The sequence below is a fragment of the Embleya sp. NPDC055664 genome, from assembly GCF_053618075.1.
Genome location: NZ_JBSHGZ010000012.1, coordinates 49,808 through 106,355, shown reverse-complemented (window position 1 = coordinate 106,355; position 56,548 = coordinate 49,808). Strand labels below are relative to the sequence as shown.

General features: G+C 72.5%; 49 protein-coding genes. 26 read left to right on the top strand and 23 right to left on the bottom strand.

The annotated features are described in order from the left end of the window. Nucleotides 1–129 precede the first annotated feature (129 nt). On the top strand, nt 130–2,457 hold the full coding sequence (locus ACWGR4_RS21500; protein WP_452132613.1) for a protein kinase domain-containing protein: 2,328 nt from the start codon (nt 130–132) through the stop codon (nt 2,455–2,457). A gap of 123 nt (nt 2,458–2,580) precedes the next feature. On the opposite strand, the gene ACWGR4_RS21495 is transcribed toward ACWGR4_RS21500, so the two are convergent. Further along, nucleotides 2,581–3,870, bottom strand: a complete 1,290-nt coding sequence (locus ACWGR4_RS21495) for a citrate synthase (RefSeq protein ID WP_380008331.1) — start codon at nt 3,868–3,870, stop codon at nt 2,581–2,583. 305 nt (nt 3,871–4,175) lie between these two features. Between ACWGR4_RS21495 and ACWGR4_RS21490 the strand changes: the two genes are divergently transcribed. Continuing rightward, nucleotides 4,176–6,143, top strand: coding sequence for a protein kinase domain-containing protein (locus ACWGR4_RS21490; protein WP_452132612.1), 1,968 nt, complete (start codon nt 4,176–4,178; stop codon nt 6,141–6,143). A gap of 16 nt (nt 6,144–6,159) precedes the next feature. On the opposite strand, the gene ACWGR4_RS21485 is transcribed toward ACWGR4_RS21490, so the two are convergent. Then, nucleotides 6,160–8,106 (bottom strand): N-6 DNA methylase, encoded by a 1,947-nt coding sequence (locus tag ACWGR4_RS21485; RefSeq protein WP_452132611.1) that lies wholly within the window; start codon nt 8,104–8,106, stop codon nt 6,160–6,162. Between the two features lie 228 nt (nt 8,107–8,334). Here ACWGR4_RS21485 and ACWGR4_RS21480 point away from each other — a divergent pair, with 228 nt between their 5' ends. Then, the gene (locus ACWGR4_RS21480) at nt 8,335–9,243 is read left to right on the top strand and encodes a hypothetical protein (RefSeq protein ID WP_452132610.1); all 909 of its coding nucleotides are present in this window, start codon (nt 8,335–8,337) and stop codon (nt 9,241–9,243) included. 214 nt (nt 9,244–9,457) lie between these two features. After that, complete coding sequence (locus ACWGR4_RS21475; RefSeq protein ID WP_452132609.1) at nt 9,458–11,167, top strand: class I adenylate-forming enzyme family protein; 1,710 nt, start codon at nt 9,458–9,460, stop codon at nt 11,165–11,167. A gap of 77 nt (nt 11,168–11,244) precedes the next feature. Here ACWGR4_RS21475 and dapD read toward each other — a convergent pair whose 3' ends face one another. Together dapD and ACWGR4_RS21465 are read right to left on the bottom strand one after the other, a co-directional pair. After that, nucleotides 11,245–12,240: a 2,3,4,5-tetrahydropyridine-2,6-dicarboxylate N-succinyltransferase gene (dapD, locus tag ACWGR4_RS21470; protein ID WP_452132608.1), complete on the bottom strand. Its 996-nt coding sequence runs from the start codon at nt 12,238–12,240 to the stop codon at nt 11,245–11,247. A 177-nt stretch (nt 12,241–12,417) separates the two neighbouring features. Next, nucleotides 12,418–15,381, bottom strand: coding sequence for an ATP-binding protein (locus ACWGR4_RS21465; protein ID WP_380008313.1), 2,964 nt, complete (start codon nt 15,379–15,381; stop codon nt 12,418–12,420). 290 nt (nt 15,382–15,671) lie between these two features. On the opposite strand from ACWGR4_RS21465, the gene ACWGR4_RS21460 reads away from it, so the two are divergent. Next, entirely contained in the window at nt 15,672–16,082 is a 411-nt protein-coding gene (locus ACWGR4_RS21460) for a Zn-ribbon domain-containing OB-fold protein (protein ID WP_380008310.1), read from the top strand. On the opposite strand, the gene ACWGR4_RS21455 is transcribed toward ACWGR4_RS21460, so the two are convergent. Beyond that, nucleotides 16,063–17,226: an NAD(P)/FAD-dependent oxidoreductase gene (locus ACWGR4_RS21455; RefSeq protein ID WP_452132605.1), complete on the bottom strand. Its 1,164-nt coding sequence runs from the start codon at nt 17,224–17,226 to the stop codon at nt 16,063–16,065. The two genes, ACWGR4_RS21460 and ACWGR4_RS21455, sit on opposite strands and share 20 nt — an antisense overlap. A gap of 232 nt (nt 17,227–17,458) precedes the next feature. After that, on the bottom strand, nt 17,459–17,590 hold the full coding sequence (locus ACWGR4_RS21450; protein WP_380008304.1) for a hypothetical protein: 132 nt from the start codon (nt 17,588–17,590) through the stop codon (nt 17,459–17,461). 148 nt (nt 17,591–17,738) lie between these two features. Here ACWGR4_RS21450 and ACWGR4_RS21445 point away from each other — a divergent pair, with 148 nt between their 5' ends. After that, nucleotides 17,739–18,026, top strand: a complete 288-nt coding sequence (locus ACWGR4_RS21445) for a hypothetical protein (RefSeq protein ID WP_380008302.1) — start codon at nt 17,739–17,741, stop codon at nt 18,024–18,026. An 18-nt stretch (nt 18,027–18,044) separates the two neighbouring features. Here ACWGR4_RS21445 and ACWGR4_RS21440 read toward each other — a convergent pair whose 3' ends face one another. Then, complete coding sequence (locus ACWGR4_RS21440; protein ID WP_126642107.1) at nt 18,045–18,446, bottom strand: hypothetical protein; 402 nt, start codon at nt 18,444–18,446, stop codon at nt 18,045–18,047. Nucleotides 18,447–18,717: 271 nt separating this feature from the next. On the opposite strand from ACWGR4_RS21440, the gene ACWGR4_RS21435 reads away from it, so the two are divergent. Then, nucleotides 18,718–19,041 carry a chorismate mutase gene (locus ACWGR4_RS21435; protein ID WP_126642106.1) on the top strand — a complete coding sequence of 108 codons (324 nt, stop codon included), beginning with the start codon at nt 18,718–18,720 and terminating at the stop codon, nt 19,039–19,041. Nucleotides 19,042–19,246: 205 nt separating this feature from the next. Continuing rightward, a complete protein-coding gene (locus tag ACWGR4_RS21430; RefSeq protein ID WP_452132604.1) occupies nt 19,247–19,702 on the top strand; it encodes a chaplin in 456 nt (151 codons plus the stop codon). 82 nt (nt 19,703–19,784) lie between these two features. Here ACWGR4_RS21430 and ACWGR4_RS21425 read toward each other — a convergent pair whose 3' ends face one another. After that, entirely contained in the window at nt 19,785–20,384 is a 600-nt protein-coding gene (locus tag ACWGR4_RS21425; RefSeq protein WP_452131548.1) for a hypothetical protein, read from the bottom strand. Nucleotides 20,385–20,637: 253 nt separating this feature from the next. On the opposite strand from ACWGR4_RS21425, the gene idi reads away from it, so the two are divergent. Continuing rightward, entirely contained in the window at nt 20,638–21,189 is a 552-nt protein-coding gene (idi, locus tag ACWGR4_RS21420) for an isopentenyl-diphosphate Delta-isomerase (protein ID WP_380008622.1), read from the top strand. A gap of 67 nt (nt 21,190–21,256) precedes the next feature. Here idi and ACWGR4_RS21415 read toward each other — a convergent pair whose 3' ends face one another. From ACWGR4_RS21415 to ACWGR4_RS21405, 3 genes are all read right to left on the bottom strand, one after another. Further along, nucleotides 21,257–22,252: a hypothetical protein gene (locus ACWGR4_RS21415; RefSeq protein ID WP_452131549.1), complete on the bottom strand. Its 996-nt coding sequence runs from the start codon at nt 22,250–22,252 to the stop codon at nt 21,257–21,259. Between the two features lie 103 nt (nt 22,253–22,355). Continuing rightward, nucleotides 22,356–24,731 carry a transketolase-like TK C-terminal-containing protein gene (locus ACWGR4_RS21410; RefSeq protein WP_380008289.1) on the bottom strand — a complete coding sequence of 792 codons (2,376 nt, stop codon included), beginning with the start codon at nt 24,729–24,731 and terminating at the stop codon, nt 22,356–22,358. Nucleotides 24,732–24,885: 154 nt separating this feature from the next. Then, on the bottom strand, nt 24,886–25,314 hold the full coding sequence (locus ACWGR4_RS21405) for an SRPBCC family protein (RefSeq protein WP_452131550.1): 429 nt from the start codon (nt 25,312–25,314) through the stop codon (nt 24,886–24,888). A gap of 260 nt (nt 25,315–25,574) precedes the next feature. Here ACWGR4_RS21405 and ACWGR4_RS21400 point away from each other — a divergent pair, with 260 nt between their 5' ends. From ACWGR4_RS21400 to lysA, 4 genes are all read left to right on the top strand, one after another. Then, nucleotides 25,575–26,534 (top strand): M48 family metalloprotease, encoded by a 960-nt coding sequence (locus ACWGR4_RS21400; RefSeq protein ID WP_380008283.1) that lies wholly within the window; start codon nt 25,575–25,577, stop codon nt 26,532–26,534. 54 nt (nt 26,535–26,588) lie between these two features. After that, a complete protein-coding gene (locus ACWGR4_RS21395; protein ID WP_452131551.1) occupies nt 26,589–27,401 on the top strand; it encodes an aldose epimerase family protein in 813 nt (270 codons plus the stop codon). A 155-nt stretch (nt 27,402–27,556) separates the two neighbouring features. Beyond that, entirely contained in the window at nt 27,557–27,985 is a 429-nt protein-coding gene (locus ACWGR4_RS21390; protein WP_452131552.1) for an SAV_915 family protein, read from the top strand. A gap of 37 nt (nt 27,986–28,022) precedes the next feature. Next, a complete protein-coding gene (lysA, locus tag ACWGR4_RS21385) occupies nt 28,023–29,342 on the top strand; it encodes a diaminopimelate decarboxylase (protein ID WP_452131553.1) in 1,320 nt (439 codons plus the stop codon). Nucleotides 29,343–29,418: 76 nt separating this feature from the next. Here lysA and ACWGR4_RS21380 read toward each other — a convergent pair whose 3' ends face one another. From ACWGR4_RS21380 to ACWGR4_RS21370, 3 genes are all read right to left on the bottom strand, one after another. Next, complete coding sequence (locus ACWGR4_RS21380; RefSeq protein ID WP_452131554.1) at nt 29,419–30,324, bottom strand: NAD(P)-dependent oxidoreductase; 906 nt, start codon at nt 30,322–30,324, stop codon at nt 29,419–29,421. Nucleotides 30,325–30,491: 167 nt separating this feature from the next. Next, nucleotides 30,492–31,193, bottom strand: coding sequence for a Type 1 glutamine amidotransferase-like domain-containing protein (locus tag ACWGR4_RS21375; protein WP_380008269.1), 702 nt, complete (start codon nt 31,191–31,193; stop codon nt 30,492–30,494). Between the two features lie 75 nt (nt 31,194–31,268). Then, entirely contained in the window at nt 31,269–31,985 is a 717-nt protein-coding gene (locus ACWGR4_RS21370) for a DNA alkylation repair protein (protein WP_452131555.1), read from the bottom strand. 193 nt (nt 31,986–32,178) lie between these two features. Here ACWGR4_RS21370 and ACWGR4_RS21365 point away from each other — a divergent pair, with 193 nt between their 5' ends. Further along, the gene (locus ACWGR4_RS21365) at nt 32,179–33,159 is read left to right on the top strand and encodes a zinc-binding dehydrogenase (RefSeq protein WP_452131556.1); all 981 of its coding nucleotides are present in this window, start codon (nt 32,179–32,181) and stop codon (nt 33,157–33,159) included. Nucleotides 33,160–33,234: 75 nt separating this feature from the next. On the opposite strand, the gene ACWGR4_RS21360 is transcribed toward ACWGR4_RS21365, so the two are convergent. After that, the gene (locus ACWGR4_RS21360) at nt 33,235–34,461 is read right to left on the bottom strand and encodes an FAD-dependent monooxygenase (protein ID WP_452131557.1); all 1,227 of its coding nucleotides are present in this window, start codon (nt 34,459–34,461) and stop codon (nt 33,235–33,237) included. A gap of 166 nt (nt 34,462–34,627) precedes the next feature. Between ACWGR4_RS21360 and ACWGR4_RS21355 the strand changes: the two genes are divergently transcribed. Continuing rightward, on the top strand, nt 34,628–35,623 hold the full coding sequence (locus tag ACWGR4_RS21355) for a DUF5996 family protein (RefSeq protein ID WP_452131558.1): 996 nt from the start codon (nt 34,628–34,630) through the stop codon (nt 35,621–35,623). Between the two features lie 13 nt (nt 35,624–35,636). Here the strand turns inward: ACWGR4_RS21355 and ACWGR4_RS21350 are convergent, their stop codons facing one another. Both ACWGR4_RS21350 and ACWGR4_RS21345 read right to left on the bottom strand, forming a co-directional pair. Further along, nucleotides 35,637–37,094 carry an amino acid permease gene (locus ACWGR4_RS21350; protein ID WP_452131559.1) on the bottom strand — a complete coding sequence of 486 codons (1,458 nt, stop codon included), beginning with the start codon at nt 37,092–37,094 and terminating at the stop codon, nt 35,637–35,639. 129 nt (nt 37,095–37,223) lie between these two features. Further along, nucleotides 37,224–38,006 carry an enoyl-CoA hydratase/isomerase family protein gene (locus ACWGR4_RS21345; protein WP_452131560.1) on the bottom strand — a complete coding sequence of 261 codons (783 nt, stop codon included), beginning with the start codon at nt 38,004–38,006 and terminating at the stop codon, nt 37,224–37,226. A 242-nt stretch (nt 38,007–38,248) separates the two neighbouring features. Here ACWGR4_RS21345 and ACWGR4_RS21340 point away from each other — a divergent pair, with 242 nt between their 5' ends. Continuing rightward, nucleotides 38,249–38,758 (top strand): inorganic diphosphatase, encoded by a 510-nt coding sequence (locus tag ACWGR4_RS21340; protein ID WP_380008247.1) that lies wholly within the window; start codon nt 38,249–38,251, stop codon nt 38,756–38,758. A 73-nt stretch (nt 38,759–38,831) separates the two neighbouring features. Here the strand turns inward: ACWGR4_RS21340 and ACWGR4_RS21335 are convergent, their stop codons facing one another. Beyond that, nucleotides 38,832–40,433, bottom strand: coding sequence for an amidohydrolase (locus ACWGR4_RS21335; RefSeq protein WP_452131561.1), 1,602 nt, complete (start codon nt 40,431–40,433; stop codon nt 38,832–38,834). Continuing rightward, the gene (locus tag ACWGR4_RS21330) at nt 40,430–41,974 is read right to left on the bottom strand and encodes an APC family permease (RefSeq protein WP_452131562.1); all 1,545 of its coding nucleotides are present in this window, start codon (nt 41,972–41,974) and stop codon (nt 40,430–40,432) included. The genes ACWGR4_RS21335 and ACWGR4_RS21330 overlap by 4 nt, the downstream gene beginning before the upstream one ends. Nucleotides 41,975–42,127: 153 nt before the next feature. Here ACWGR4_RS21330 and ACWGR4_RS21325 point away from each other — a divergent pair, with 153 nt between their 5' ends. The 4 genes from ACWGR4_RS21325 to ACWGR4_RS21310 all read left to right on the top strand — a co-directional run bounded on the left by ACWGR4_RS21325 (nt 42,128) and on the right by ACWGR4_RS21310 (nt 46,562). Next, nucleotides 42,128–42,745 carry a TetR/AcrR family transcriptional regulator C-terminal domain-containing protein gene (locus ACWGR4_RS21325; RefSeq protein ID WP_452131563.1) on the top strand — a complete coding sequence of 206 codons (618 nt, stop codon included), beginning with the start codon at nt 42,128–42,130 and terminating at the stop codon, nt 42,743–42,745. A gap of 149 nt (nt 42,746–42,894) precedes the next feature. After that, nucleotides 42,895–43,788 (top strand): urease subunit gamma, encoded by an 894-nt coding sequence (ureA, locus tag ACWGR4_RS21320; protein WP_452131564.1) that lies wholly within the window; start codon nt 42,895–42,897, stop codon nt 43,786–43,788. Nucleotides 43,789–43,805: 17 nt separating this feature from the next. Then, on the top strand, nt 43,806–45,479 hold the full coding sequence (locus ACWGR4_RS21315) for an urease subunit alpha (protein ID WP_380008233.1): 1,674 nt from the start codon (nt 43,806–43,808) through the stop codon (nt 45,477–45,479). 48 nt (nt 45,480–45,527) lie between these two features. Next, the gene (locus ACWGR4_RS21310; protein ID WP_380008230.1) at nt 45,528–46,562 is read left to right on the top strand and encodes an agmatine deiminase family protein; all 1,035 of its coding nucleotides are present in this window, start codon (nt 45,528–45,530) and stop codon (nt 46,560–46,562) included. 45 nt (nt 46,563–46,607) lie between these two features. Here ACWGR4_RS21310 and ACWGR4_RS21305 read toward each other — a convergent pair whose 3' ends face one another. Then, on the bottom strand, nt 46,608–47,135 hold the full coding sequence (locus ACWGR4_RS21305; protein ID WP_452131565.1) for a hypothetical protein: 528 nt from the start codon (nt 47,133–47,135) through the stop codon (nt 46,608–46,610). Between the two features lie 233 nt (nt 47,136–47,368). Next, a complete protein-coding gene (locus ACWGR4_RS21300) occupies nt 47,369–47,680 on the bottom strand; it encodes a 4a-hydroxytetrahydrobiopterin dehydratase (protein WP_380008224.1) in 312 nt (103 codons plus the stop codon). 179 nt (nt 47,681–47,859) lie between these two features. On the opposite strand from ACWGR4_RS21300, the gene ACWGR4_RS21295 reads away from it, so the two are divergent. Both ACWGR4_RS21295 and ACWGR4_RS21290 read left to right on the top strand, forming a co-directional pair. Beyond that, nucleotides 47,860–48,498 carry a TetR/AcrR family transcriptional regulator gene (locus tag ACWGR4_RS21295; protein ID WP_452131566.1) on the top strand — a complete coding sequence of 213 codons (639 nt, stop codon included), beginning with the start codon at nt 47,860–47,862 and terminating at the stop codon, nt 48,496–48,498. 318 nt (nt 48,499–48,816) lie between these two features. Continuing rightward, nucleotides 48,817–49,302: a PASTA domain-containing protein gene (locus tag ACWGR4_RS21290; protein ID WP_452131567.1), complete on the top strand. Its 486-nt coding sequence runs from the start codon at nt 48,817–48,819 to the stop codon at nt 49,300–49,302. 22 nt (nt 49,303–49,324) lie between these two features. Here ACWGR4_RS21290 and ACWGR4_RS21285 read toward each other — a convergent pair whose 3' ends face one another. After that, nucleotides 49,325–50,674 carry a TerD family protein gene (locus ACWGR4_RS21285; RefSeq protein WP_452131568.1) on the bottom strand — a complete coding sequence of 450 codons (1,350 nt, stop codon included), beginning with the start codon at nt 50,672–50,674 and terminating at the stop codon, nt 49,325–49,327. A gap of 364 nt (nt 50,675–51,038) precedes the next feature. Further along, nucleotides 51,039–51,677 (bottom strand): TetR/AcrR family transcriptional regulator, encoded by a 639-nt coding sequence (locus ACWGR4_RS21280; protein WP_452131569.1) that lies wholly within the window; start codon nt 51,675–51,677, stop codon nt 51,039–51,041. 155 nt (nt 51,678–51,832) lie between these two features. Between ACWGR4_RS21280 and ACWGR4_RS21275 the strand changes: the two genes are divergently transcribed. The 4 genes from ACWGR4_RS21275 to ACWGR4_RS21260 all read left to right on the top strand — a co-directional run bounded on the left by ACWGR4_RS21275 (nt 51,833) and on the right by ACWGR4_RS21260 (nt 56,399). Beyond that, complete coding sequence (locus ACWGR4_RS21275; RefSeq protein ID WP_380008209.1) at nt 51,833–52,492, top strand: FMN-dependent NADH-azoreductase; 660 nt, start codon at nt 51,833–51,835, stop codon at nt 52,490–52,492. Further along, nucleotides 52,492–52,812 (top strand): DMT family transporter, encoded by a 321-nt coding sequence (locus tag ACWGR4_RS21270; protein ID WP_380008206.1) that lies wholly within the window; start codon nt 52,492–52,494, stop codon nt 52,810–52,812. The genes ACWGR4_RS21275 and ACWGR4_RS21270 overlap by 1 nt, the downstream gene beginning before the upstream one ends. 176 nt (nt 52,813–52,988) lie before the next feature. Continuing rightward, nucleotides 52,989–53,825 (top strand): ABC transporter ATP-binding protein, encoded by an 837-nt coding sequence (locus tag ACWGR4_RS21265; RefSeq protein WP_452131570.1) that lies wholly within the window; start codon nt 52,989–52,991, stop codon nt 53,823–53,825. Nucleotides 53,826–53,834: 9 nt separating this feature from the next. Then, nucleotides 53,835–56,399, top strand: coding sequence for an ABC transporter permease (locus ACWGR4_RS21260; RefSeq protein WP_452131571.1), 2,565 nt, complete (start codon nt 53,835–53,837; stop codon nt 56,397–56,399). Nucleotides 56,400–56,548: the final 149 nt, after the last annotated feature.

Here is a 56,548-nt window from a genome sequence, read left to right as displayed (position 1 = left end):
GGTGCTCCGCCCCGGGGCACCTCTATCGCGACGACGGGACGACCGGCGCCGTGGCACTCCTCCCGCCTGTTCCTGTCGAAACAGCCGCTCGGCGGGGATGATGGGCGGTGGAGCGACTTCGGGGGGATTGTGACGGAACACGGATGGCCGGGTGAGCCACCGGCCAAGGGGGATCCGGAACGGATCGGCCCCTATGCGGTGCTCGGCCGACTCGGTGCCGGCGGCATGGGCCGTATCTATCTGGGGCGTTCGCCCTTCGGGCGACTGGTCGCGATCAAGACCATCCGCTCGGAGCTGGGCGGCGACCCGGGCTTTCGCGCGCGCTTCGCCCAGGAGGTGGCCGCGGCCCGCCGGGTCAGCGGCGTGTTCACCGCCGCCGTGGTCAACGCCGATCCCGACGCCGCGGTGCCGTGGCTGGCCACCGCGTACGTACCCGCGCCCTCGCTGGAGTCGCTGGTCCGCGCCTGCGGCCCGCTGCCGCCGCGCGCGGTGCGCTGGATGGCCGCCGGCATCGCCGAGGCGCTGGAGTCCGTACACGCCGCCGGCCTGGTGCACCGCGACCTGAAGCCGTCCAACGTGCTGGTCGCCAGCGACGGCCCCAAGGTGATCGACTTCGGCATCTCGCGCGCCGCCGACTTCGGCTCGCTCACCATGACCGGCGTCGCCGTGGGCACCCCGGCGTACATGTCGCCCGAACAGGCGCAGGGCGTGCGCGACATCACCCCCGCCAGCGACATGTTCTCGCTCGGCGCCACGCTGGTGTACGCGGCCACCGGGCACTCGCCCTACCCCGACCGCAAGCCCGCCGAGGCGCTGCTGCGCCTGGTCACCGGCTCGCCGGACCTGGAGGGGTTGCCGACCGAGCTGACCGGCCTGGTCAGCCTGTGCATGCAGCGCGCCGCCGAACACCGGCCGAGCCCGACCCAGTTGCTCAACCAGCTCGCCCCGCTCCTGGACGACAGCGACGCGGACAGCCAACTGCCCGACAACGCGTCGGCGATGGTGCAGCGGTTCGAGAGCCAGTACCGGCCGACGATGGGCCCGCGCACGCCGCCGGTCCGCGAACTCGTCGAGCCCGACGGCGAGCAGCGGCCCGAACTGCCGGAGAACGTGCGCCCGGACCCGAACAACATGGGCAAACTGCCCAACCAGGTCCGCCAGGAACCGCGTCCGGCGCCGCGCCCGGAGACCCACCGGCCGCCACCGCCGCAGCGCCCGCCGACGAACCCGACCCGCAAGCCGCCGCCCCGGCCGCCGGCCCCGCCGACGAACTCGCCGACGGGTGGCCCGCCGGGCGGCTCGCGACCGGTCTCGGGACGACCGGTGTCCACGTCCTCCCCCTCGCCGGCGCTGCCCACCGAGCGGGTGGCCCGGCCGCCCGCCCCCATACCCAACTCTCCGGTCACGTGGCCGGAGAGCGGTCCCGACGTGCCCCGCCAGCACCCCACGCCGCCGCGCACCCCCACCGGCGGCATGGAGGCCGCGCCGGTGTGGCGGTTCGCCGCTACCGGCGAGATCCTGACCCCGCCGGTGCGCGCGGGTTCCGGGCGGACCGCCCGCGTACACGTGCACAGCAACGACAACGGGCTGCACACCCTGCATCTGGCCACGCGCGAGTGGCGGTTCGACTCCTCGGGCTGGTCGCACCCGCCGGCCGTGGACGGCGAGCTGATGTACCTCAGCAGCCAGGACAACCACGTCTACGCCCTGGAGCTGACCTCGCGACAGTGGCGCTGGAGCTTCCCCACCGGCGGCGAGGTCGTGGCCGCCCCCGTGGTCGCCGACGGCACCGTCTACTTCGGGTCCAGCGACAACGCGCTCTACGCCGTGGACGCGGCCACCGGGCGCTGTCGCTGGCGGTTCCCCACCGGCGGCTGGGCCACCTCGCCCACCGTCGTGGACGGCACGGTCTACTTCGGCTCCAGCGACCGCTGCGTCTACGCGCTGGACGCGGCCACCGGCTGGTGCCGCTGGCGCTTCCCCACCGGCGGTTGGGTGTCCTCGCCGACGGTGGCCAACGGGATCGTGCACGTCGGCAGCACCGACCAGTACCTGTACCTGCTCAACGCCGGCGACGGCGCGATGCGCGGCTGGTTCGGCGCGGGCGGCCCGGTCGCCCAACCGGCCACCTCGGGCAACCTGTCCTTCTTCGGCAGCGGCGACGGCGGCCTGTACGCGGTCGACGTCAACACCACGCGCTGCGTGTGGCGTTACGGCGCCGAGGGCTGGGTGACCTCGCCCGTGGTCGCCGAGGACATGGTGTATGCGGGCAGCAGCAACGGCTCGGTGCTCGCGGTCGGCATGGGCGGCGAGCCCCGCTGGCGGTTCACCACCGGCGGTCGGGTGACCTCCCCGATCGTGGCCGACGGCCTGCTCTTCGTGGGCAGCGCCGACCGCCACCTGTACGTCCTGGACGCGGTCACCGGCAAGGGCCCGTCGGTCGGGACCAACGGCTGAGCGCGGGGCGGGCGCACGCGCCCGCCCCGACACCCCCGACACGCAACGATCCCGGAGCCGTTGCTCGCGAACCGCGGTTCGCGACCTTCGACTCCGGGATCGTCGTCGGGTGTTCGATCCGGGTCAGCGGGCACCGATGGGGGTGTAGTCGCGCAGCGCGACGCCCGTGTACACCTGGCGCGGACGGCCGATCTTGGCCTTCGGGTCGGCGATCATCTCCTGCCAGTGCGCGATCCAGCCCGGCAGCCGGCCGATCGCGAACAGCACCGTGAACATCTCGGTGGGGAAGCCCATCGCCCGGTAGATCAGCCCGGTGTAGAAGTCCACGTTCGGGTAGAGCTTGCGCTCGACGAAGTAGTCGTCGGCCAGCGCGCGCTCTTCCAACTGCATCGCGAGGTCGAGCAGTTCGTCCTTCTTGCCCATCCGGGACAGGACGTCGTCGGCGGCCTTCTTGATGATCGTGGCGCGCGGGTCGCGGCTCTTGTACACCCGGTGGCCGAAGCCCATCAGGCGGACGCCGTCCTCCTTGTTCTTCACCTTGTTCACGAAGGCGTCGATGTCGCCGCCGTCGTTCTTGATCTGCTCCAGCATCTCGAGGACCTGCTGGTTGGCGCCGCCGTGCAGCGGGCCCCACAGTGCGTTGATCCCGGCCGAGATGGACGCGAACATGTTCGCCTGGCTGGAGCCGACGAGGCGCACCGTCGAGGTCGAGCAGTTCTGCTCGTGGTCGCCGTGCAGGATGAGCAGCTTGTCCAGCGCGTCCACCACGACCGGGTCCGCCTTGTAGGACTCGGCCGGGACGGCGAAGGTCATCCGCAGGAAGTTCTCGACGTAGCCGAGCGAGTTGTCCGGGTAGAGCATCGGCTGGCCGACCGACTTCTTGAACGCGTAGGCCGCGATCGTCGGCAGCTTGGCCAGCAGCCGTATCGCCGAGAGCCGGACCTGCTCCTCGTCGAACGGGTTGTGGCTGTCCTGGTAGAACGTCGACAGCGCGGACACCACGGACGACAACATCGCCATCGGGTGCGCGTCGCGCGGGAAGCCGTCGTAGAACCGCTTGACGTCCTCGTGCAGCAGCGTGTGCTGGGTTATCTCGTCGCGGAAGTTGTCCAGCGCGCTCACCGACGGCAACTCGCCGTAGATCAGCAGATACGCCGTCTCCAGGAAGGTCCCCTGCTCCGCGATCTGCTCGATCGGGTAGCCGCGGTAGCGGAGGATGCCCTCCTCGCCGTCGATGAAGGTGATCGCCGATTTACACGCGGCGGTGTTGACGAACCCTCCGTCGTAGGTCACCAGCCCCGTCTTGGCGCGCAGCGTCGAGATGTCCATGGCGGTGTCGCCGATGGTGCCCTCGATCAGCGGGAAGGTGTGCTCGTTTCCTTGGTGGCGCAGTACTACCGAGTCCTCGCTCATGGGGGTCCCCTACTTCTCGGCTCAGGCTCCGGCAGCCACCCGGATCGTGTCCGTGCGGTTCCGGTCTTTGTGACATGTGTGCATCAGTACGAATAGCAGGCGCACGAGGCGGCCTCGCAGCCACCTCCCACCTGGGCGACAAACCGTGAGCCGCGTCACCTGACCCAGGGTGCCGGGTCGCAACGCCCTTGGTCACCGCCGGCTCGGGTCGCGACGGTGCCCTGTGTTTCGGCTTCCCGCTTCGGGCGTCACCCATGCGGCGTCATGATGAGGGGCACACGATCGGGCAGCCGGGGGGACGTTGCGTGACCGACGACGGACGACGGGGGCCGGCGCCCCTGGACGCCTACGATCCGCGCCGGATCGGGCCCTACCGGGTGTTGTCCCGGCTCGGCCGCGGCGGCATGGCCCGGGTCTTTTTGGGGCTGTCCCCGGCGGGTCGGCTGGTGGCGATCAAGACGATCCTGGCCGAGTTGGACCACGACGAGGACTTCCGGCGGCGGTTCGCCCGCGAGGTGCAGGCGGCGCGGCTGGTGAGCGGGGTGTTCACGGCCGCGGTGGTGGCCGCCGACCCGGCGGCCGCGCGGCCCTGGCTGGCCACCGCGTACGTGCCGGCGCCGTCGCTGCGCGAGGTGGTCGACGAGTGCGGCCCACTGCCGCCGGACGCGGTGCGCTGGCTGGCCGCCGGAGTGGCCGAGGCGCTGGGCGCGATCCACGGGGCGGGCCTGGTGCACCGTGACCTGGCCCCGGGCAACATCCTGGTCACCCTGGACGGGCCGAAGGTGATCGACTTCGGGCTCGCCCTCGCCCAGGACCAGGACACCGTCAACCTGGTCGGCACGATCGCCTACATGGCCCCCGAGCAGGTCGAGGGCGAATCCGGCACGGTCCGCTCCGACGTGTACGCGATGGGCGCCACGCTGCTGTTCGCGGGCACCGGGCACGCGCCGTACCAGGGCAGCGCGATGCGGGTGATGAGCGCCGTGCGCAACCGCGACCCGGACCTGAGCGGGCTGCCCCCGGAGCTGCTGCCGCTGATCGAGTCGTGCCTGCGCCGCCGGGCCGATCGGCGGCCGACGCCGGAGCGGGTGGTGGCCGACTTCGCCGAGCTGCTGACCGGCCGCCGGCGCCCGTACGAGGCCGCCGCGTGGTTGCCCCGGCCGGTGCTGGACCTGCTGCACGAGCACGAGCGGCGGATCCGGCCCGCCGTGGACGCGCCCCGGCCGCGCGCCCCGCGCCCCGCGCCGGAGCCCGAGGCGGTGCGCGCGCCCACGCCCGAGCGGCCGCGCCCGGGCGGGGCCCACCGCACCGGACCGGATCGGCCGTCGCCCGCCGAGCCGACCCGGCCGATGCCCGCGCCCGCGCCCACCCGGCCCTACACGCGCGAGCCGTATCGGTCGGCGCGGGCGCCGATGCTGGACCGGATCCTGTACGACCTGCCCGGATCGGGACCGGCCGGCGTGCTCGCCTCGTCCCTGGCCGACGCCGACCTGCGCCGGTGGCACCCGGTGCTGGCGCCGATGATCGACCCCGAACCGGGCGGAGGGCGCACGGCGGGCCGGCCCGCGGTCCGGTTCGGCCTGCTCGGCGGTCGGCCCACGCTGATCCGGCGCACCCCCGGCCGGGCGCTGGTGCTGATGGCCCCGGCCCGCCCCGGCCCCGCCGCGGTCTCGCTCGCCGGGCCCCGGCACGCGCTCGCCCTCGCCGCCTCGGGGGACCCGGCCGCCCTCCAGCCCACCGGTCGGCCCTCGCCGCGGATCGACCCGAAGGTGCTCGACGCCGAACTGGCCCGCTGCGCGCCCCGCCTGCGGGCCCGCGCCGGCAAACACGCCGACGTGCTGACGGACGTGGTCGCGGCGGTGCTCGCCCGGCCCGACGAGACCTTCGCGCTGTCCGAGGCGGACGGCGTGCCGGACCCCGAGGCGGTGTTGTGGGGCCTGTGCGATCTGGTCGGCCCGCTGCTGCCGTACACGCTGTCCTTCTCCACGCTGGCCGCGCCGGAGCCGGTCGACGAGCCGCGCGTGGTGGTGCACGCGCGGTGGCCGGAGCAGGAGGCGCGGGCGGCCGGGCGGCGGCGGCATCGCATCGTCCCGGGCGAGGAGCTGTACTCGATGGGCGACGTGCACCGCACCGCCGCCGAGGCCCTGGTGCGCTGCTACACCGGCCCCGACTGGAGCGCCGCGGCGGCCGGGCTGACCCCGTCGGGCCCGCTCCGCGCCGCCGCGCCCGCCGACCGCTCCCGGCGCGTGCTGCGGGCCTTGGAGGGGCGCTGAGAGCCCGCCGTCGCGGCTACCCCGGCGGTCGCAGCAGGCCCGCGGTCAGGCCCTCCAGCAGGCCCCGGCCCAGGTCCTCGCCGAGCGCGGCGGCGCCGCGCAGGTCGGTGACGAACGTGCGCAGCGCGCGGAAGGTCTCGCCGTACGCGCGCTGCCGGTCCGGCGGCAGCAGCGGGATCTCGATCCGCCGCACGTCGACGCGCACGATGCTGGAGCCGTAGCCGGCCCGCCGCGCGTGTGCGGGGTCGGTCAGGAATCCGGCCAGGAACCACGGGTCCAGCGCGGCCGGGTCGGGGCGCAGCAGGTGCAGGTTGGGCCCGAGGACCGCGCCCTGCTCGGCTGTCCCGGCGACCCGGACCGCGCTCGCCCAGCCGTGCTCGTCGCCGCCGAGCAGGGTCGGCACGATCACGTCGCCGGCGTGGATTCGGGGGTGCTGCGCCTCGTCCGCCTCGGCCGCGGACAGGCGCGCGCTGGGCGGCACGGCGGCGGCCAGGTCGGTGGTGGTGAGCATCGGCACGGTCGGGCCGGGGGGCGTCTCGTGGCCGACCCGCCCGGCCCGCGACGCGCTGCGGTACAGGGTGACCGCGCCGGTTCGGGCCAGGTCGGCGAGCGCGACCGAGCGCCACGTCCCGGCGCCCTCCTCGGCGGCCGGCACGGCGGGCACCAGGTGCGGCAGCCGGGCCAGCAGGGCGAGCAGCCGGGCGCGGGTGTCCTGTACCCGCTCGGCCACGTTCACGTCGGTCTGCGCGGGCAGGTTGTGCGCCGGGGTCAGGTCGACGTTGTCGTCGAGGAGTTCGATCAGCGGTACGGCGCGGTGTCGGCCCGGGATCTCGGTCAGGCCCGCCGGATCGGCGCGGAAGTCGCGCCAGGCACGCAGCGCGGTGTCCGCCGCGACGGGGTCCGCCAGATCGTCGAGCTCGGCGAACAGCACATGTGAGGGCATGTGCTCGCCCGAGGGCCGCTCCAGGATCCACAGGTGCAGCGCCACCCCGAACGGCGGCGCGGCGCCGGCGGGCAGGCCGAACACCGCGCGCAGCGCGCCCCGGCGCAGCAGTTCGGCCCGGATCCGACGCCCCGAGCCGCGGGCCGCCACCGCCGGCGGCATCAGCAGCACCACTCGCCCGCCCGCCTCGGTGTGCCCGAGCGCGTGTTGCACCCAGGCCAGCTCGGATTCGGTGCGCGGCGGCAGGCCGTACTCCCAGCGCTGGTCGTAGGCCAGTTCGTCGTGCCCCCAGTTGCGGTCGTTGAACGGCGGGTTGCCCACGACGGCGTCGAAGCGGGCGCCGGGCCACGCGTCGGTGCGCAGTCCGTCGCCCTCGGCGATGGCGACGTCGGTGTCCGGTGCGGCGTCCGGATGCAGCGCCAGGCGGACCCGGATCAACCGGGCCAGGGCCGGTGCCTCGGTCTGCCCGCGCAGTGTGCGCGCCGAGCGGACGAAGCCGAGCAGCAGGTCGCCGTGGGTGGTCGCGGGATCGAGTACGGTGACCGGCTTCTCCCGCCCGGCGCCCGCGAGTTCGGCGATCAGCGCGACGGTGGCCGCGGGGGTGGCGCCGCCGGGGCCGGCGGGCGACTCGGCGAAGCGGGCGTACAGGTCGGCGAACACGGCGGGCGCGCCCCGGGTCGCGGCGAGGTCGCCGGCGGCGCGGAGTCGATCGGCGTGCGGGCCGACCGGCGCGGGTGCACCCGCGAGCAGGTATTCGCCGATGTCGGCGAGCCGCTCGGCCACGTCGCCGTCGGCCGCGATCAGGCGCCACAGCCGCTCCTCGGGCGCGACCTCGGCGATCTTGCCCTGGGCACGCAACCAGCCCTCCACGTCGGCCAGCGCGAACGTGGGGCTCGCGTCGCTGCCGCCCACGGGTCGCGGGAAGTCGTCGAAGCGCCGACGCCAGTTGCTCACGGCGGCGCGCCCGACACCCGCGATGCGGGCGATCTCGGCAGCGGTGACCTGGGGGCTGGTGGGCACCGTCTCCTCCTCATGACCTGGGGTGTGAACCGCGAGAAGTCAATCATAGAGAAGCAACGTGATGGCAGCACAGAGAAGGTGTTGACAGAGTTCACAGCTACTGTTTCCATTGACTCAGGCAGCACGGTGTGACCCCGGAAACACCCGCACCGTCCGCCTGTTTCCGCAGTGCCTCCGGGCAGTGACGCCAAGCAGTGACTCCAAGCAGTGCTTCCGAAGGGAAACCTCATGTCCCCGATCGCTCCCCGGCCGACCGTTCTCCGGCAGTCCGCTTCGACCGCGACTCCGCGGGGCCGGCGCCGGGGCCTGATCACCACCGTGGCGGTCGCCGCGACGATCGCCCTGACCGGCTCGCTCGCCGCGTGCGGCCCGAAGAAGCACGAGGGCAAGGCGTCCAGTGCGACGGTCGAGTCGCCGAAGACCACCGGCGCGGCGGACGCGAGCGCGGCGCCCGGTGCCGGGCCGGCCAAGACGCAGAAGAGCGACAAGGGCGACAAGAGCGAGCCGAAGGGCGGCACCGACAAGGTCGCCCAGGATCTGCTGGCCTACCTCAAGACCACCAAGCACGGCGGTGTGGTGTCCGAGGTGCGGATCGCGAAGCAGTACGAGCGGTACGAGGTCACCATCAACACCACGCTGCCCGCCGATATCTCCATCACCGAGGACATCAAGGGCGCCAACGCCCGGATGGACAAGGGCCGGAAGCTCGCCGTCGAGGCGTTGCAGTGGACCCAGGACTCGGCCACGCTGACGATCTCCTCGGTGTCGGTGCTCGACAAGGAGAAGGGCACCGCCGGGATCGAGAACGGCGCGGAGAAGGACGGCGACAAGGCCGGCTCGGAGAAGTACGCCGCCGACATGCTGGCCAAGCTGAAAACCACCACCTACGGCTCCCTGGTCACCAAGGTTCGGATCGCCAAGACGTACTCCGGCTACGACATCGCCGTCATGACCACGCTGCCCGCCGAGGTCTCGCTCGGCGAGAACCCGACCGCCGAGAGTGCCCGGATGGACAAGGCGGGCAAGCTCGCCAACGAGGCGAAGCAGTGGGCGCAGAGCAACACCGGCCGCAAGGTCTCCTCGGTCGAGGTGCTGGACGTGGAGAAGGGCATGGCCGGGATCGAGAACGTGGGCTGAGGCCCGGGGCCTGATCCGGTCTTCCGGGTCTTTCGACTCCTTCGAGTCTTTCGGGCCGACGAACTTTCATCCGGGGGGATGAGGGAGGGGCCACGAGGGCGATCCGCCGAAGGGCGGGTCGCCCTCGTGCGTTGTCGCGCGCTCGTCGCATCCATGCGCAGATCACATCGCGGATCGCTTGAATGACTCGGTCAAGGATCCTAGGGTCCCCGCCATGGCCACCTCCAGTTCCGCCGGGTCCGCCGCAGCCGCGCCCGATCCCGTACTCGCCGCCCTGACCGCCCCCGACGGCCCGTTCGCGCTCGTCGAGGAGGACGTGCTCGGCGTTCCGCTGCGCGTCCTGGCCGAACGGCCCCGCTCGATCACCGCCTTCGTCGAGCGGGCGCGCGGGTTCGGGGATCGCGAGTATCTGGTCCACCAGGACCGCCGGATCAGCTTCACTCGACACGTGCGTGACGTCGCCTCGACCGCGCACGCGTTGCGCGAGCGGTATGGGGTCGGGCCGGGGGACCGCGTGGCGATCCTGGCGGCGAATCGGCCCGAGTGGTTGACCGCCTTCCAGGCCGCCGCGGCGCTCGGCGCGATCGCGGTGGGCATGAACGGGTGGTGGGCCGCCGACGAGATCCGCTACGCCGTCGCGGACTGCGCGCCCACCGTGCTGATCGCCGACCGGCGCCGGTTGGAGCGGCTGGGCGGCGCGATCGCCGCCGCGGGCGAACTGGGCCTGCCCGTAGTGGAGATGGAGGGCGACTTCGCCGCGCTGACCGAGTACGCCCCCGACGCCGACCTGCCGCCGGGCGCCGCCGACGAGGACGACCCGGCGCTGATCCTGTACACCTCCGGCACCACCGGCCGGCCCAAGGGCGCCGTGCTCACCCATCGCAACGTGGTGGCCATGCAAAACCTCCAGGCGCTGCTCGCCGCCCGGGCGAGCGCGCACCTGCCCGCCGCCGCACGGGCCCAGGCGCCGCCCGGGAGATGGCTGGTCAACAGCCCCTTCTTCCACGTCTCGGGCCTGCTGGCGGGCGCCGTGGCGGCGCTGGCCGGCGGGCAGACGATGGTGCTCTACGCCGGGCGCTTCGAGGTGTCGCGGCTTCTGGAACTGATCGAACGCGAGCGGTGCACCACGTGGTCGCTGGTGCCCACGCTCGGCTGGCGGGTGGTCAACCATCCCGACACCGTGCGGCACGACCTGTCCTCGATCGTGCGCCTCGGCGGCGGCAGCGCGGCGTTCTCGCCCGAACTGGTGCGCCGGCTCCAGGAGGTGTTCCCGGGCGCCAAGGGCGCGCTCGGCGTCGGGTACGGGCTGACCGAGTCCGGCGGGGTGGCCACCACGGCGGGCGCCGCGCAACTGGAGGGCGAGCCGGGGGCGATCGGTACGGCGGTGCCGACGGTGGAGGTGACGATCCGTCACGAGGACGGCACCGAACAGCCCGACGGTGTCGAGGGCGAGTTGTGGATCCGCAGCCCGCTGGTGATGCGCGGCTACTGGCGCAACGAGGAGGCCACCGCGAAGGCGCTCACGCCGGACCGGTGGTTGCGCACCGGCGACCTCGGCTTCGCCCGCGCCGGCCGCTTCCACCTCGCCACCCGGCGCAGCGACCTGATCCTGCGCGGCGGTGAGAACGTCTACCCGGCCGAGATCGAGCACTGCCTGGACGCGCACCCGGACGTCGCCGAGTCGGTGGTGGTCGGCGTACCGCACCCGGAGTGGGGCGAGGAGGTCAAGGCGATCGTGGTCCCGGCCCAGGGCAGCCCGATCACCGCCGCCGAGCTGGGCGCCTATGTGGCCGAGCGGCTGGCCCACTTCAAGGTGCCGGCCCACTGGGAGTTGCGCGCCGAGCCGCTGCCCCGGACGCCGACCGGCAAGGTGATCCGCGCGGTGGCCACGGGCGGCCGCCCCGCCGACCTCGTCGAGGAGTGAACGACGCGAGCGGGGCCGGCGGCCGTGGTTCGCCGCCGGCCCCGCTCGGGACCACCACCGCGCAACGCGGCGTCCGGTCAGTCGTTCTTGTGCAGGTCCTCGTTCAGCGCGCCCCACGACTTGGTCCGGGCGATCGCCTCGATCGTGCCGGTGACCGAGTTGCGGCGGAAGAGCAGGCCGTCGCGACCGGAGAGTTCGGCGGCCTTGACCACCGTGCCGTCCGGGGTGGTCACCCGGGTGCCGGCGGTGATGTAGCAGCCCGCCTCCACGACGCAGTCGTCGCCGAGCGAGATGCCGATGCCGGCGTTGGCGCCGAGCAGGCAGCGCTCGCCGACCGAGATGGTCTCCTTGCCACCGCCGGACAGCGTGCCCATGATCGACGAGCCGCCGCCGATGTCGCTGTGGTCGCCGACCACGACGCCCGCGCTGATCCGGCCCTCGACCATGGACGCGCCGAGGGTGCCCGCGTTGAAGTTGCAGAAGCCCTCGTGCATCACCGTGGTGCCGGGCGCCAGGTGCGCGCCCAGGCGGACCCGGGTGGTGTCGGCGATCCGGACGCCGGCGGGCACCACGAACTCGGTCATCCGGGGGAACTTGTCCACCCCGGCCACCTCGAACGGCACGCGCGCGGCGCGGGCGCGCAGCCGGGCCGCGGCGAGGCCGTCCACGGGCACCGCGCCCAGGTTGGTCCAGGCGATGTTCGGGAGCAGGCCGAACAGGCCCTCCAGGCTCTGCCCGTGCGGGCGGACCAGGCAGTGGCTGAGCAGGTGCAGGCGCAGGTACGCGTCGTGGGTGTCCACCGGCGCGGCGGCCAGCGAGGCGATCACCGTGCGCACGGCGACGACCTCGACCCCGCGCACCGCGTCGGCGCCGAGGCCCGCGATCGCGTCGGGGCCGAGCGCGGCCAGGGCCTCGTCGGCCGACAGCCGCACCGTCTCGGCCTTGCCGTCGGCGTCGCCCGAGGTCAGCTCGGGTGCGGGGTACCAGGTGTCCAGGACGGTGCCATCGGCGGCGATTGTGGCGAGGCCGGCGGCGACGGCACCAACGGGGGAGGAAGCAGCAGTGTCGATCACCCCGCTACCGTACCGAAGGCCCGGGCCGACACCGAGCGCCGGTCGACCGCGCCCCGACGCGTCGAGCCGGGGCCGGACCGGGCATCGACCCGGCTCGGAGCGGGCCGCGCGGCGGCTCCGAACGGCCCGGGTCACGGGCCGCCCACCCGATCGTGGGCCCGCTACGGCTCGGCCCCGCTACAGCTCCGATCCGCGCGTCGGGCCGCCGCGGAAGGGCCAGGTCTCGGTGCGATCCGCGTCCGCGTCCGGGCGGGACTCGTCGCGGTGCGGGATGCCGAACGGGCTGTAGCCGCCGGTGTACTCCTCGACCCACTCGTCGGAGTCGGCCCGTCCGTGATCGGCCGGCAGCGCGTTGCCGCCGACCAGGGCCTCGATCATCTTCGTCGCCCGGGTCTGCAACGGGATCGCGCCGCAGTTCGCCGCGGTGATCCGGGCCCGCTCCAACTCGCCGATCGCGTCCGGCTTGTGACCGTCCTTGCGCAGCCGGTCGCCGTACGCGAGCAGCGCCTTGGCGTATTCGTACTCGGCGCCGACGCCCTCCAGGGCGACCGCCGCGTCCCACAGCGCCTGCTGCGCGTTGACGTTGTCCTCGACCTCCCCGGCCACCCGCTTGGCCTGGCCGGCGGCCACCGGGGCGTAGAAGGTGTCGGCGCGGGCGACCGCCTGTTTCGCCACCTTCTTGGCCAGTTCCTGGTCCTGCTGCGGGCCCTCGGCGTTCAACGCCTCCGCGAGCAGCAGGCCCCACGGGCACCACGCCGGGTTGTCCATGCCCTGGGCACGCAGCCGCTCGCCGAGTTCGGTCAGCGGCCGGATCACCTCGTGGTGCCTGCCCTGGGCGATCCGCAACTCGGCGAGCACGATCGCGGGCACCGGCAACACGCGGGCCGACTGATCGACCTTGGCGGGATCGTCGAAACCGATGCGATGGCAGGTGTGTTCGGCCATTTCGAGATCGCCCTGGGCGATCAGGGTCTGGATCAGCACACCCGCCGCGTACCACTTCGACGGGGTGTTCTCGCCGAGGTCCATCGCCATCTCCAGGCCGGTCTCGGCCTCCCGGCGCGCTTCCTTGAGCCGGCCCATCCGGTAGTGCAGCATCGCCCGGAACGCGTGGCCGTAGGAAAGGTGCGAGCGCTGGCGGCCGTTGGCCCGCAGTTCGGCCATGCCGCGCTCCAGGAGTTCGCGGGCCTCCTTGAACAGGTCGCAGTAGATGAACGTCAGGGTGAGCACCATCGGGATCTCGAAGCCCCAACCGTCCTCGACCCAACTGAAGCCGTTGCGCTCCTTGTTCGGCAGCTCGGGACCCAGCGCCGCCCGGGCGAACTTGGTGGTGGTCTGGAGCCGGCGCCCGCTGAGCACGCCGTACCAGGCGACCAGCGCGAACAGCGAGTAGTTCGTGCGCGTGGTGGCGCTCTCGGTGTTCAGCCGCACGGTCAACCGCTGGAGGTCGTGCGCCCGCGACGCGAAACTGGAGTCGTGCTCCCAGAACGCGGCCCACATGAACAGGTCGGCGTAGAGCCGCTGTCGGGTCTGGCCGACCGGGGTCTTCTTGATCTCCCGGTCCAGGAGTTCGATGCTCTTGTCGAGCTGACCGCAAAAGGCCAGCGAACGGCCCAGCTCACAGATGATGTTGGTGCGCAGATCCCCGGGCGGGCAGCCTTCGAGGGCCTGCTGCAGCGGCTCCAGACTCGCCGGCGGATCGTTCACGAAGTGCGCGCGGCCGATGTTGTAGTGGATCAGCGGGCGCATCTCCCTGGGCGCGACCTCGGCGAGGGCGTGTTCGAGATACGTCACACCGGCCTTCGGGACACCGGATGCGAGACATTCCCGGGCCGCGTCCACCGCGATGCCCGCCGCCCACTCGTCGGAGACGGCGAACATGTTCAACACGTGGGTGGCGGCGGTCTGCGCGGAGAAGCCGTCCTCGCGCAACATCCGGGCCGCCTGGGCATGCATCACACAGCGGTCGTTCGCCTCGAAGCAGTGGTCGTACACCGCGCGCAGCACCAGCGAGTGGGTGAAGCCCCAGGGCAGATCCTCGTCGTCGACGGCGGTCAGGATCTCCCGCCTGCGCAGGTCCGCGGCCGCGGCGCGGGTGGCGTCGCCGCTCAGTCCGGCCAACCGCGCGACACGCCCGACGGTCAGATGCGGAGTCAGGATCGCCGCGGCCAGCGCCACCTTGCGGGAATCGGGCGCGAGGCGGCCGAACCGCTCGTCGAACTGACCCTTGTGGTAGGCGTAGACGGCGTGCTGCCGCATTGCTCGGCCGTGCTGCGCGAGCGCATCGGAGGTCGGCGGGATCCGCTTCTCCTCGACGAAGCGCAGCAGTTCGCGCAGGGTCTGGGGCAGGCCCTCGGAGCAGCGGTGGCAGTGCTCGACGAACTCGGGGTCGACCCGGCGGCCGGCGAAGCGGTGCCGGATCAGCGGGGTGACACCTTCGAGGGTGAGCGGTTCGAGCTTGCCGAGCCCGGCGACCGCGATCCGCTCCAGCGCGTCCAGCGATTCGCACAGCTGCTCGTCGACCTCGTCGTGCCGATACGAAACGATGATCAGGATCGGCAACTCGGTGATCTGCGCGGCGAAATTGGCCAGCCAGGCGAGCGAGGAGGGATCCGCCCAGTGCGCGTCGTCCACCACCATGAGCAGCGGCCCGCGATCCGACGCCAGGTAGCCGCGCATGACCGCGTCGAGGCCGTTGAGGACGTTCTCCGGGTCCGGTGGTTCCGCCGGTTGGCGCGGGATGATGCCGAAGATCGGCGCGATGATCCCGTACCACTCGCCGAGTCGTTCCCTCGCGGTGTGCTCGGCGATCCCGTTCAGATCCTGGAACAGCCGCTTCACCAGGCCGTAGACACGAACCCGCTCCAGCGGATAGCCGGTCACCGCGAGCATGTCGAAGCCCTCGGCCCGTGCGGTGAGCTTCGCCCACTCCAGCACGGCCGACTTGCCCACACCGGCCACACCCTTGACGATCGCCACGCGGCCCGTGCCGGTTTCCCGCACCGCGGCCAGTTGTTCGCGGAGTTCGTGTTGCAGGAGGTCGCGCTCGACCAGGGGCATGGGCTCCGCCGGGGAGGTGGAGTCGGGTGTGTGCTCGCGCCCCGTGCCTTCCGGGCGCGCTGCCGTGCGTCCTGCCGTCATCGCGCAACCTCTCTGCCGTGCGTCCCCACCCCGAGCCCGCGCGGATCGATTACGCGCCGTGGCGGATCACTTGCGCTACCCATCCTGCGCCAATCACGCAAGCCATGTCTTTGACTTGGCCGAGAAGTCCTGTCGACGTCCTCTCTTCGAGTGGCCCGATTTCGGAACGGGAACGGATGTGCGGTCGATTCGGCAACCGGGCGCTTGGTGCGCGAGCATGCAGCCGGGGCTCGTGTTCGACCGCCGGCGGGCCCGCAGAACTCGACGAGGCATGTTCGACCAGAAAGGCCGTGACACCCGTGTTGGGACCGCAGATCGGTGTACCCGTCTCTCCTGCCGCGTCGGTGCGAATCCCGCCCGAATCGGGCGAGTTGCGCTATCAGCGGTGCGGTGCGTGCGATACGGCGAACTTCGCCCCCACCGAGATGTGCCGGGGCTGCTCGTCGCGCGCGCTCCAGTGGGCCACCAGCGCCGGGCGCGGGAGCGTGTACAGCTGGACCGTGGTGCGCCGGCCCGAGGCGCGCCCGTTCGGCGGCGCGTACGCGGTGGCGATCGTGGATCTGGACGAGGGCTATCGCATGCTCACCAATCTGGTCGAGGTCGAACCGGCGGAGATCCATTCGGGGATGCGGGTGCGGGTGGACCTGCGACCGACGGGGGAGGAACGGGTGTTGCCGTTCTTCACGCCCGACCGGGGCTGAGGATTCCCGCCGAGCGATCCGGGCGGAAGTCGCCGGCCGGGATGTCCGGTCGGCCGCTCGCGCCGTCGCACAGCAGATCGGCCGTCAGCATGCCGACCGCCGGTACCACGCCGAGTCCGTGCTCGTCGCAGCCGGCCGCGACGAACAGCCCGTCGGGTCCGGTCGATCCGATCATCGGCAGGTGATCGGGCCCGGCCTCGCGCCGGATGTCGAACACGGCCTCCGGGACGGGGTCGGGCAGGCCCGGCAGCCGCGCCGCCAGGTGGGCGAGGGCGTGCGCGGCCGGGTCGGCGCCGGCCGCGCCCGGATCGGGGGTGCCGACGAGCAGCCGGTCCGGACCGTCCGAGCGCAGCCAGCGGCCGGACGGGTCGACCAGGACCGGTCGTTCGCCGAGCGCCCGGCCGACCCGGACCCGGACCGCCACCTCACGGACGGCGCGCAGCGGCAGGTTCACCCCGAGCGGTGCGAGCAGCGCGGGCGCGTCGACCCCGGCGGCCACCACGACCGTGCCGCACGCCACTTCGCGGCCGTCGCCCAGGCGCACCCCGGTGATCCGGTCCCGGCGCGCCGACAGGCCCACCGCCGGCGTGCGGGGCAGGAACGCGGCGCCGGCGCGGCGGGCCGCGCGGGCGAAGGCGCGGGCGGTGCGTCGGGTGTCGGCGTATCCGGCGTCGGGGTCGTGGGTGAAGCCCGTGCACGCGTCGACGATCAGTTCGGGCCAGTGTGTACCGACCTCCTCGGGCGACATCCGCCGCACGCCGATGCCGAGGACGCCGGGCATCCCGACACCCGCGTCGGGCGCGTCCGGGTCCGCGGCGGCCACCGCGACCAGCCGGCCGCACCGACGGAATCCGACATCCTCGCCGAGTTCCTCCGAGGCGTTCTCGAACAGCCGGATGCCCGCCGCGGCCATCGCCGCGAGCGCGGGCGCGGTCGTGGGGCGGTACACGGCGCCGCCGCCCGGCCCGGGGCCGCCGAAGGCCCCGAAGGCCCCGAAGACGCCGAGCGCCGCCGCGTCGTCGCTCCCGGCCGGGCACACCAGCACATCGCGCATCCCGCGTTGGGTGAACGCGTACCCGATCGCCATGGCCACGGGGCCGGACCCGACGATCACCACGTCGGCCACCGGCGAGTCCGGCGTCATCGGATCGCCCCCGGGCGCGGCGGTCGGCCGGGGCGCGGGGGCGCCGTCGTACGGTCCTGTGTCTTCATCTCGCGCCGTCACCTGGGTCGGGGCCCGGTCCCGGGAGTGGAACCGATCTCCCCGGAGTGAACAGCCCGACCGTTTCCGGCTTTCGACACGAGCGTAACGACGGTGTTACGCACAGTGTCCGGCGCGGGCCGATCGATCCCGCGCGGGTCCGGGGCGGGCGGTATTACCCGCGTTGCCGGGCGCAGGCGCGCCGGCAACGTTCGACGGCGAGCGTCACTCGAACGGTCGCGGACCCCGCGTGTCGGAGCAGATCCAGGCGCGCGGTGCCGCCGCAGGGGGCAGTGGTGGGTGTCATGCCCCGATCATATACCCCATGGGGGTACATGGCGGTTAGGATTCGATTCCGGTGGGGTCGCGCATCATCGCGGTCGCCTCGGGTAGACCGCCGAAGTAGACCGCCGAAACAGGACCCGTTCGAACGCAGCAGGAAGACAGGAGACGCGATGACCACCACCGCGATCGCCGCTCTGGCGACGTTGTTCGTCGGCCTCGCCGGCTGCCTGTGGCTGCTCACCCGGGCGCGCCGCGCCGAGCGTATGACGGCCGCGGTGCTGATGTGCATGTTCGCGTCGCTCGCGCTGGTGTTCTACTCGATCGGTCAGGGCGGGATGGGCGCGCTGGACGCCGCGCTGCTGCTCGGTGTGGCCGCCCCGGCGGGCACGCTGACGGTCGCGGCCCGCGGTCGCGGCCTCGGCCGCACGGCCGCCGGTCGCGACCATCGTGCCCGGTGATCCGCCTCCCGCGACCGATCAGGTCCGGCCGCCGCCACCGCGACGCAGGAGGAAGGACACACACAGCCAGACCAGCGTGGTGGTGCAGCCCATGATGATCAGCGCGAACGCGATCACCACCAGGTAGGCGCCGGACGTGGTGATCAGCGCCGCGAACACCGCCGCGAACAGCACGACGAGCAACAGCACGTGCCACGTGCCGGAGAGCGTCGGTCGGCGCATCCTTCGGCGGGCGCGCCCCGAGGCCGGCATCGAGCCCGCGCCCGGGACGACCCGGCCGCGCGCACCGCCGCGCCGACGGTTGCGGGAAGGACGCATCGTGCGCAGCGCGAGATCCAACTCCTCGTCCTTGCGCAGCTCGTACTCGATCTCCTCCAGCATCCGCCGCTCGTTCGGCGTCAGACGCACTTCCTCCATCATGTCGTTCGCCCCCTACCGCAGTTCCGCCCGCATCCCACGAGTACGGCCGAACGGTCGTCGCGACACGGCAGGGACAGCCGACGGCGCGGACCGTACTCAGAGGGTCCCCCGCAGGTGGCGATGTGACACCTGGCAGAACGAGAGATGACAGGTGGTGACATTTCCTCGGATCGCTCGGTGGGCCCGGGGGCGGGGCGTCGGGGGAGCCGGCGCGGGCCCGTCGGCGTGCGTGCCTCCGTGCGTGCGAGGGCGCCGGGTAGGGTCACCCGTTATGGCCAACGGAACCACTGACGAAAGGTCGGGCGAGGCGCCCGACAAGCCCGCCGAGCTGCTGGACCTGCGGGACAGCATCGACAACATCGACGCGGCCCTGATCCACCTGCTGGCCGAGCGGTTCAAGTGCACCCAGCGGGTCGGCGTGCTCAAGGCCGAGCACCGGCTGCCGCCGGCCGACCCGGCGCGCGAGGCGGTACAGATCCGCCGGCTGCGCGCGCTGGCCGAGAGCGCCAAGCTCGACCCGGACTTCGCGGAGAAGTTCCTCAACTTCCTGGTCGCCGAGGTGATTCACCACCACAAGGCGATCGCGGGCGCGTGATCGCGTGATCGATCGCCGTCCGGCTCGTTGAATCGATCGCGGACGTCCGCGGTCCCCGCGTCGGTGCGGTCCGGCGTTCCCCCCTGCGCGGCTTGCTACTTACGGGGGAAGATCGCGCGCTCCCCGTCACCGGCATCACCCCTCGCGCGTTGGACGTCGTGGAACCCCGGTTCCACCGTCTATCGATCGATGGGAATAACTACCAGTGAACAAGCTCACCAAGGGTGCGGTCGTCACCGCCGCCATTCTCGGCGGTTCGGTTTCGGTCGGGGGCCAGGCGTTCGCGTCCGCCCAGGCGGACGGCGCCGCCGTCGACTCGCCCGGCGTGCTCTCCGGCAACAACATCCAGGTGCCGGTGCACGTGCCGGTCAACGTCTGTGGCAACACCGTGAACATCATCGCGGCGATCAACCCGACGTTCGGCAACACCTGCGTGAACGGTGACGGCGTGGAGCTGCCGAAGCCGGGTCACCCGGGCCACCCGGCCCCGCCGCCGCACCACGTCCCGCCGACCGACGACTGCCCGCCGCCGGTCCCGCCGGTCGACGACTGCCCGCCGGAGCTCCCCCCGCCGCCGCACGTCCCGCCGACGGACGACTGCCAGGACCCGACCGGTCCGGCCGCCCTGGCGAGCGGTGCCACCGGCTCGATGATGGGCTGAGCACCCACGTCACGGCCGCGGCCCCGGCATACCTCCCAGGTGTGCCGGGGCCGCGGCCGGTTTCCGGGCCGGTGCGGGCGGGTCAGCCCACCGGGGTGCGCTCCGCCGGGCCGGGCTCGCGCAGCCGGCGCGGCGCGGGCTTGTCCTTGGGGGGCTTCCCGAACGCCTCGCAGACGCCGTACCCGCTGATCACCAGGCAGATCAGGGTGAATCCGCCCAGCACCCCGAAGAAGCCGCGCAGCGCCTCGGTGCGGTCGGCGTCGCCGGTGATCAGGATCAGCACGCCGAGCAGCGCCCCGGCGATCGCCATCGCGGCCACCGCGCGGGCGAACTCGACGACCTCGTAGCGGACCCGCTCCGGGCCCCGCCGCGGCGGTCGCCAGGGCAGTGGGCCGCCCAGGAAGTGGTAGGCCACCCGCTGGTCCACCCAGCGGATCGCCCGGTGCCCGAAGACCGCGGTCGTCCCGATGTACAGCGCGGCGATCCCGTGCCGTGACCCGGCGGTGGCGCCGCCGCGCAGGTCCACCACGGCGACCACGAGCAGGATCACCTCCAACAGCGGCGTGGCGTACAGGAACACGTTGCTCAGCCGCCGGCGGTGCAGCACGTAGCGGCTGAGCAGGCCCAGGGCGATCAGCACCCAGAAGCCCACCTCGCAGGCCACGATCATGGCGACGACCACGACGATCTCTCCCTCGGGCGGTTGCGGGCCCGTCCGACCCCGGGCCCCGGGCGGGCGACGGCGGTCTCGAACAGACCACACCAGCCTCTCCCGCCCGCGCCCGCGGCGGATCGTCGACAGGGCGGATCCCGCCGTACAGACAACGATGTAGGCGGCGCACGACACGTTGGGGTGGGCCCGGCCCGGGATCGGCGGATCCGCGCCTCGCGTGCCGGATAGTGTGCTGGGCAAGGCCGAACAGCAGGGAGAGCACATGGCGCAGGAGCAGCCGGACGGTCGGGTCATGGTCGAACTGGTGGACCCGCAGGGGAACACCATCGGCCTCGCGGAGAAACTGGAGGCACACCAGCCGCCGGGTCTGCTGCACCGGGCGTTCTCGGTTTTCCTCCTCGACGAGCAGGGCCGGGTATTGATGCAGCGCCGGGCACTGACGAAGTATCACTCGCCGGGACGCTGGTCCAACACGTGTTGCAGCCACCCGTTCCCGGGCGAGGAGCCCCGGGAGGCGGTGCTGCGCCGGCTGACCGAGGAGCTGGGCGCCAAGCCCACCGTCCTCGAACCCGCCGGTCTGGTGACCTACGACGTCACCGACGAGGTCTCGGGCCTGGTCGAGAAGGAGTTCAACCACCTCTTCGTCGGCCTGGTCGGCGGCGAACTCGGGCTCAACGCCGAGGAGGTCGACGACGTCGCGTACGTACCGCTCGACGAACTCGACGCGTGGCTGGCCGAGCACGATCACACGGCGTGGCTGAGCGCGGTGCTCGAACCGGTGCGCGCACCGCTGGCGGCGCTGGCCGCACGCTGAGCGGACACCCGAGTGGAGAGGGCGGGTCCGAAATGCCGGGCCCGCCCTTTCGCTCGCGCTCCGTCTCTCAAGCCTGGGGCGGTTTGGTGCCCTGGTCCGGCCAGCTCGGCGCGGGCGCCGGGACGAGCGTGGCGCGATCCGGCTTGGGCGCGGCGCTGCCGAAGACGTACTCGGTGCGCAGGTGCCGCGTCGCGCCGGTGGCCACACCCTTGTCCACCACCGTCGTGCTCACCTCGGAGTACGCGGGCAGGTGCGTGGCCGGGTCCAGCCAGAACACCGCGCGCACCGGCGAGCCGCTCTGCTGACCGAAGTTCTCGATCTGGTACGGCCCCTTGGTGAAGTCGGGGATCGTGGCCCGGAACGCCCGGAGCAACAGATCGGTGTTGGCCGCCGCGCCGCCGTTCTGCTGCGGCTTGAGGTCCACCGTCAGGCGCAGCCAGGACTTGCCGCCCTGCTGCGCCGGTTCCACCGCCGAGGGGGTCAACCAGCCCGGGGTGGCCTCGAGTTGGGCGGCGAAGGTCTTCGCCTGCTCGGCGGTCAGCCCGGTCGGCAGGATGCCGTCGCCGACGTACTTGCCCTCATGGGCCATGTCCACGACACACGTGCGTTTGGTGTCGCTCCACTGCTTGAGCGCGTTGTTGTAGCTCCACTCCCGGCCCGCCTCGCACTGGGAGCGCTTGATCGGCGCGTCGGCGGCGACCTGGTAGGCGCGGTCGGTGAACGCGGATTTGCCGCCCGCGTCGTACCAGGACCACAACTCCTCCTTGACCGTCGCCTCCTTGGCGGTGTCGCCGGCCGCGGTTCGCACCCCGTGGTACTCGACCACCTGCTGCGTGGTGGTCGCGGCGACGAGCGCGGCCCAGACCGCCCCGGGGTCCTTGTCGCCCGCCCCGCCGGGCGCCGGGGCGCCGCCCGACGGCCCCCCGATGGTGCCCGGCTTGTCCCCGCTCTTGGCGTCCTTGCCGCCGTCGGAGTCCGACGAGCACCCCGTCAGTACGACGGCGGCGCTCAGGCCCGCCGCCGCCCACGCGCTCCACCGTCGTCCCACGCCCCCGTGTCGCATCCACCACTCCTCGCCTCGGTCCGGCCGAACGCTGCGTCAGCACGCATACCGTACGCGTGAGCGAGCCGGGCGGAGCGGGGGCGGCCCCGCCCGGCGGGGGTGCTCAGGCCAGGGACAGTGCGGCCAGCGCCGCGTTGACGATCGAACCGGGCAGCAGGTCGTGCAGTTCGTACAGGTCCTCGATCCGGCCGGTCTGGCCGAACTGGTCCACGCCCAGCGGTACACACGGCACGCCGAGCGCCGAGCCGAGCCAGGCCAGGGTGTGCGAGGAGGAGTCGTGCACGGTGACCACCGGCGCGCGGTACGGGAACGCGGTACGCAACGCGCCGGGCGCGGACGGCGTGGTCGCGGTGCGCACCCCTTGGCGCAGCGTGCGCTGCCAGGCGGCGTAGAGCCGATCCGCCGAGGTGATGTCCACGACGTGCGCGGCGATGCCCTCGTCGCGCAGCTCGTGGGCGGCGGTCAGCACCTCGGGCAACACCGCGCCGGACGCGGCCAGGTACACACTCGGCGCGCCGGGCAGGTCGGGCGCCTCCAGGAGCCGGTAGCCGCCCGCGAGCACCTGCCGGCGCAACACCGCGTCGCCGAGCCGGGTCCGGGCGGCCTCGAACGGTGCCTGGTCGATCGGGCGCGTGGTGAGCCGGAAGTAGTAGGCGCCGTTGTCCGGTTCGACCCCGTGGTCCGGGCCGCCCGCGATCCGCCCCACCGCGTCGCACAGCAGCCAGTCGAGGGCCGAGCCGTAGGCGGGCTCGATCAGCGTGGTGCCGGGCAGCTCCAGACCGATCGAGGCGGTGATGGTGGACTGGTGCGCGCCGCCCTCGGGGGCCAGGGTGACCCCGGAGGGGGTGCCGGCCACGATGAAACGAGAGCCGGAGTAGACGGCGTGGATGAACGCGTCCAGGCCGCGGCACACGAACGGGTCGTAGACCGTACCGATCGGGATCAGCGGCTGGCCGGACAGGTCGCCCGCCAGGCCGAGCTGTTCGAGCAGCAGGAACAGGTTCATCTCGGAGATGCCCAGTTCGATGTGCTGCCCGCCGGGGCCCTCGACCCACTTCAGCGCGCCCTCGCCCGACCAGGCCCGGCGCTCTGTGGGGGAGAACACGCCGGTGCGGTTGATGAAGCCGGCCAGGTTGGTCGAGGTGGCCACGTCGGGGGCGGTGGTGACCAGGTACGGCGCGAGCGCCGGGTCGCGGGAGAGGTCGACCAGGACCCGGCCGAAGGTCTCCTGGGTGGACACCGGCTTGCTCATGCGCTGATTCGTCGAGGCGGCGACCGGCACGCCCAGCGGGCCCGGCCTGGGCGCGCGGGCCAGGTGCTCGCGGCGCTGCCCGGCCAGGATGCCCTCGGGCGTGGCGGCGTCGAAGCGGTCCCACTCGGTGCGCTCGCTCAGGCCGAACTCCGCGCGCAGCGCCGCGACCTGATCGGTGGTCAGCAGCGCGGAGTGGTTGCGCGGGTTGCCCGCGAGCGGCAGGCCCCAGCCCTTGACCGTATAGGCGAAGACCACGCTGGGCCGGTCGGTGACCGCGTCGCAGCGCCGGTAGGCGTCGAGCAGGGCGGCGATGTCGTGCCCGCCGAGGTCGGTGACCAGGGTGTGCAACTCGGCGTCGGGCACGTCGGCGACGGTGGCCGCGACGTCGGCCGGCGCGCCGTCCAGGAAGTGCGCGCGCACGTCCGTGTCGGCGAGGCCGAACAGCGCCTGGTACTGCTCGTTGGGCATCGCGTCGAGCCAGGCCCGCAGCGCCGCGCCGCCGGGCCGGTCGAACGCGGCCTGGAGCCGGCGACCGTACTTGACCTCCACCACATGCCAGCCGGCCGCCTCGAACTGGCCGCGCCACTGGTCGATCCGGACCCCGGGGACCACCCGGTCGAGCGACTGCCGGTTGAAGTCGACCAGCCACATCACGTTGCCCAGGCCCTGGGTGGCCGGGTCGGCGATGGCCTCCCAGATGTTGCCCTCGTCCAACTCGGCGTCGCCCAGCAGCGCGACGAAGCGCGAGGCGGGACGCGCGCCGAAGTGCGCGTCGACGTAGCGGCGGGCGGCCGCGCCGAACAGCGGCGCCGCCGCGCCCAGGCCGACCGAGCCGGTGGAGAAGTCCACCCATTCGCGGTCCGGGTCCTTGGTCCGGGAGGGGTACGACTGGAGGCCGCCCTTGGCGCGCAGCGTGGTCAGGTAGGACCGGTCCAGGTTGCCCAGGAGGTACTGGATCGCGTGGAAGACCGGCGAGGCGTGCGGCTTGACGCTGATCCGGTCGGGGCCGTCGAGGTGGGCGAACCACAGCGCGGTCATCGCCGAGACCAGCGACGCGGAGGACGCCTGGTGGCCGCCGACCTTGATGCCGTCGGCGTTCGGCCGGTCGTGGTTGGCCGAGTCGACGATGCGCGTCGCGAGCCACAGGACGCGGCGCTGGACGGCTTCGAGGACGGACAGGTCGATGCCGAGAGCGGACGCGGCGTGGTCCGTGTCGCTGCGGTGCATGGTCACCTCAAGATCGGTCGGGGTGGCCGAAGCATACGGCGATCGTCTCACCATGCGATACGCGCGCCGGGGGGGCGGCGGGCGGGCGCGGCCGGTCCCCGGCCGCCCGGGGACCGGGGTCGGGGCGGCCGGCGTGGGCCTCTGGGTGGTCGGCCTAGGCGAACCGCTCCCGGAGTGCGGCCAGGCCCGCTCCGTACGTGCCCTCGGCGAAGACCGCGTCCACCGTCTCCACCACGTCCGGCTCGCCCTCGTAGGTCGCCGACCAGACCACCTCGCTGCCGTCCGCGTGCGGGTGCACGGCCAGCGTGCCGACGTAGTCCGTCACCGCCAGCGGCACCTGGATCAACCGGTAGCTCATCCGGTGCGCGGCGTCGTCGTGGCTGAGCAGTTCCTCGCGCGAGAGCACCTCGCCGTCGATTGCGAACGCCCGTATCGCGCCCGGGGTGTTGGCCTCGCCGCCGCCCTCGATCGTGCTCGGCGGCACCACCGGGTGCCAATCACCCAGGGCGCCGAAGTCGCCGATCACCGCCCAGACCCGGTCGGGTGTGGCGGCGATCACAGCGGAACGCGAAAACTCGTGCATGAACGAACTCCTGTCGGTTCGGAATTACGCGCGTGGAGGTGCGACGATGCAATTCGGCGCGCTTTCGGACGGGGTTTCGACCACGATTCGATCCGGGTCCGTGGCGGGTCCGCAATACCACCGGGTGGTTGGTGTCGGCCGAATAAATCACCCGACCGATGTGGCCTGTCTCCTGGACGCGGAAACCACTTGGCGCCTAGAACCGTTGCAGGGCCGAACGGGTCACCGAACGGACGAGGCCGGAAAGGGGCGGCGGGGACGTGTTGTACGGACTTGTGCTGACGGCTTTCGCGGCGGCCATCCTGGTGACCGCCCCGCGCGTATTGCGCCGGGCCGAACGCAGCGGCTTCAGCCCCCGACACGTGCAGCGTGCCTGGCGGGCCGCCGCGGGCGGGGTGCTCGCCTCGTTCGCGCTCGCCGTCCCCGTCTACACCCCCGACCTGTGGCAGGCGCCGATGCGCGCGGCCGGATTCGACCCGCGGATCGGCATGCCGCACGTGCCGCTGCCCGCGCAGATCACCGTCGCGATCCTCGCGCTGCTTCTCGTGGCGTTCGGCTGGCACCGGGGCGCGGGCGCGATGCGCGACTATCGGCGCGCGCTGCGGGTGCAGCTGGACCGGCTGGAGAACTCGGCGCCGCTGCTCGACGAGGAGGACGGCGGCCGGCCGCGCCTGGTGATCGTCGAGGACGAGGCGCCGCGCCTGGTGCTGCTGCCGTCCCGGCCGCCGCGCGTGGAGGCCACCACCCGGGCGTTGGACCTGCTGCGCCCGGAGGAGTTGAACGCGGTCCTGACCCACATGGCCGGGCACCTGCGCCGGCGCGACGCGCAATGGATGGTCTGCGCCGACACGTTGGCCGACGCGTATCCGGGGGTGCGCTTCTTCGCCGACTGGGCCGATCACGCGGCCGAACTGTCGGAGAAGGCCGCCGACGCCGACGTGCGCGGGTCCATCGCGCGGGCCAATCTGCGCCGGGCCATCGTCAAGCTGTCCGGGCCGGGCCAGGCGGGCGGGCCGTTCTGCCCGTGCTTCGCCTGGCCGCAGCAGCGCCAGGAGGAGCTGATCGTGCACCAGACGCACGCCGCGGCACACCCCGAGGTGGCCGTCGCGGGGGTCCGGGTGGGCGCTCCGGTCGCGTCGGCGGGGTTGCGGGTGCTCACGGCGGCGGCGCTGCTCGTACCGTCGGTGATCGTGTTGTCGCCGCACTTCCTGTACATCTGAGGCCGCCGGGGCGGGCGGGTCGGGGCCGGGGGCGCTGCGCGTAATCTGCCGCCCATGATCGACGGCGAAGTGTGGTTGCGTTCCGAAGGCGCCGAGGCGCGGATTCTGCCGGACGCCGGGTGCCGGCTCGGCTCGCTGCGGGCGCACGGGCTCGAACTGCTCCGGACGCGGGGGGAGCGGCCCGAGGAGTGGGGCAGCTATCCGATGGTGCCGTGGGTGGGTCGGATGGGCGGGGCCCGGTTCGAATTCGCCGGTGCGGTCCACGAGTTTCCCGCCGACGCGCCTCCGCACGCGTTGCACGGGCTCGGCTATCGGGCGGCGTGGAAGCAGATCGCGGGGGACACCGGGTCGGCGGCCTTCGAGCTCGCGCTGACCGATCCGTGGCCGTTCGCGGGACGGGTCGAGCAGACCTTCACGATCCGGCCCGACGGGCTGACCACGGTGCTGCGGATCGAGTCCGCCGCGGAGGCGTTTCCGGCCCAGGCCGGCTGGCATCCGTGGTTTCGGCGGCGGTTGGCCGTCGGGGAGCCGCTGGAGTTGTCCTTCGAGCCCGCCTGGCAGGAGGAGCGCGGCCCGGATTACCTGCCCACCGGCCGGCGGATACCGGTCGTCCCGGGGCCCCGGGACGACTGCTACGGAACCCCCGGCGGCCTGGACGCGACACTGCTCTGGCCGGGCGCGCTGCGGTTGCGGATGACGTCGGACTGCGATTACACGGTGGTGTACGACATGCCGGTGGACCACGTGTGCGTGGAGCCGGAGACCGGCCCGCCGAACGGGCTGACCGCGCCCACCACCCACCTGGTCCGCCCCGGGGAGCCGCTGATCGCCACGACGACCTGGACATGGGCCTCCGTGGGGGCGTGAGGGGGCGTCGGCGGGCGTTCCGCGTCAACGGGGCGTCAACATGGGCTCATCGACGATCAAGGGCGCGGTAGGGGTGGGGTTGCCCGGTATGCGGTGGTCGTAGCGTCGAATTCAGGGCTCGCGCATGGTGGCGGGGCCGGACTTCGGAGGCTGTCGTGTCGGACGTGTTGTTCACCGATGAGGAACCTGCTGCAGCGACCACCGCTCGGCGCGTGCTGATCGTGCCGGTGCGGGCCGATGCCGGGGCGCGGGTGGTGCGGTTGTGCCGCGATCCCCTGGGAGCCCGGGTCCTGGTGGCGTTCACCTCGGTGGCGCGGCTGCGGGCGGTGTTGGGCGTCGAGCAGGAGTGGATCCGCCTCGGCGCCGGCGCGGCCCGCTCGCTCGCGGCCGAGATCGGCGTCGAGCGCATGCTGGTCGACCCGCGCCTGTCGGCGCCACCGGTGCGCCGGGCGTGGGGCGAGGCGGGGCAGGAGGGCGAAGGGGCCGAACCGAGTACGGCCGCCGCGCGAGGCGCCGGGGTCGCCTGCGGATCCCATCACTTGTCGGCCGACCCCGACCCGGGCACGGTTTCCCTCTTCGCCTGAATCTTCGTCAGCCCTGTACGCGCACAAGGGAGTTGCCATGTCCATATCGCTTGCGGAGCCGGTTCTCGACGCGGGTGTGTGGCCTCGTTCGGCGCAGGCGCTGGGGGCGGATCTCGCGGTCGGCGGGTTGCCCGCGGCCGAACTCGCCGAGCGGTTCGGGACGCCGCTGTACCTGCTGGACGAACAACACGTGCGGGACACCTGCCGGGCCTATCGCCGCGCGCTGCCCGGTGTCGAGATCGCCTACGCGGCCAAGGCGTTCCTGTGCCGCGGTCTGGTCGCCTGGCTGCGCGAGGAGGGCTTCGGGCTCGACGTCTGCTCGGCCGGGGAGTTGGAGTCGGCCGCCCTCGCCGGCATGCCCGGGGAGCGGATCATCCTGCACGGCAACGCCAAGTCGGGCGACGAACTGCGTGCGGCACTGCGCCTGGGCGTGGGGCGGATCGTGCTGGACAACCCGGCCGAGATCGCCCGGCTGGCCGCGCTGGTGGCGCCCCGGCAGCGGCAGCGGGTGATGGTGCGCGTGGTGCCCGGGATCGAGGCCGGTGCGCACCACGCGATCCGTACCGGTGGCGAGGACCAGAAGTTCGGCCTGTCCATCGCCCGGGGCGACGCCGAGGACGCGGTGCTGCGGGCGGTGGCCCAACCCCACCTCGAACTCACCGGCCTGCACTGCCACCTGGGCTCGCAGATCGGCTCGGTACGACCCTGGCTGGCGGCCATCGGCACGCTCGCCGCGTTCCTGGCCGGGCTGCGCGACCGGCACGGGATCGTACTGCCCGAGCTGAACCTGGGCGGTGGCCACGGAATCGCCTACCGGAGCGGCGAACACCCGCTGGACATCGAGTCGTTCGCGATCGACGTGCGCCGCCGGCTGGCCCGGCAGTGCGCGCTGTACGAACTGCCCGTGCCGCGCCTGATCGTCGAGCCGGGCCGGGCGATCACCGGGCCGGCCGGGGTGGCGCTGTACCGCGTGCTGGTGGTCAAGCGCACCGCGCACCGCGTGTTCGTCGCGGTGGACGGCGGCATGGCGGACAATCCCCGGCCGGCCCTGTACGGCGCGCGCACCACCGTGCGCCTGGTCGGCCGCGTCGGCGCGCCCGGCACCCGGCAGGTCACCGTGGTGGGCCGTTACTGCGAGTCGGGCGACGTGTTGGCCGCCGATGTCGAACTGCCCGAGGACGTGCGTCCGGGCGACCTGCTCGCGATGCCGGCCGCCGGGGCGTACCAGCAGTCGATGGCCTCGACCTACAACCTGGTCGGCCGCCCCCCGGTGGTGGCCGTCCGCGCCGGCCGGGCCCGGGTCCTGCTGCGCCGCGAGGGCATCGCCGACCTGCTCGCCCGCGACGTCGCCGAGTAGGCTGGTCCGCTCGTCGCCGCCCACGCGACGCGCGCAACGGGCCGACGGGCCGGTGCGGTTCGCCCGGTCGTACGCCTCAAACCGGGTTTCGGATCGCCTCGATCGTGCTCGCGAAGTCGTCGGCGCCATGGCCCCGGGAGATCGCCCGGCCGACCACGGAGGCGACCGCTTCGAGCACGCCGACGTCGAGGCCGCGCGACCGGGCGGCGTCGACGATGTGCCCGATGCCGGCCGCTTCCATCGCCAGGTTGCCCTGGTCCCCGGGGAACTCGCCCGCGTCGATCGCGCCGGCCACCCGGGTCATGATGTCCGGCAGGATGCCGAGGATGCCCCGGGCGAACGGCAGGAACTCGCTCGCCGACACCCGATCGGCGCCGACCAGCGCGAAGGAGTGCACCAGGCCGGCGATCGTGGTGTAGAAGAAGTCCAGCAGGCCCAGGTCGTAGAGCGCGGCCAGGCCGTGATCCTCGCCCAGGAACGGGGAGTTCGGGCCGAGTACGCGCAGTGTCGCCGCGTGCTCGTCGTACCCGGACCGCGTCCCGCTGTACAGCAGGAGGCCGCCCGGGGTGCCCACGACGGAGGTCGGCACCATGACCGCGCCGTCGAGATACGCGACGCCCACGCCCGCGGCCCACTCGGCGGTGCGCCGGGCCCGCTCGGGGGTGTCCGAGGTCAGGTTGACCAGCGTGCGGCCGGCCCACATGTCGGCGTCGCCGGCCTCGGTCGCGGCGATCAGGATCGCGTCCGCGACGGCGTGGTCGGTCACGCACACGATCACCAGCGGGCTCGCGGCGACTGCGGCGGCGGGCGACTCGGCCCGCACGGCGCCGCGCGCGATCAGGGTGTCGGCGCGGGCGGGGGAGCGGTTCCAGACGGTGACCGGATGCCCGGCGGTCAGCAGCGCGCCGGCGAGCGCGGTGCCCATCGCGCCCAGGCCGAGGACGGTCACGGGGGTGGCGGGCGAGGATGCGGCGGCGGACATGTCGGTCTCATTCCATGGCGGTGACGGGAACGCGCGGCGAGACCGTCCGGGGGGCGTCGCGACCGCCCCGGGAAGCTCGGCGCGCGTTCCCGATGTTGCTCGGACACCGACCGCCGCTCAAGTACCTACGTGAAAGTCACCCACCGGATGAATGGTAAGTATCCAGGTCAGAGCCCGACCATCGGCAGCTCCGACTCGCGGACGCCGCTCGGACCCGCCTCGACGCGGTACGCCCGCGCCCGGGGGAGTTCGGTCACGAACCGGTACGGCTCGCCATCGACGAGGTGGATCGCCGCGCCGTCGTCCAGCGCGTAGCCGGGTGCGAGGGTGCCCGCCGCCACCGCCGCGTGGTAGGCCGGGCGGCGGCCGGGTTCGCCGTCGTAGTGCGGACACACGCTGCCCCGGGCCCAGCCGAGGCCGTCCGCGAGCGGGCGCAGCCGAGGCCCGTAGGAGTCGGTGATCCCGCCCTCGAACCAGCACAGCGCGCCCGCGCTCAGCCCGCACACCACCAGGTCGCGCCGGGCGGCGCGGGCGCAGAGCGCGGCGTCGAGGCCGTGCAGGCGCCACAGCGCGAGCAGGTTGAGGGTGGAGCCGCCGCCGACGTAGATCACGTCCGACGCGTCCAGTACGTCGGCGAGTTCGGTGTCGGTGCGCTTGAACAGGCTCAGGTGGTCGAGCGAACAGTCCCAGGAGGCGAACGCGCCGCGAAACCGCTCGACGTAGCTGTCGGCGTCGCCGGAGGCGGTCGGTACGAAGCACACGTTGGGGCGGGCGCGGCCGGTCAGGTCGAGGACGTAGCGGTCCAGCGCCGTGGCCCCGTCGTTCATCGAGAATCCGCCGCCGCCCATGGCCACCAGGTGTGTCGTCATCGGCTCATCCTGCCGCGTGCGCACGGCCCGCGACGAGGCATTTTCCACCGGTACGGGCGCGGGCCGACGCGCCGATCACCCGGCCCGCAGCCGGGCGGCGTCCGCCTCGGGGAGCCGGCGCACCGCCTCGCGGAACGTCACCCCGGACATCCGGGACCGGTGCGCCTCGGTCCAGGCGATCACGTAGGCCGGATCCCGCCTGGAGATCTCCCGAAGCACCCAGCCGATCGCCTTCCGGACGAAGAACTCCTTCTCGTCCAGCATCGAATCCGCGTAGCGGTCGAACCGGACCAGGTCGGGCGCGCCGGCCCGGATGCCGGGCAGCAGGGCGAGCAGCGCCGAACGGCGAACCCAGAAGTCGGCGTCGAGGGCCCAGGCGTCGGCGGTGCCGAAGTCGGCGGGCGTACGGCTCATCAGCGGACCCGCGACCTTGTCCGCGAGCATGTCCACGTACACCCAGCCGGCCGCCTCCCGGATCAGCCGCTCGATCGGCGGCAGGTCGGCGCGGGTGAGCACGCGCAGGTGGATCCGCAGCAGTTCGATCGCCGCGAAGCGGCTCTCGTGCAGCCGCCGGGCCCACAACGCCTCGACCCAGGCGAGCAGTTCGGCCCGGGTCGGCGCGGGCCGGGCACGCGTCGCGGCGGTCACCGTCTTGCGCAGCACCGGCACCGTGACGCCGAGGAAGTCGAGATCGCTCTTGAGATACGCCTTCTCGGCCTCGGCGCGTGCCGGTGTGCCGAGCGCCGCGAGGTCGGCGAGCAGGGCCGTGGTGGCTTCGTCGGGATCGAACATGGGCCCACCGTAGGCGGTGTGCGTCACGGTGCGCGGATGCGCGCGGTGGGCCGGTTCGCTTGACATGAAGTCGGCTTGAAGTTCGAGAATTCTCGCATTGCGATCGGGGGGAATGCGTCCCGGTCCGGTCCCCGTTGGCCCCGTCGGCACCGGCCCGTCCCGAATGGGCCGGCACAGAACCCAGGAGTGCACGATGCGCGCGATGCGATTGAACGAGTTCGGTCCGGCCGAGAACCTTCGCTTCGAGGAGGTGGCGACGCCGGAGCCGGGCCCCGGCGAGGTCCGCATCGCGGTCGCCGCGGCCGGGGTCCACCTGGTCGACGTGATGCTGCGCACGGGGCGGGTGGAAGGGCCGTTCCCGGAGCCGGAGTTGCCCACCACACTCGGCCGCGAGGTGGCCGGCACGGTGGATGCGGTCGGTGCCGGGGTGGATCCGACCCTGGTCGGTCGCCGCGTGGTGGCGCACCTGGGCAACCGGGGCGGCGGCTACGCGGAGTTCGCGATCGTCGATGATCAGGCCCTGCTGCCCCTGCCCGACGACCTCCCGGCCGAGGTCGCGGTGGCGATGGTCGGCACCGGGCGCACCGCGATGGGCATCCTGGAGGTGGCCGCGATCGGCGCCGACGACGTGGTGCTGGTCACCGCCGCGGCGGGCGGCCTGGGCACGCTGCTGGTCCAGGCCGCGCACCGACTCGGCGCGGTGGTGATCGGGGCGGCCGGGGGGCCCGCCAAGGTCGAGGCGGTGGCGAAGACCGGCGTCGACCTCGCGGTGGACTACAACACCCCCGACTGGGCCGAACGGGTGCGCGAGGGCCTCGGCGGGAGGCCGGTGACGGTGCTGCTGGAGAGCGTCGGCGGCGAGATCGGCCGCACCGGGCTCGACCTGGTCGGCCGCGGCGGTCGTGTGGTGACCTATGGCTGGTCCTCGGGCGCGGCCATCGCCGACCTGGACGAGGTCGCCGCGGCGGCCGGGGTGAGCGTGGAGAACCCGCTGGGTCCGCGCATGATGAACCGTCCGGGCGGGATCAAGGCCCTCGCCGAGCAGGCGCTGGCCGCCGCCGCGGCGGGCGAACTCACCCCGGCGATCACCACGTTCCCGCTGGCCGAGGCCGCCGCCGCACACACCGCGCTGAGCGACCGGCAGACCGTCGGGAAGGTCGTGCTGATCCCCTGACGCCGCTCGATCGGCGAACGGCCGCCCCCGCCGCAGGCCCGCCGTTCGAGCGGCGGGCCCTCGCGGTGGTGCGGATCAGCCCGATGTGTCCCGGTTCGCCGCGCCGATCTCCCGCTCCAACGCCGCGAGTTCCGCCTGCTCGTCGGGCGTGATCACCGCGTCGAGATCGGCGAACCCCTCGGGCTCGCGCTCGTGCGCGAGCGTGAGCAGGAGGCCCGGGCCGGGTGCACGATTCGCCGCCTGGAGCGCCGTCGTCACCGGTCGGCGCCGCTCCTCGTACCGGGCGAGCGCGTCGATCGGGTCCGCGTGTGCGGCCAATTCGTGCGCGAGCACCGCCGCGTCCAGGATCGCCTGCGCCGCGCCGTGGGCGCCCCTGGGGAAGGTCGCGTGCGCGGCGTCGCCGAGCAGGGTCACCCGCCCGTCCGACCAACTCGGCAGCGGCTCGCGGTCGATCAGCGGGTACTCGTACGCCACGTCCGCGTCGGCGATCACCGCCGGCACGTCCAGCCAGTCGAACTCCCAGTCGGCGAAATAGCCCACCACCGTGTCCGGTTCGGCCGGCCGCCGCCAGTCGCCGCGCTCGGGCGGCGGACCGACCGACGGGCGCTCGGCGACCCAGTTCAGCAGCGCGGGCCGCTCCCCCTCGGCCGCCCGCAGCGGGTGCGCGACGAAGGTCTGCACGCCGTCCCCGGCGACGATCGTGGTGTGGCCGGTGAGCAGGTCCGGCGCGGGCGAGATCCCGCGCCACTGCACCCGGCCGTGCCAGGACGGCGGCCCCTCGCCGGGATACATCAGCGCCCGCCCGGCCGAGTCGATCCCGTCGGCCGCGATCAGCACGTCGGCCTCGTCGGTGACGATGTTCCCGTCCCGGTCGGTCAGTTCGACCGTGACCCCGGCCGCGGTCTGCGCGTATCCGCTCAGCCGCAGGCCGGTGCGCAGCGACTCGGCGCCCAGCCAGGCCAGTTGGGCGCGCACCAGGAGCATCTGCAACTCGCCGCGATGGACCGACAGGTGTGGCCAGGCGTGCCCGGCGGCCAGGCCGCGCGGCTCGGTGTGGATCCGGCCGCCGAGACGGTCGTGGTGGACCAGTTCGGTGGTGGCCACCGAGATCTCGGCGAGGTCGTCGTACAGGCCCAGCGCGGCCAGTTCGCGAACGGCGGGTGGTGGCAGGTCGATCCCGACGCCGTGCGGGCGGATCTCCTCGACCGCCTCGTACACGGTCACGTCGGCGATACCCGCCGCGTGCAGACTCAGGGCGGTGGCCAGCCCACCGATGCCGGCTCCGGCGACGACAACGCGCACGAGTGCCCCTGTACAGGTGGAAGGGATGTTGTCGCACGCAGGGTACGCGTCGACCGCACTCGCCCGTTCGGGGGGTGTCGCCGAACCGTGTCGCGCGTCGTGCGCGCGGGCCCGGACGGCGGAGCATAACGGGACGCACGGGCCGCAAGGCGGCGAGAATCGGTACATGGCCATCGCTTCGAGCAACCGCGCGAACCCCTCCGGATCCCCCGAACCCCGTCCCGACCTGCCCGAACTCCCTTATGCGGCATGGGAGGACACCCTGGACACACTGCACCTGTTCGCGCAGATCGTGGGCAAGGTGAAGTTGGCCGCGAGCCATCCGCAGAATCACTGGTGGAACATCACCTTCACGGTCGACGCCCGCGGCCTGACCACCCGCCGGTTGAACGTGGTCGGGATCGCGTTCGACATCGCGTTCGACTTCATCGACCACCGCGTGGTCTTTCGTACCGATCGCGGCGAGGTGCGCGAGATCGCGCTCGTGGACGGGCTGAGCGTGGCCGCGTTCGACCTCGCCGTCCACGGCGTGCTCGCCGACCTCGGGATCGACGTACCGCTGCTGGAGAAACCCTTCGGGGTGCCGCACCTGACCACGCCGTTTCGCGAGGACACCGGGCACTGCACCTATCAGGCCGAGTACGCGCAGCGGTTCTGGCGCGTCCTGACCTGGTCGGCGGACGTGTTCGAGGAGTTCATGGGTTGGTTCGACGGCAAGAGCTCGCCGGTCCAGCTGTTCTGGCACTCCTTCGACCTTGCGCTCACCCGCTTCTCCGGCAAGCGGGTCGATCCGCCGATGAGCGGGGTCGACCCGGTCACCGCCGAGGCGTACTCGCACGAGGTGATCTCGTTCGGCTTCTGGGCGGGCGACCCGACCGTCACCTATCCCGCCTACTACTCGTATGCCGCGCCCAAACCGGACGGTGTCGAACGGCAACCACTGTCCCCGCGCGAGGCGGTCTGGCTGCCGGACGGTTCGCGCTCCACGTTGGAATACGACGTGGTCCGCCTGGCCGAGGACCCGCGCCGCACCCTGCTCGGCTACCTCCAGTCCAACTTCGCCGCGAGCGCGACCCTGGCCGGCTGGCCGACCGACGAACTGCGCTCCAACTGGTGCCCCACCAGCGAGCACCTGCGGGCGCTGGCGCGGGCCGGGCTGTGAGCGGCGGGCCGGCTCAGAAGCGGCCCCCGGCCCGCCTGCGCAGATCGCGCCGCCGCGCCTCGCGGACCAGGGCGAAGCCGAGGACCACGGCCACCACCACGACCGAGGACAACAGCTGTGGCCGGGCGTCGGCGTCGAACAACATCAGGATCGACACCGCCGCGAGCGCGAGCATCACGAACCAGGTCAGATACGGAAAGCCCCACATCCGGACGATCAGCCGCTCCGGATCCTCACGCTCCATCCGCCGGCGCAACACCAGCTGCGCGGCGGCGATGGCGAACCAGACGAAGAGCAACATCGCGCCGACCGAGTTCAGCAGGTGCTTGAACACCTGCTCGGGCCACCACACGTTGAGCAGCGCGGCGAGGAAGCCGAACGCCGAGGAGGCCAGCACCGCCGTCCGCGGCACCCCGTTGCCGGCGAGCCGGGACAACCCGCGCGGACCCTCGCCGCGCCGGGACAGCGAGAAGGCCATTCGGGACGCGCCGTACAACATCGAGTTCAGCGCGGACAGCAGTGCGGTGAACACCACGACGTCCATCACGTGGGCCGCGCCCGGGATGCCGATGTCCTCCAGGACGGACACGTACGGGCTGCCCAGCCGGTCCGAGTCCCACGGGAGCAGCGTGGCGATGACCGCCACCGAGCCGATGTAGAACAGCAGGATGCGCCAGACCGCCGTGCGCACCGCGCGGGCCACGTTGCGGGTGGGGTCGTCCGACTCGGCGGCGGCGATGGTGACGATCTCCAGGCCGCCGAAGGAGAAGGCGACCGCGAGCAGGCCGGCGATCACCCCGTCCCAGCCGTTGGGCAGGAAGCCGCCGTTGCCGGTGAGGTTGTCGAGCCCCGGGGGATCGGTGTCCGGCAGCCATCCCACGATGGCCAGCACACCCAGCACCAGGAAGCCGACGATGGCCGAGACCTTGACCGTCGCGAACCAGAACTCGGTCTCGCCGAAGGACCGCACCGTGAGCAGGTTCGCGCCGGTGAACACCAGCATGATCACCAGCGAGAAGACCCAGATCGGTACACCCGGCACCCACCCGTGCGCGATCGCCGCCGCTCCCGACGCCTCGACGGCGAGCACGATGGTGACCATCCACCAGTACAGCCAGCCGACGGTGAAACCGGCCCACCGCCCGAACGCGGCTCCGGCGTATTCGGAGAACGAGCCGCTGCGCGGGACGGCCGCGGCCATCTCGCCGAGCATCCGCATCACCAGCAACACCAGCACCGAGGCCAGCGCGTAGGAGATCAGGATGCCGGGGCCGGCGGTGTGGATGCCGGCGCCGGTGCCGACGAACAGGCCCGCGCCGATCGCGCCGCCGAGCGCGAGCATGGTCATGTGGCGGGGCTTGAGGGCGTGGCCGAGGTGATGGGTACCGGCGGGGGCGGGTGGGGCGGCCTGGCCTGCGGTGTTCGTGGTGCCTGTGGTTCCCGAGGTGTCCGGGGTGTCTGGGTTGCTCATGGTTGGCGCTGATCCTGGGGACGGGAACGGGCGTGCGGACGGTCAGTATGGCCTAGCCCACATCGTTCCCGGCAAACCCGGACAACCCCTCGATGTTCGAGCGCCCGTCTCGGCCTCGGCGTTGCCCCCTCACGCCTCCCGGGCGTCGATCGCGGCGAAGTCGGGCTCGCGGCGCTCGGCGAAGGCGGTCAGCGCCTCGATGTTGGCGGGGCTGCCGAGCAGTCGGCCGAAGGCCGCGTCCTCGCGGCGGCGGGCCCGGGCGATCGTGTCCCCGAGGCCGTCCAGGACGGTGCGCTTGGCCTCGATCAGCGACGGGATCGACTTGGCGGCCAGGATCCGGGCGTGCCGCATGGTCACCGCCATCAGCTCGTCGGCCGGACAGACCTTGAATACCAGACCCATCTCCAGGCACTCCGCGGCGCTCAGCCACTCGCTGCTCAGCAGCGCCCACATCGCGTTCTGCCGGCCGATCAGCTGCGGGAAGGTCGCGCTGCTGCCCGCCTCCGGGGCGACCGCGAGTGAGGTGAACGGGCACTTGAGCCGGGCGGTGTCGGCCATGAAGGCGAGATCGGCGAAGCCCAGGACGGTCGCCCCGATGCCGAGCCCGAGTCCGTTGACCGCGACCAGGAACGGCTTGGGGAACGCCTGGATGTGATCGACCATGCCGCCGAAGCCGTGTCGGCCCTTGATCTTGGTGCCGCTGTTGAGCTGCGCCATCTCGATCAGGTCGGTCCCCGCCGAGAAGGCCCGACCCGCGCCGGTGAGCACCACGACGGCCACCGCGGGGTCGGCGGCGGCCTCGATGAGCGCGTCGGCGGTCGCGTCGTACAGCGCCTCGTTGAACGCGTTCAGCGCCTCGGGACGGTCGAGGGTGAGGGTCCGGACGCGGTCGGCGTCCTCGATCCGGATCACGGGTGCTCCTGGTGACGGGGTGGGGTGGATGCGGTCTCGGGTTCGATGGACAGGAAACCTTACTTAGTTGACCGAGTCAAGTGTCTCGGCGATCGGGTGGTCGCGGCACTTCGAATGGGTCGGTTGTCCCGTGCTTCACGTGCGTAACGGCCCGGTGACGTGGGAAAGTCCTCGGACGGTACGTCGGGAATACGGAATGCCGCGCATATCGGGTCTTGATCCATAGCCGCTAAGGAGCCGTCGTGGAGTTCGACGTCGTTGTGGAAATTCCTGCGGGCAGTCGGAACAAGTACGAGATGGATCGCCGCACGGGACGCGTCAGGCTCGACCGCATGTTGTTCACGTCCACCGCCTATCCCGCCGACTACGGCTTCGTACATCGCACCCTGGGCGGCGACGGCGGCCCGCTCGACGTGCTGGTGCTGCTGGATGAACCGACCTTCCCGGGCTGTGTGATTCGTTGTCGCACGGTCGGGATGTTCGTGATGAGCGACGAGAACGGTCCGGACGAGAAGGTGTTGTGTGTACCCGCCCGCGATCCGCGGCGGCACGCGATACAGGACATCGCCGATGTGCCGGCCTTCCAATTGAACGAGATCGCGCACTTCTTCGAGGTGTACAAGGACCTCGAACGCGGCAAATCGGTGGAGGGTTCGCACTGGGAGGGGCGGGACGCCGCGGAGAAGGAGATCGTGGCGGCGTATGAGCGGCGCGAACTGGACGCGGGGGAGTGGCCGTTCGAGGGGCGGTGAGGGCGCGGACGAGCCGGCCCGACCGGGGACGGTCGGGCCGGGTCGGGTCGGCCGCGTGGGGTGCTTCGAGGGGCTACGCCCGGTGTACGACGCGGCCCGCGACCACCGTCGCGGTGACGGGGAGTTCCGGTAGGTCGTCGGGTGGGCAGGTCAGCGGGTCGCCGCCGAATACGGTCAGGTCGGCCCGGCAGCCGACGGCGATCCGGCCGGCCACTCTCTCCTCGCCCGCCGCGTAGGCCGCCTGCGTGGTGTAGCCGGCCAGGGCCTGGCGGGCGGTGAGGCCGGCCGAGGCCCCGTACGCGACGCGGTCGATCTCGCCCGCCGGGCGCCGCAGTTGGGCACCGGCCAGGGTGCGCCGCGGGTCGAACGCGGCGACCGGCCAGTCCGAGCCGAGCGCGACGTGCCCGCCGGCGGCCAGGATGTCCGCGCAGCGCCAGGCCCGGGCGGCCCGCTCCGGGCCCACCCGGCGCGACCAGTTGTCGGAGTGGTCCGGCAACGACCAGTCCATGTGCGTCGGTTGCATCGACGCCACCACGTCAAGCGCGGCGAAGCGCGGTACGTCGGCGTCGCTCAACACCTCGGCGTGCTCGATGCGATGCCGGGTGCCGAACGGCGCGGTGTGCTCGGCGTATACGTCCAGGGCGCGGGCCACCGCCCGGTCGCCGATCGCGTGTGTCCAGGCCGGCAGGCCCGCGTGGGCGGCGATGGCGACCGCCTCGGCGTAGCGGTCGAAGTCCTTCCACTGGGAGCGGTGCGACTGGCCGCAGCAGTCCGGCTCGTGCAGCCACGCGCCGCCGCCGTCGATCGCACCGTCGGCGAAGAACTTGATCGCGGCGAGCCTGACCAGCCCGTCCGGCCTGCCGAGGGACCGCAGTTCGCCGATCCGCCGGGCCAGGTTGTCCACCTCGCCCGGCGGACACCACGGCGCGAGGTGTACCCGCATGCTCAACCGCCGCTCGGCGTCGAGGCCCGCGAGCGTGTCGACCGTGCCCGGTGCGTCGTCCAGGATGTGTACGCCGGTGACCCCGTGTCGGTTCTGCTCGGCGAACAATTCCTCGACCCGGGACAGGATTTCGCCGCGCGGCATCGGCGGCACCGCGCGATGGCCCAGGAAGCACGCGGTCATCTCGTGCAACTCGCCGGTCGGACCGCGCTCGTCGCACACGATTTCGCTCCGGTCCGCGAACTCGCGCGGCCCGGTCAGCCCGGCCAGGCGCAGCGCGGCCGTGCTCAGCAGCGCGGTGTGGCTGTCCGCCATCCAGACGAACGCGGGCCGACCGGCCACGGCGGCGTCGATCAGGTCGCGGTGGATGGCCCGACCGGCGAACGCCGCGTACTCGCCGCCGAAACCGACCACCCAGTCGTGCGGACCGCACGGCGCGGCCTGTTCGGCGAGGCGGCGCTGCACCTCGGCCAGGGTGACGGCGCCGACCAGGTCGGCCCCGCGGGTGCTGCCGGCGCCCATCACGGAGTGCTGGTGACAATCCGTCAGGCCGGGAGTGACGGTGTGTCCGGTCGCCTCGACCACCTCGGTACGCGGGCCGATCAGCGCCCGGGCGTCGGCACCGAGCGCGACGATCACCCCGTTCCGGACGGCGATCGCGTCCGTGACCGGTCGGTCCCGATCCATGGTCAGTACGTGCGCGTCCGGGACGACGAGGTCGGCGGTGGTCATACGGTGCTCTCCACGGGGGTCGAGGGTTGGGGGTCGGTGCCGCCGTCGGCGAAGCTCGCGCTGATCCGCACCCTGTCCTGGGGGCGCTTGATCAGCAGGTACAGCACGCCGGTGCCGAGCACGCCGGCGATGCCGATGACGGCGGCCCACACCTGGTAGGCGGGGGCGTCCGGCGGCGCGAGGATCCTGCGCGGCCAGGCGATGTTGACGAATTCGAAGGCCAGCCAGGCGACGGCGAGCACATTCAGCGGGGTGCCCCACCGGCCGAGCCGGACCAGTCCCGCGGGCGTCCAGGTGCCGCGCAGTCGGGCGATCAGCGCGGCCACCGCGATCAGCAGGAACTGGAGATAGATGGCGGCGCTGCCGAAGGTGATCAGACTGCCGATCGCGGAGCTGTCCAGCGCGAGCAGCAGGGCCGAGCAGCTGATCGCGGAGGTGATCAGCAGCGCGCCCACCGGGGCCTGGCGCCGGTTGATCTTTCGCAGTGCGCGGGAGGCGGGCAGTACGTCGTCGCGGGAGACCGAGTACACCGCGCGGGCGGCGGACGCCTGGGAGGCGAGCGCGCACGCGATGAAGGCGATGATCACCACCACGACGAAGGGTTTGGCCGACCACGAGCCGAACGAGTTCACCACCGCGGTGGTGACCGGGTCCAAGTCCTCGCCGTGCACCACCTTGGCCGGGTCGGGATGGGCCAACTGCACGGCGACGGCGTTGAGTACGACCAGGCCGCCGACGCTGGTCAGCGTCCACCAGATCGCGCGGGGCACCTGCCGGGCGGCGTCCCTGGTCTCCTCGGAGGAGGCCACGCACGCGTCGAAGCCGATGAACGCCCAGCCGCCGACCGCGAGCACGGTGAGCAGGGCCGAGGGGGTCGAGCCCCCGGACAGTGCCTGCGCGCCCATCGTCTCGGTGAGGATGCCGAACCCGTTCTCCCGGAAGAGCAGCAGTAGCGCCAGACCCACGCCGAGTGAGGCCACCGCCTCGGCCGCGATGCCGGCGGCGAGGACGAGGCGCAGTACGTCGATGCCGAGCACGTTGACGGCGGTACAGCAGAGCAGGAAGATCGCGGCCACCGCGACGATTCGGCCGGGCGTGGGCTCGGCATCGAACAGGGCGAAGAACCAGGGTGCGCCGAGATAGACGATCGTGGTGTTGGCGAACACCACCGCGCACAGCGCCACCCATCCGGCGAGCCACGCGTAGGTGGGTCCGAGCAGGCGACGGGCCCACTGATAGGCGCCGCCGGCGATCGGATACTGCGAGGCCAGCTCGGAGTACACGCACATCAGCAGCGCCTGGCCGAGCAGCGCCACCAGGAGCACCCACACCCAGGCGGGGCCGGCGACGGTGGCGCCGACCTGGACGACGGCGTACAGGCCCACCACGGGGGAGACCGTCGCGAAGCCGATGGCGAGGTTGCCCAGCACGCCGAGACCGCGCTTGAGCTCCTGCTCGTAGCCCAGCTCGCCGAGCCGTGCGGCGTCGCGGTCGGGCGCCTTGCCGGTGGGGGTCGGTGGGCGAGAAGTGCCGTGGTTCATCGGGACCTCGCAACGGGAGCGAATAAAACTTACTTAGTTAGTTTGAGGACCATAGCTTCCGGCCGGGTGCAGGGGAAGAGGTCGATTCCGGCTAGGTTGGCGACGCGGAGTGACCGACGACGGCGCTCGCGAACGGCACGAGGTGAGCGCACGATGGGTCGACCCAACCGCCCCAAACTCGATCGGGAACTGATCGCCCGTGCGGCGGTGGATCTCGTCGACGAACACGGCATGGGCGCGCTCACCATGCGGGCGCTGGCCGGCCGGTTGGACGTGCGGGGGCCGTCGCTGTACAACCACGTGTCGTCGAAGGAGGAACTGCTCGACGCGATCACCGTGGTGATCACGAGGGAGATAGACCGCGCCCCGCTGGACGACCCGGACTGGCGGGTCGGCATCACCGCCTTCGCTCGCGGCTACCGCGCCGCGTACCTGCGCCACCCCGACGCGCTCCCGGTGATCGCCCGCCGACCGGTGTCCACGGAGCAGGCCCTGTCGGCCTACGACGCCGTCGCCCGCACGCTGATCCGGATCGGCCTCCCCGCGGCGGAGGCGGCCGAATTCTCGGCGGCGCTCGACTACCTCGTGGTCGGGTCGGTGATCGAGACGTACGAGGAGGGCTTCACCCGGCCGGCCGAGGAGTACGGGGCCGAGTACCCGTCACTGGCCCGTTCCCTGGCCGCCGGCGACCGCGACACCCTCAACACCCGCGGCTTCGACACGGGCCTGCGACTCCTCTTGGACGGCCTGGCCGCCCGCCTGGGGAACTGACCCCGCGGGCCGCCGGTCGTTGCGGCCGGGGTGGGGGGCCGTGGTGTCGGGGCGGGAGCCGTGGCGTCGGCGTCGGGCGCGGGGCGTTGACACCGTTGTATTGAATGCCGTTCAATCTGGATTGAACGGCATTCAATACGGAGGTTCGTATGCGGCTGACGCCCACCGAGCGGGATCGGTTGCTGATCTTCACAGCCGCCGAGTTGGCCCGGGCGCGGCGTGCCCGGGGGCTGCTTTTGAACGTGCCCGAGGCAGCCGCGTTGATCGCGGACACGGTGTGTGAGGCGGCTCGGGACGGGGCGCGGCTCGCCGACGCCATCGAGGCCGGGCGGTCGGTGCTCGGTGTCGCCGACGTGTTGCCCGGGGTGGTGGACGTGTTGGCCGACGTCAAGGTCGAGGCGGTGTTCGACGACGCGACGCGACTGGCCGTGGTGACCGACCCGTTTCGCTCCGGCGAGGGTCGGCCGGTCGGTGCGGGTGAGGTGCACTGTCACGGGCACGGTTCGCGCTCGGGGGCGGTCGCGGCGCCGGTGTCCGGGCCCGGCTCGTTGGGGGACGACGCGCCGGGGGCGGTGATTCCCGGTGGGCCCGCGGTCGACCCGTACGTGGACGCCGACTTGGTCTTCGTGCCGGTGACCAATACGTCCGAGGTGCCGATCAGCGTCACCTCGCACTTCCACTTCTTCGAGACCAACCCGCGCCTGCGCTTCGACCGGGCGGTGGGGTACGGCCGTCGGTTGGCCATCCCGGCCGGTTCCACCGTGCGGTTCGATCCGGGCGCGACGGTCGAGGTACGGCTGGTGCCGATCGCCGGCGCGCGGGTCGCGATCGGCTTCGCGGGGCTGGTGGACGGGCCGTTGGACGCGCCGGGTGCGCGTGAGGAGGCGCTGCGTCGGGCGCACGCGTGCGGGTATCTGGGTGCGGAGCCTGTCGGCGGCGCGGCTTCGGGCTCCGGGTTGGATCCGGCGGCGGGTTCCGGGGATGCGGCGGGCTCCGATGTGACGTGGGGTTTCGGCGACGGTGGGGAGCGGGGTGCGCTGTGAGTGGCGGTGGTGATGTGATGGATCCGCGTGACTACGCGTCCACGTACGGGCCGCGGGCCGGGGATCGGATGCGGCTCGGGGATTCCGGGCTGGTGATCGAGATCGAGCACGACTCGGCGCTGCCGGGTGACGAGTTTCTCGCGGGCTTCGGCAAGACCGCCCGGGACGGGCTGCATCTGCGGGCGATTCCGGTGCGCGACACCTGCGACGTGGTGATCTCCAACGTCGTGGTGATCGATGCGATCCAGGGCATTCGCAAGGTTTCGATCGGCATTCGCGAGGGGCGGATCGCCTCGATCGGGCGGGCCGGCAACCCGGACACCCAGGACGGCGTCGAGGTGGTCGTCGGCACCGGCACCACGATCGTCAGCGGCGAGGGGCTGATCGCCACCGCCGGCGCGATCGACACGCACGTGCACCTGCTTTCGCCGCGGATCATGGAGGCGTCGCTGGCCTCCGGGGTGACCACGCTGGTCGGCCAGGAGTTCGGGCCGGTCTGGGGTGTCGGGGTGAACTCGCCGTGGGCGCTGCGGAACGCGTTCGCGGCGTTCGATGCCTGGCCGGTCAACATCGCCTTCCTGGCCCGCGGTTCGTCGTCGGGTCGGGGGCCGCTGGACGAGGCGTTGATCGAGGGCGGGGCGTCCGGCTTCAAGGTGCACGAGGACATGGGCGCGCACGCCCGAGCCCTGGACACCGCGTTGCGGGTGGCCGAAGACCACGACGTACAGGTCGCGTTGCACACCGACGGCCTCAACGAGTGCCTGTCCGTGGACGACACGCTCTCCGTGCTGGACGGGCGCACGATCCACGCGTACCACATCGAGGGTTGCGGCGGCGGCCACGTGCCGAACGTGATGCGGATGGCCGGGGTGGCCAACGTGATCGGCTCTTCGACCAACCCGACGCTGCCCTTCGGGCGGGACGCGCTCGGCGAGCACTTCGGCATGATCGTCTCCGCGCACGGGCTCAAGACCGACCTGCCGGGCGACGCCGCGATGGCCCGGGACCGCATTCGGGCCGGGACGATGGGCGCCGAGGACGTACTGCACGACCTCGGGGTCATCCCGATCACCTCGTCGGACGCGCAGGGCATGGGGCGTGCGGGGGAGACCGTGCGGCGGACGTTCGCGATGGCCGGGAAGATGAAGCTGGAGCGCGGCGCCGAGCACGAACGGCACGACAACGCACGGGTCATGCGCTATATCGCCAAGCTCACCATCAACCCGGCGATCGCGCACGGCCTCGCGCACGAGGTCGGCTCGATCGAGGTGGGCAAGATGGCCGACATCGTGTTGTGGCAGCCGCAATGGTTCGGCGCGAAGCCGCAGTTGGTGCTCAAGAGCGGATTCCCGGCGTACGGCGTGGTGGGCGATCCGAACGCCTCCACCGACAACTGCGAACCGCTGGTCCTGGGCCCGCAGTTCGGCGCGCACGGGGCGGCGCCGGCCGAGTTGTCGGTGGCGTTCACCTCGCAGGCCGCGGCGGCCACGGGCGGCGACCTGATGCCGACCCGGCGGCGCCGGGTGGGCGTACGGGGCACTCGGGGAATCGGCCCCGCGGCGATGATCCACAACAACCGCCTGGCGGAGGTCCGGGTCGCCGCGGACACCGGTCTGGTGACGATGGACGGCGAGCCCGTGATGTCGGAGGCCGCCGAATCGGTGTCGTTGAACCGGCTGTATTTCCTGTAGCGGTCGTAGGTCCCGTGGTTCCCGACGAAGGACGAAAGAAGCAATGACATGACGAACACCCCCGTCGCCGACGGCTTTTCGATGCCGGCGGAGTGGGTGCCGCACGAGCGCACCTGGATGGCCTGGCCCAGCCGCAACGAGACCTTCGCCGAGGAGGACCTGCACACCGCGCGCGCCGCGTGGGGCCGGGTGGCCGCGACGATCGCCCGCTACGAGCCGGTCACGCTGATCACCGACCTCGGTGAGTCGGACACCGTGGCGCGCTATGTCGACCGGCCGCTGACCGTGCTGGAGAAGCCGCTCGACGACGCGTGGATGCGCGACATCGGGCCGACCTTCCTGACCGACGGGCGAGGTGGCATTGCCGCCGCCGACTGGGTGTTCAACGGGTGGGGCGCCCAGGAGTGGGCCTCGTGGGAGCACGACCGGCACATCGCGGAGCATGTGATCGAGGCGGCCGGCGTACGTCGTTACGCGTCGCGGATGGTCAACGAGGGTGGCGGCATCCACGTCGACGGCGAGGGAACGGTGCTGATCACCGAGACCGTGCAACTCGACGAGGGCCGCAACCCCGGGTGGACCAGGGAGCAGGTCGAGGCCGAGCTGAAGGCGTTCCTCGGGGTGCGGAAGGTGATTTGGCTGCCGCGCGGACTCACCCGCGACTACGGCCTGTACGGCACCCGGGGCCACATCGACATCGTCGCGTCGTTCGCCCGACCGGGCTTGGTCCTCGTGCACGTGCAGCCCGATCCGGCGCACCCGGACCACGAGGTGGGCAAGGAGAACGCGGCTCTGCTGCGCGCGGCCACCGATGCGAAGGGGCGTTCGCTCGAGGTGGTCGAGATCCCGGCGCCGACGGTGCTCGAAGCCCACGACGACTGGGTCGACTTCAGCTACATCAACCACTATGTGGCCAACGGCGCGGTGATCCTGTGCGCGTTCGACGACCCGCGGGACGAGGAGAACGCCGCGACCTTCGGCAAGCTGTTCCCGGGCCGCGCCATCGAACTCGTGGACGCCCGCGACATCTTCGCCAACGGCGGCGGCATCCACTGCATCACGCAGCAGCAGCCGAGGGCCTGACGGGCACTGCGGCGAGCGTCCGGTCGGCGCGTGGCCGGCCGGCGGTCAGTGCCGTGGCCGCGCTGGTGTGTTGCCGGGGGCGGCTGCGGGTTCGTCCGAAGTGGTGGGCGGTTCGGTCGGCTTCGGGGGCGGGGTGGTGGTGGAGTGGCCGCGCTCGCCGGCGCCGAATGCGGCGAGGGCGAGCAGGAGTATGGCCAGGGCGACGGTGGTGACGGTCGGTATGTACCAGCCGGCGTCGGTCGCGGGTTCGGTGAGCGCGGCCAGCGTTGCTATCCCGCCCGCGTAGAGGAGGGCGCCCGCGAAGGCGGGTATGCCGCGCCGACCGGCGCCGGCGGCGACCGCGCCCGCGATCAGCGCGAGCACCAGCAGCAGGCCGGACAGGCCGATCAGGGACGGCCCGAAGTCGTCCCCGGTGCAGCCGCGTTGTCCGAAGTCGTCGCACGAGCCCAGGGCGGCGGCGCGGATCGCGTACGTCCCGATCAGCCAGCCAGCCGAGGTCGCTCCGGCGAACGGGAGGAGCCACCCGCGAAGGGTGGCCGGGACGGGGTGGGACGCCGGTGCGTCGGTGCTCATGGTCGGAGGCTAGGCGGCGTGCGGGACGCGCGGATGAACGGCCAGGAAGCGTGGAGTGAAGGCTGCGTGGCCCGGCGGGCGGGCGGACCGGGTGGGGCAGGGAAGGGACCGGGACAGGGCAGGGACGGGGCGGGATCGGACCGGAATGGAGCGGTTCGGGGCGCCGGGCCCGCCGTGGTGGGTCGACCCCGGCCCCTCGGCCCTCGGCCTCCCGCCCCCGCCGGGCGGTCGGGTCAGGTCTTGAGCGTCGCGCCGTGTGCGGCTGCGAAGGCGGCGATTCGGGTGGCGAAATCCGTGTCGGCGGCCGTGATTCGGTCGCCGGCGTCGTGGGTGGTCAGGGCGAAGGTCAGGGTGCCGTAGAGGATGGTGATCCGGGCGTGGTGGTTCGCCTGGTCCTCGGCGGCGGCGACGGTCGCGTAGAAGGCGGGTACATCGGCGCGGGCGCAGGCGTACGTCGCGGTCAGTTCGTCGTCGGCGACCTGCCAGCCCGGGAGGTCGGCGAGGGCCTTGGTCAGTTCGGCGTCGGTGAGCGGCTGGGGTGCCACGGTGGGTCCTCTCGTCGGACGTGGGCGCGGACGCCGGGATCGCGGACCGGGAACCGGCTCCGGTCGCGTCACCGGCTCCCGCCAGTATGGCGGCGTCGGTTCGCCGGGCGCGGTATTGAACGACGTTCTAACATGGCGGCAGGCGAGGTCCGCCGTCGAACGAACCAGGGGTGCTGAGCATGGCGGGGACACGGCGCAAACGGCTGGAGCAGCCCAGGGAGGTGGTGCTCCAGGCCGCGATGGGCGCGATCGCCGAGCACGGGCTGGCGCAGCTGACCATGGCGGGCCTGGGCAAACGGATCGGGATCAGCGGCGGCCATGTCGCCTACTACTTCGGGTCCAAGGAACAACTCCTGGTCGAGACGCTGCGCTGGAGCGAACAGGGATTCGCCGAGCGGCGACGGGCCCTGCTGGGTGCGACCGAGGTGCCGCGCGCCGAGCGGCTGGCCGGCTACATCGACCTGTACCTGCCCGACGAGCGCGCCGACCCGCGCTGGACGTTGTGGCTGGAGGTGTGGACGCGCTCCCTGGCCGACCCGGACGTGCTGGCCGCGAGCGTGGAGATCGAGGGCCCGTGGATCGCCGATCTGCGGGCGATGATCGCGCCGCACCCGGATCCCGACGGGTACGTGTTGCGCCTGCACGCGCTGCTCGACGGGCTGGCCACGCGAATCGTGATCGGCGCGCCCGGGCCGTCCCGGGCCGAGATGGTTCGGCAGGCGACCGGGTTCGCGGTACGCGAGGCGGGCGTCGAGCCGGGGGCCGAGCCGGGCGACGATCCGGGGGCGGATGCCCGGACGAACCACACGGACAGGTGATCGGCGGCCGAATTCCTCCCGTTCGGCGCGGACCGGTCGCATCGTGGACGGATGAAGTGGTGGCAGAACCCGAAGCTGCTCGCGGTGCTCGGCACGGTGCTGGCCGTGCTGGTGGCCGTGGGTCCGGCTCATCGCGACGGGCCGGCCGCGACCGGTCCGGCGTCGGGCGAGGGGGCCCCGGTCGGCGCGGTGGCGGAGGCGTCTCCTTCGGCGTCCCCTTTGACGCCCCCTTCGGCGCCCCCTCGGGCGTCCCCGAGTACCCCGGCGGTTTCGAGCCGAGCGGCGTCCGCGAGTCCTCGGGCGACGAAGCTGTCGTCCGTGCCGAGGAATGTGCTGCCCGATCTGGTCGGCGCGGACCTGCAGGAGGCGTGGGACGGTGCGCGCAGGGCCGGCTACCGGTTCGTCACCTCGCACGACGCGAGCGGGCGGGGGCGGCGGCAGTTCATTTTCAGCAGTTGGAAGGTGTGCGACCAAAGTCCCGATCCGGGGCCGCTGGACAAGGGACTCCGGGTCGAGTTGGGCGTGGTCCGGCACGACGAGAAGTGCCCCACCGGCGCGGCGCCGACCGCCGAGCCCAAGGTGGTCGACGGCCGGATGCCGAACCTGGTCGGGCGCAGCGTCATCGTCGTCCGGCGCGGCCTGCGCGGTGACGCCCACGTCGACGTGGACGACCTCGGCGGCGGGCGACCGGTGCTGATCGAGACGCACTGGGTCGTCTGTACCCAGCGACCGGCCGAAGGGCAGCCGGTGCCGGACACGGTGGGGGTGGGCGTGGTGAAGTACGGGGAACGCTGCCCGAGTTGAGGCCCGGACGGGCCGCCGTCGGTCACAGCTCCAGCGCCTCGCGGGCCGGGTCCACCAGCTTGCGTACGGTGCGGCCGTCGGCGAATCGGCCCAGCGCGGTCATCGTCCAGATCGGCCCCTCGCGGACCAGCTTGCACATCAGCACACCCGTGCGCGGTTCGGAGCCGGACAACTCGAAGCGCACCAGTTCGGTGTCGGTGGTGTCGTCGACCAGGCGGCAGAAGGCGCGCGAGACCTCGGTGAACTTCTGGCCCAGGAACGAGTTCACGGTGAAGACGAGGCCGGTGACGTGCGGGGGGAGTGCGTCGAGGCGGACCACGATCGACTCGTCGTCGCCCTCGCCCTCGCCGGTCAGGTTGTCGCCGGTGTGCTTGATCGCGCCGCCCAGGCCGGACAGTTTCATGAACCAGACCGCGACCACCTTCCGGCCGTGCGCGTCGAAGGCGATGCAGGAGGCGTCCAGGTCGATGCTGCCGCCGGACTTGGCCGGGTCCCAGCCCAGTCCCATGCGCACCCGGGTCAGCGGCGGTGCGCCGGTCTTGACCAACGACACCGACTGGTCCTTGCGCAGGCTGACGCGGCCCTTGTCGAGGTTGATCGGGGTGTCGGTGCGGGTGCGGGTGCCGGTGCCGGTGGGCAGGGGGGCGGTACGGGCCTCGACGGGGGCCGGCGGCGGGGGCGGCGGGGGCGGCGTCGTCACCGGGCGGCGGGGGATCGGCGGCGGGATCGGCGCGGGCCTGGGCGGCTCGTGAGGAAGCAGCGGGGCGACCGGCGCGGTCGGGGCGTCGTCGTACGCCGGGGGCTCGGGGCGGGTGGGCGGCGCCGGCTGCGGGCGGGTGGGCGGCGGCGGGGCCGGGTCGTCGTCGACGGAGACGCCGAAGTCGGTGGCGATGCCCGCAAGTCCATTGGCGTATCCCTGGCCGACCGCGCGCACCTTCCACACGCCGCCGCGCCGGTACAGCTCGAGCAGCACCAGCGCGGTCTCGCGGCCCAGGCCGCTCGGGGTGAACGTGACCAGCGCCTCGCCGGACGGGTCGCGCACGGTCGCGGTGGGCGGGGTGGTGCCGCCGAAGGTGACCGGTGCGCCCGGGCCGCCGTCCAGGCTCAGCGTCACCATGATCGTCTGTACGTCGGCCTGCACCGCGGCGGTGTCCACGTGCACCGCGGCCGGTCGACCGGGGCCGGCCGCCAGATACCGGACACCGGGTCCGTTCGGCTGGTTGTAGAAGACGAAGTCGGCGTCGGAGCGCACCTTTCCGGTCCCGGCGAGCAGCAGCGCCGATACGTCCACCGGCGCCGCGAAGGCGACCTCCACCACCACGGCGGCCACCGCCAGCGGGCAGTTGCCGCCCTTCGAGAGCGTCACCGACATGCGCACCCCTCCGCTTCACGGACCCCACCGGACCGGCCGGTACGACATTACCGACGCGGGCCCTCCACCGCAGCGAACCAGCCACGGCCCCCAACGCCAACCGCAACCCCGGGCGTTCGATCCCCAACCACCCCCGACACCTACCGCCCGCCCACCCTCCGGCGCCCACCACCCCGAACCACCTGCGGCGCTCACCACCCACACCCACCGGTCCCCACAACCCGTTCACCGGCCGCCCGCTCACCCGCAGCCCCTCAACCACCGGCGCCACCGTCCGCTCACCCCCGCCCACCTCACGCCCCGGGCTCCCCCACCAGCCGCCGCCCAAGCACGTCGACACCGGATCGGGCGCGGATTCACCCGGCTACGTCGCCGCCGACCCCTCCCCCGGAGCCGCCCGCAACATCGCGTCCGCCAAGGCCGCCAGTGTCGCCTTGATCCGCGCGGGTTCGATGTGCTGGTCGCGCTGGCGGCGGTACAGCTCCGGGGCCAGTGGGGCGAGAAGCACGTCGGCGAGGGTTGTCGGGTCTGCGGTGCCCGCGGCCAGGATCCGTACGTGCGTGTGCCAGAACGCGTATGCGCCGGTCCGGTAGCGGGCGCTGCCGGTTTCGGCGCCCAGGAGCAGGTGTACGTGCCGCTCCAGGAGGTCGACCATCGCCGCGTAGAAGGCCGCCAGGCGGGCCGCCGGGTCCGGCTCGTCCGGGCCCAACGGCGGTGCGCCGCGCAGGATTTCGTGTTGCAGCGCACGCTCGTGTTCGTCGAGGAGGGCGCGGGCGATGGAGGCCCGGTCCGGATAGCGGCGGTAGAGCGTGCCGCGGCCGATGCCGGCCGCCCTTGCGATGTCCTCCATCGTGACCTCGGCCGGATCGCCGGTCGCGAACAACTCCTCGGCCGCGGCCAGCACACGGGCCCGGTTGCGGGCGGCGTCCGCACGTTCCCGTGGCGGCGCCGCACCGTCCGCGGCGACCGGGAGACCGGTGAGCAAGTCGGTGCGTTTCGTCATGATCCCCACCCTAACCAGCAAGTGGACGCCGCGTCCATTTATTCGAGGCGGTGCGAGGGGCGGTGCGATCGGTTAAGTGGACGGCATGTCCGCTTGCCTGTTACGGTCTCCCCAATGAAGCGGACAGTCCGTCCACTTAGACCTCGGGAGTAACCATGCCTCGCCTGCTCCACCTCGACTCCAGCGCCCGCGCCGACTCGTTCTCGCGGACCCTGGGCGCCGCCTTCGCCGACGCCTGGCGCGGCGCGCGGTCGGACGCCGAGTACACCTACCGGGATCTCACCGCGCGGCCGGTCCCGCCGATCGACCAGGCATGGACCGAGATCTGCGACACGATGTTGCGCGAGGGAATCACCGCGATCGCCGACTACCCGCAGGCCGTGCGTACGCCCGAGCAGCGCAAGGCATGGGCCACGGTCGAGCCGCTGTTGGCCGAACTGGTCGCCGCGGATGTCGTGTTGATCGGCGCGCCGATGTACAACTTCGGCGTTTCCGCGCAGCTCAAGGCGTGGATCGACCAGGTCACCTTCCCGAAGATGTCGCTCGCGCCGCGTCGTTTCGTGGTCGCCTCCGCCCGCGGTGGGTCCTACCTGCCGGGGACCCCCCGGGCGCCGTTCGACCACCAGACGCGTTATCTCCTGGACTTCTTCACCGGGCACTACGCCGTCACGGACGCGATCGTGCTCGGTACCGAACTGACCAACTCGCTCGTCGACCCGGCGCTGGCCGAGCGGCTCGAGCAGCACCGTTCCTCGCACGCGGAGGCGCTGGAGCGCGCCGCGGAGCTGGGACGCTCACTCGTGGAGGGGTACTGATGGCCTGGTTGATCCTGCTCGCGGCGGGCCTCGTCGAGGTCGTGTGGTCGCAGAGCATCAAGCCGACCGAGGGGTTCACCAAACCGCTGCCGACGGTGATCTGCTTCCTGCTCGGCGCGACGGCGGTGTATCTGCTGTCGGTGGCCATGCGGGACCTGCCGGTGGGCACCGCGTACGCCGCGTTCACCGGGATCGGCACCGTCGGCGCGATCACCCTCGGCATCACGATCCAGCACGACGCGCTGAGCGCGGGACGGATTGCGGCGCTGGTGCTGATCGTGGGCGGGTTGGTGCTGGCCCGGCTGACGTCGACGGCGTGAGGGCGGGCGACTGTTCGACGGCGGACGTCCCGTTGACGACAGACCGTTCGACAACAAAGGAAATTCTGGATGCAACTTTAGTGACAGCGGTGGCCACGTTCGCGGCTATCGGGCGCAACCGCCCGGGGCGAAAGCTGGGGAGGTAGTCAGGACCCCCACCGCAAGGAGCACCCCGCATGTCTCCCGGAAACCGCCGGCGCCCCCCGACCCCGACCTCCCCGTCGGGTGGGCCCGCCGAACCCGACGCGTACCGGCGCATCGATCACGAGGATCGGGCCAAGGGCAATGCGGCCGGTTGCCGGGCGCTGAGCAAGTGGTACGGCGAGGGCGAGACCCGCGTGGTCGCGCTCGACGAGGTCGACGTGGCGATCGGCCGCGGCCGGTTCACCGCGATCATGGGCCCGTCCGGGTCGGGCAAGTCCACCCTCATGCACTGCCTGGCCGGCCTCGACTCGGTGACCTCCGGCCACAGCTGGATCGGGGACACCGAGATCACCGGGCTCAAGGACCGGGACCTGACCCGGCTGCGGCGGGACCAGATCGGCTTCATCTTCCAGGCGTTCAACCTGCTGCCCACGCTCACCGCGCTGGAGAACATCACGCTCCCGATGGACATCGCGGGGGTCAAGCCCGACCCGGCCTGGCTCGACACCGTCATCGAGACCGTCGGCCTGCGCGACCGGCTCAAGCACCGACCGAGCGAGTTGTCCGGCGGCCAGCAGCAACGTGTCGCGTGCGCCCGCGCGCTGGCGAGCAAACCGCAGATCATCTTCGGCGACGAGCCGACCGGCAACCTCGACTCGCGCTCCGGCGCCGAGGTGTTGGGCTTCCTCCGCAGCAGTGTCTACGACCTGGGCCAGACCATCGTGATGGTCACCCACGACCCGAACGCGGCCTCCTACGCGGACCGGGTGTTGTTCCTGGCCGACGGTCGGGTCGTGGACGAGATGTTGTCGCCGACCTCCGACACGGTGCTCGCGCGCATGCAGCGCTTCGCCCGCTCCGCGAACTGAGGCGTCGACATGCTCAAGGCGACGCTCCGCAGCTTCCTGGCCCACAAGGCGCGCATGGTCCTGTCCGCGCTGGCGATCCTGCTCTCGGTCGCGTTCGTGGCCGGCACGCTGATGTTCACGGACACGATCAGCAAGACGTTTCACGACCTCTCGCGCACCGCCGCGGCCGATGTCACGGTCAAGCCGAAGAAGGAGTTCCGGGAGGACCGGCTCGGCAAGAGCGGCCAGCAGCCGACCGTGCCCGACTCGATCGTGGCCGCCGCCCGTTCGGTGCCGGGCGTGGCCGACGCGCATCCCGACATCACGGTCACCAACGTGATCGTGGTCGACGGGAAGGGCAAGAAGGTCGGGCTGACCTCGGATCCCCAGGTGCAGGCCGCCGACTGGTTCCCCACCAAGCAGTCCCCCGTCGTGCTCAAGCGCGGGAAGGCGCCGCAGGGTCCCGGCGAGGTGATCCTGGACAGCGACTCGGCCGACCACAACAAGGTGCGGTTGGGCGACAAGGTGCACGTGGTCGCCGCGCCCGGCGCGTTCGACGCGACCGTGGTCGGCCTGGCCGACTTCAAGACCATCAACCCGGGCACGACCATGCTGTTCCTGGATGGCGCCGCCGCCCGTGATCGGCTGCTCGGCAAGCCGGGCATGGTGACGTCGGTGTCGCTGACCGCCGAGTCCGGCGTGGACCAGAAGGAGCTGAAGGCGCGGGTCGTCGCCAAGCTGGGCGGGGACGTCGACGTCAGGACCCGCGCGGAGGAGGCCGACGCCTCCTCGGCCGACCTGGGCCAAGCGCTCGACGTGGTCAAGTACGCGCTGCTCGGCTTCGCCGGTGTCTCGCTCCTGGTCGGCACGTTCCTGATCTTCAACACTTTCTCGATGCTGGTCGCCCAGCGCACGCGCGAGTTGGGCCTGATGCGCGCGATCGGCGCCAGTCGGGCCGACGTGAACCGCTCCGTGCTGGTGGAGGCGACGCTGCTCGCGGTGGTCGGCTCCACGCTGGGCCTGCTCGGCGGACTCGGCTTGGCCCAGGGCCTGTTGATGCTGATGAAGTCGCTCGGGGTCGACCTCAAGGGCGCCCCGCTGGTGATCAAATCCGCGACGCCGATCATCGCCTACACGGTGGGGGTCGTGGTGACCCTGGTCGCCGCCTACCTGCCCGCGCGCCGGGCGGCCCGGGTCAGCCCGATGGCGGCGCTGCGCGAGGCCGGCGCGCCGCCCGCGAAGTCGCTGCGCGGGCGCGCCGTCGGCGGCACCGCGGTCACCGCGCTCGGCGCGATCGGCCTGGCGGTCGGCGCCTCCGCGACCAAGCTGGACGCGGCGCACGGGCTCGCCCTGGCCGTTGGCCTGGTCGGCACCCTGGTCGGCTTCATCGTGCTCGGGCCGGTGCTGGCCCGCGCGGTGATCCCGTGGCTGGCCGGGGCGTTCCCGCGCCTGTTCGGCACGGTCGGCCGGCTCAGCCGGGAAAACGCGCTGCGCAATCCGCGCCGCACCGGCGCCACCGCCGCCGCGCTGATGATCGGCGTGGCGCTGGTCGCCTCGCTGTCCGTGGTGGCCACGTCGATGAAGGACTCGGTCGGCAAGCAGATCGACCAGCGCCTGGGCGCCGACTACACCCTGGAAAGCGACGGCGGGCTCAACTTCACGCACGACGTGGCGGAGACGGTGCGCAAGGTGTCCGGCGTGAGCAATGTGGTGCGCCAGCGCGAGACCGAAGCGAAGGTGCTGTTCAACGGATCGTCCGAGACCATCACGGTGACCGGAGCCGATCCGGGCATCGACGCGATGCTGAAGCAGAAGTACACCGCCGGCACCGCGCCCGACGGGCTCGCCCCGGGTCGGATCGCGCTGCCCAAGTCCTATGTGAAGAAGCACGACCTGGGCGTCGGCGGCACGGTGACGCTGCGCACACCCAACGGCCGGACCGCCGAGTTGCGCGTCGGCGCGGTGATCAACGACGAGGGCATCGGCCTCGCGAGCGCCGGCTCCGGCGTGGTCGGCCTGGACACGCTGGCCAAGCTCGTCCCGGACCTGCTCGACTCGGTGATCATGGCCAACGTCGCCGACGGGGCGAAGAGTTCGACCGTGCGGGCCGCGCTGGAGACCGCGCTCAAGCCCTACCCACAGGTGAAACTGCGCGATCAGGCCGACTACAAGCAGACCGTGCAGGATCAGACCAACATCGTTCTGCGGCTCGTCTACGGCCTGCTCGGGTTGGCGATCATCATCGCGATCCTGGGGGTGGTGAACACCCTGGCGCTGTCCGTGATCGAGCGCACGCGCGAGATCGGACTGCTGCGGGCGATCGGCATGTCGCGGATCCAGCTGAGGCGGATGATCCGCCTGGAGTCGGCGGTGATCGCGGTGTTCGGCGCGGTCCTGGGGCTGGCGCTCGGGGTGGGCTGGGGTGTCGCGGCGCAGCGCATGCTCGCCGCGCAGGGCCTCGACGTGCTGACCATCCCGTGGGGGACGATCGCCGCGGTGGTCGTCGGCGCCGGGGTCGTCGGCCTGCTCGCCGCCCTGCTGCCCGCGCTGCGGGCCTCGCGGATGAACGTGTTGGCCGCGATCTCCACGGAATGACCACCGGCCGATGATCGACGGTCCCATGACCCGCCGCGGGGGGGGGGGCCCCCCCCGCCCCCCCCCCCCGGCCCCCGGCGGGGGGCCCGCGCCCCCCGCCGGGTTACGGGGACAGGGGTGGAAACCCGCCCCGGGGGGGGGGACGCCCA

Bases quoted from the DNA above. Each gene is read 5' to 3' on its own strand.
- ACWGR4_RS21495 (WP_380008331.1), bottom strand. From the start codon at position 3,870: ATGAGCGAGGACTCGGTAGTACTGCGCCACCAAGGAAACGAGCACACC.
- ACWGR4_RS21480 (WP_452132610.1), top strand. From the start codon at position 8,335: ATGTCCCCGATCGCTCCCCGGCCGACCGTTCTCCGGCAGTCCGCTTCG.
- ACWGR4_RS21475 (WP_452132609.1), top strand. From the start codon at position 9,458: ATGGCCACCTCCAGTTCCGCCGGGTCCGCCGCAGCCGCGCCCGATCCC.
- ACWGR4_RS21465 (WP_380008313.1), bottom strand. From the start codon at position 15,381: ATGACGGCAGGACGCACGGCAGCGCGCCCGGAAGGCACGGGGCGCGAG.
- ACWGR4_RS21455 (WP_452132605.1), bottom strand. From the start codon at position 17,226: ATGACGCCGGACTCGCCGGTGGCCGACGTGGTGATCGTCGGGTCCGGC.
- ACWGR4_RS21450 (WP_380008304.1), bottom strand. From the start codon at position 17,590: ATGACACCCACCACTGCCCCCTGCGGCGGCACCGCGCGCCTGGATCTG.
- ACWGR4_RS21445 (WP_380008302.1), top strand. From the start codon at position 17,739: ATGACCACCACCGCGATCGCCGCTCTGGCGACGTTGTTCGTCGGCCTC.
- ACWGR4_RS21440 (WP_126642107.1), bottom strand. From the start codon at position 18,446: ATGATGGAGGAAGTGCGTCTGACGCCGAACGAGCGGCGGATGCTGGAG.
- ACWGR4_RS21435 (WP_126642106.1), top strand. From the start codon at position 18,718: ATGGCCAACGGAACCACTGACGAAAGGTCGGGCGAGGCGCCCGACAAG.
- idi (WP_380008622.1), top strand. From the start codon at position 20,638: ATGGCGCAGGAGCAGCCGGACGGTCGGGTCATGGTCGAACTGGTGGAC.
- ACWGR4_RS21415 (WP_452131549.1), bottom strand. From the start codon at position 22,252: ATGCGACACGGGGGCGTGGGACGACGGTGGAGCGCGTGGGCGGCGGCG.
- ACWGR4_RS21410 (WP_380008289.1), bottom strand. From the start codon at position 24,731: ATGCACCGCAGCGACACGGACCACGCCGCGTCCGCTCTCGGCATCGAC.
- ACWGR4_RS21405 (WP_452131550.1), bottom strand. From the start codon at position 25,314: ATGCACGAGTTTTCGCGTTCCGCTGTGATCGCCGCCACACCCGACCGG.
- ACWGR4_RS21395 (WP_452131551.1), top strand. From the start codon at position 26,589: ATGATCGACGGCGAAGTGTGGTTGCGTTCCGAAGGCGCCGAGGCGCGG.
- lysA (WP_452131553.1), top strand. From the start codon at position 28,023: ATGTCCATATCGCTTGCGGAGCCGGTTCTCGACGCGGGTGTGTGGCCT.
- ACWGR4_RS21380 (WP_452131554.1), bottom strand. From the start codon at position 30,324: ATGTCCGCCGCCGCATCCTCGCCCGCCACCCCCGTGACCGTCCTCGGC.
- ACWGR4_RS21375 (WP_380008269.1), bottom strand. From the start codon at position 31,193: ATGACGACACACCTGGTGGCCATGGGCGGCGGCGGATTCTCGATGAAC.
- ACWGR4_RS21370 (WP_452131555.1), bottom strand. From the start codon at position 31,985: ATGTTCGATCCCGACGAAGCCACCACGGCCCTGCTCGCCGACCTCGCG.
- ACWGR4_RS21365 (WP_452131556.1), top strand. From the start codon at position 32,179: ATGCGCGCGATGCGATTGAACGAGTTCGGTCCGGCCGAGAACCTTCGC.
- ACWGR4_RS21355 (WP_452131558.1), top strand. From the start codon at position 34,628: ATGGCCATCGCTTCGAGCAACCGCGCGAACCCCTCCGGATCCCCCGAA.
- ACWGR4_RS21350 (WP_452131559.1), bottom strand. From the start codon at position 37,094: ATGAGCAACCCAGACACCCCGGACACCTCGGGAACCACAGGCACCACG.
- ACWGR4_RS21335 (WP_452131561.1), bottom strand. From the start codon at position 40,433: ATGACCACCGCCGACCTCGTCGTCCCGGACGCGCACGTACTGACCATG.
- ACWGR4_RS21330 (WP_452131562.1), bottom strand. From the start codon at position 41,974: ATGAACCACGGCACTTCTCGCCCACCGACCCCCACCGGCAAGGCGCCC.
- ACWGR4_RS21325 (WP_452131563.1), top strand. From the start codon at position 42,128: ATGGGTCGACCCAACCGCCCCAAACTCGATCGGGAACTGATCGCCCGT.
- ureA (WP_452131564.1), top strand. From the start codon at position 42,895: ATGCGGCTGACGCCCACCGAGCGGGATCGGTTGCTGATCTTCACAGCC.
- ACWGR4_RS21315 (WP_380008233.1), top strand. From the start codon at position 43,806: ATGGATCCGCGTGACTACGCGTCCACGTACGGGCCGCGGGCCGGGGAT.
- ACWGR4_RS21310 (WP_380008230.1), top strand. From the start codon at position 45,528: ATGACGAACACCCCCGTCGCCGACGGCTTTTCGATGCCGGCGGAGTGG.
- ACWGR4_RS21305 (WP_452131565.1), bottom strand. From the start codon at position 47,135: ATGAGCACCGACGCACCGGCGTCCCACCCCGTCCCGGCCACCCTTCGC.
- ACWGR4_RS21295 (WP_452131566.1), top strand. From the start codon at position 47,860: ATGGCGGGGACACGGCGCAAACGGCTGGAGCAGCCCAGGGAGGTGGTG.
- ACWGR4_RS21285 (WP_452131568.1), bottom strand. From the start codon at position 50,674: ATGTCGGTGACGCTCTCGAAGGGCGGCAACTGCCCGCTGGCGGTGGCC.
- ACWGR4_RS21280 (WP_452131569.1), bottom strand. From the start codon at position 51,677: ATGACGAAACGCACCGACTTGCTCACCGGTCTCCCGGTCGCCGCGGAC.
- ACWGR4_RS21275 (WP_380008209.1), top strand. From the start codon at position 51,833: ATGCCTCGCCTGCTCCACCTCGACTCCAGCGCCCGCGCCGACTCGTTC.
- ACWGR4_RS21270 (WP_380008206.1), top strand. From the start codon at position 52,492: ATGGCCTGGTTGATCCTGCTCGCGGCGGGCCTCGTCGAGGTCGTGTGG.
- ACWGR4_RS21265 (WP_452131570.1), top strand. From the start codon at position 52,989: ATGTCTCCCGGAAACCGCCGGCGCCCCCCGACCCCGACCTCCCCGTCG.
- ACWGR4_RS21260 (WP_452131571.1), top strand. From the start codon at position 53,835: ATGCTCAAGGCGACGCTCCGCAGCTTCCTGGCCCACAAGGCGCGCATG.